The sequence below is a fragment of the Alteribacillus persepolensis genome (assembly GCF_900099605.1).
Taxonomy (GTDB): Bacteria; Bacillota; Bacilli; order Bacillales; family Marinococcaceae; genus Alteribacillus; species Alteribacillus persepolensis.
This window is the reverse complement of the sequence record NZ_FNDK01000005.1, coordinates 1-57,671: the sequence shown is the minus strand read 5'-3', so window position 1 is coordinate 57,671 and position 57,671 is coordinate 1. Positions and strand designations below refer to the sequence as shown.

The following is a 57,671-nucleotide window of genomic DNA, read 5'->3' as shown; positions in this document are numbered from 1 at the left end:
TTATTAATAGAAGTCAAACATCCAAAGACCGTAAATCACTTGGCAGTTTAAAGCTGTCAAAAAGTGAATTAAAAGATATGAGCGGTCCTGTGGGGCGGCAATCTATATTAGGGTTTATCCTTGGTGTTCTTCCAGGAGCCGGTGCTACCATTGCTTCCTTTATCGGTTATATTACAGAAAAAAAATTAGCTAAAAAGCCTAAAGAATTCGGTAAAGGTGCTGTCCGAGGGGTCGCCGCGCCGGAAACAGCGAATAATGCAGCGACAAGCGGGGCATTTGTACCTCTTTTAAGCCTTGGAATCCCTGGCTCTGGAACGACAGCGGTGTTATTGGGAGCTTTGCTTGTATTGGATATTCAGCCTGGTCCTTTGTTAATGGGTGAACAACCTCAGTTATTTTGGGGAGTTATTGTAAGCATGTACGTTGGTAATTTATTTCTTTTGATTTTAAACTTGCCATTGATTCCATACATCGCCAAAATACTTGCAATTCCGCGCCCATTGTTAATTTCTCTTGTCATTATGTTTAGTATGATTGGTGTATACTCCATCAGCTTTAATACATTTGACCTTTACTTGCTTTTAATTTTTGGGATTATCGGGTATCTCATGCGACTCTTTAAATTTCCGCCTGCTCCTTTTATCCTTGCTTTTATATTGGGCGGAATGATGGAAGAATCCTTTAGACAAGCAATGACAATGTCTAACAATGACTTAAGTGTCTTCATTAATAAGCCAATCGCACTTGGTATGCTTATTGCTGCTTTCTTATCGTTTGTTGTTCCAATCTGGCAAGGGTACTACCGTAAAAAGAAACATGCTGCTTAATGCATTTAAGCTGTCCCATACATAAATGGGACAGCTTTTCGTTTATATAACCAGGTAAGAATATAGAAGCATTTAATATTCCCCCCTTCTTTTCCTTCAAGTACCAGGAGCATCTGCCAAAAAATATACTGTAAACATTTTTAATCCTTAGACTCCATATTTTAAAAAGAAGTGGAAGTGTTTTTTCTTAGTGTCTCTTGTTTCACTTTGGCAGCAATTTATTATGATGTTTCACTCCTTTTGTTTCAGGCTATTATGAAAATAACTTCATCTTTTACGATAAGAAAGGGTGCAGGGAAATGGACCCAAACAAGTTATTTATGATTGTATTCATTGGTTTTTTGGTTTTTTCTCTCGATAAGAATCAAAAGAAATTCCCTGCTCCTATTATTTTGGTTGCCTCTGGCGTCATTTTGGCGTTTTTTCCATTTTTATCCACATTAAATTTGACAAAAGAGTTTATTTTTGACTGGATTTTACCCGCCTTACTATTTATTTCTGCTTACCAGTTTCCTCTGCATCAACTAAAACAAAAAGCCGGTCTAATTATCACGCTTGGTACACTGGGTATATTTCTTTCTGCCATTCTGCTTGGGATGTTGTTGTATGCAGTCGGGCATCTTCTCATCGGCATCTCCCTTGCAGCGGCGATGGTTATTGCTGCCTTATTGATACCAACCGACCCCGTTACAGTTGTTTCTATATTAAAAAAAAGCAGCGACACCCACCATTTAGCGGAAGTTGTAGAGGGGGAATCATTAATTAACGATGGGACTAGTGTTGTGATTTTCAGTTTATTTTCAGGTTATTATTTGAACAGCGAACCTCTGCACTTTGCTTTGTTTACATGGGAATTTATATACACTTCTCTCGGCGGGGTGCTTACCGGACTTGTTGTAGGCTGGGTTGTACCAAAAGGAATTCATTTCATTGAATACCACGCTTATCAAGTTTGGCTTAGTCTGCTTCTTGCCTATGGAAGCTTTTATGCAGCTGAAGGCTTAGGAGTTTCAGGTGTTCTTGCTGTAGTCATTAGCGGTCTTTTCTTATCAAAAGAACTAGCTGGAAATCAAAAGGAAAAATCACTGCGAAGAGACTTAGAAAGTTTTTGGGGAACTATCGAACCTGTGTTATTATCCATCATTTTTATTTTAATTGGAATCGAAAGTTTAGACTTTTTCACAACAGACGGTCTCCTTTTTGCCTTGATTGGTTTTACCTTGTCAATAATTGTGCGCGCGGTTATGCTTGTTTTTATTTTAAAATCGCTTCCCTTATGGAGGAATACTTATACCAAAAGTGACACATTATTATTAACGTGGGGGGGAATAAAAGGAACAATGTCTCTGGCCCTTTTATTAGGAATCACCGGAGAAGCTGGTGCACAAGATGAAGGCTTGCTTTCTTTAGCATTTATGATGATTATGTTGTCTCTCATGATTCAAAGCGTAACGTTCTACCCTCTAAAAACTAAGCTGGATCGAACACCTGCTTCATAAATAATATCCAGGCTTAAATTTTTTTCGGTGATCAGCTGTTAAAAAGTTGCATTTGTTTGGCGAACATGATATGATGTAATTGCTATTTTGTAACCTAGGGTCAGAGGTTGCTTTGATCATAGTGTTTAGCAAGATAAGTAATTTAATTTCGTGCGTACAGCGCACACAGGAGGATCACATGGAACAAGGAACAGTTAAATGGTTTAATGCAGAAAAAGGCTTTGGTTTTATTGAGCGTGAAGGCGCAGATGACGTATTTGTACACTTCTCTGCTATTCAAGAAGAAGGGTTCAAAACTTTGGAAGAAGGACAAACTGTCAGCTTTGAAATTGTAGAAGGCGACCGTGGCCCACAAGCTGCTAACGTAACCAAACAGTAATGTAAAACCAATACCAAAGAACTCTCCTCGGAGAGTTCTTTTTATATTGCATACTAAAAGACAACCCCGGCTTTTCACTAACCGGAGTTTAAAAAAGTATTTTTGTTTAATAATTCTGATATTTCCACCTCTGTTGTATGAAATTCTTAGCGCTTCTCCGTTGACACTTTCTGTTTATCATGACAGTTTGATAAAAAATCCCGAACTTCCTCTACTTTTAGCCCGCTTGCTTTAGCTTGCTGCATTAGGTACACCCACTCTGCATCAAACATTTCTGTATTCTGCTGCTTCCTGTTCTTATCCAGCACGCTGCAGTCCTCCTTTTTACACACACGCACATCCTAAGAGTATTGTACAGCGCACCATTTTCTTTTTCTGTAATCTATTTCACAGTTTTACGCGTTTTCGTTATAGTCTGTTATTACCTGCTGATTCACTTGAATCGTTTTTCGACCAGAATTTCGAATCATTCCTTCTGACTTTAACCTGCGCATGTTGGTGGAGACAGATTCTCTCGTGACGCCTAGCATATTGGCGATTTCTTGATGAGATAACGGAATAGGAATATCGACAAACACTTTCTCTTTCTTCCCATATGTATCGGCCATAGACACTAACAAATGGGTAATTTGTTGCTTAACACTCCCAGTTGCAATCATTTGCAAAAGCCTCTCCCTCTCTTGAAGACGCTTCGACAGCATCTCCATCGCATGAACAGCAATGTCTGGGTGTGATTGCAATAATTCATGAAACTGCTCTTCTGTCATTGAACACAAATACACATCAGCTATTGTTTCAACATAGACGTTTTCCGTACCTAATGAAAAAGAACGGATGGCACCATACGTGCTGTATGGTCCGAGAAGACTAACCGTAAATGTTCTGCCTTCCTCGTCCATGTCATATATTCTAACGGCGCCTTCTTTTACAAAATACAATTTATTTTCTGCTGTGTCTGGCGTTTGTATAATCGTATGCTTTGCTACAGTTTCATGACGAATCATCGGCGCAAACACTTCTAATCCTTCTTTCGGAAGAAACTCAAAAAACCCTATCTTAGACAAATACCACATTTTGTCTAACGATTTTGTTAATTTCACTGCAGGCCTCCCTTTCTTTATACCATATACTTATATCTATTCTATCATGTACTCGCGCATTTTCATGAATATTTTCCCATATCTTTCTATTCATTCACCGCATCAGTTAAGACAAGCACACTAATTGATAACCTTTCCCTTTTCATTTGGTGTCTCTTTATATAGTGTCAGTCTATGATGAAGTACCATGATGTCAGCACCAGCTTCTGATGTCGTGTTACACTCCTTTTTTCACATATTGTTTCTGAAAACACAATGATGTTAACGATTACGTTTTGTGTGGGCAGGGAATAGAACAAGAAAGCTCTGTAGAATAAGGAGGCTGTTTGTGCAAAAAAAGATACTATTTTCATTTCTATTTGTCTTACTCTCAGGTTGTGCTTTTTCAGACAATGGCAAAACAGAGACAGAAGATACTTCTCCAGACACACAAACACCTGATAATAAACAAGATGACATGCACAATGCAGAAACCATAGCCACTGGATTAAATGTTCCTTGGTCCATTCAACGCCAAAATGATGTTTTTTTCATTTCGGAACGAGGTGGTACGATTGCTGCAATTGATTCCAATGGCACTGTTACCCGTTCCTCTGTTGAACTCGAAAAAGATGTCATTTCAACAGGAGAAGGCGGCCTTTTAGGATTTGTGCTTGACCCAGATTTTCACCAAAATCAAACTGCTTACATTTACCACACGTATCGAGAAAATAATCGCTTATTCAATCGCATCGCAGCTATAAAAAAAACCGATACTCAGTGGAGTGAGCAGTTTGTTTTATTGGAAGAAATACCAGGAGCCGAGATTCATAACGGAGGACGTTTACAAATAGGCCCTGATGGTATGTTATATGCAACAGCTGGTGATGCCAATCAAGCACACGAAGCACAAAATCAGCAAAATCTTGCTGGAAGCATTCTTCGACTTGATACAAATGGTGACATACCTGAAGATAACCCCATGCCATCTTCTTATATCTACTCATACGGCCATCGTAACCCGCAAGGCTTAAGCTGGGATAACAACACCTTATACAGTTCCGAACACGGACCAAGCGGCCGTGATGAAATCAATAGAATTGAGCCTGGTGAAAATTACGGCTGGCCCATCATTACAGGAGACGAATCACAGGAAAATGCAAAAACTCCGCTGTTTCACTCAGGAAATGATACGTGGGCACCGGCTGGAAGTACTTTTCATGAGGGACAACTTTATGTCACGGGTTTGCGCGGCAATCAATTGATGCAATTTTCTATACCAGAAGGCAGCATGGAAATGATATATAAAGATAACGACCGGCTGCGCGATGTGTACGCCGATGATACCTATCTATATGTCATTACAAATAATCGAGATGGACGGGGTAATCCCGGCCAGGAAGATGACCGGCTGATTCGCATACCTCTCTCCTTAAACACAACAAGCAGACACTGATTTCGTGTCTGCTTTTATTTTTCTTAATAAAATTTCTTTTTGCCTTGTTCTTCTTTTAGAATTTCCACAGCTTCTCGGAAACGTTGGGAGTGTACGACTTCTCGTTCTCTTAAAAACTTCAAGCCGTCGTTTAAGTCAGGATCATCCGACATATCGATAAGCCACTGATACGTTGCCCGTGCTTTTTCTTCCGCTGCAATATCTTCATACAAATCAGCAATAGGATCTCCTTTTGCTTGTATATAAGAGGCGGTCCATGGAACGCCTGCAGCGTTATTATAAAACAATGCGTTATCATGATTGGCATAATGAGCCCCTAAACCAGCTGCTTTCATTTGTTCCGGTGTGGCATCTTTGGTTAATTTATAAACCATCGTCGCAATCATTTCTAAATGGGCAAATTCTTCGGTGCCGATATCGGTAAGTAATCCAATTACTTTATCTGGAATCGAATACCTTTGATTGAGATAGCGAAGGGCTGCAGCCAACTCGCCATCAGCGCCGCCGTATTGCTCGATTAAAAATTTTGCCAGCATTGGGTTACAAGTACTTACCTTTACCGGATATTGCAGCTTCTTCTCATAAATCCACATAAACAGCCCTCCTTTATTAAATCTGCCACGGCCACGGCGATTGGTTCCAATTCCATGGATAACCGCTGTAACTATTGCCAAATTGCTGCAAAGGCCCATAATACTGTTCAATTTGTGGAACGAGCTGATGACGGTAGTAAGCCATATCATTAAATTGTTGAATCGCCGCAGTATCATCTGGATGCGTATCTAAGTACAGCGTTAATTCCACTAATACAAAATCAACCGCTTGCAGCTCTTCCATTAACTGATAAAACTCTTGTGGAAGCTGTTTCTGGCTCATGATTGTCCCCCCCGCTCATATGGATTGTCATACGGGGAAAATAAAGCAGGCCAAAGCGTCCCGCTATAAAGAGCCTGCTTCGGCTGATATTGCGGAAGACCCGGGGGCTGAAATCCTAAATAAAGCTGTGGAGGCGTATCATACGACTTTACTCGTATTGGCGGACACGGATCAAACGGACTGACATAAGGATGGTAATACTTTCGCTGTGTAAATTCTTTCACGATGACACCTGCCTTCATCCGTTTTATCTCATCTTATGAACGCTTATTTTCGTTTAGAATGTTTTTTCCATATTTGAAGATATTTCTGTACATATTTGGAGTGGTATATATTGTCTGCCACTATACTTAAAACAAGACCGTAAACAATCACGCCAAAAATGCTTAACACTACTAATAGAATGTGACCGACCAGCGTCACTGGTTCAAAATTGGACCTGCCGAAAAACAAGAAAGACAACAACCCGCTCCAAAAAGCTTCTAAAAAACTTTCAATAGCAGGTTCTTTATAATGTAACGGAATGATAAAAAGAAACAGCAAAACAAATGATAATGATAAAACGACAGCAACGTTTTGCTGTTTTAAAAAACGAATAAACGGCATCGTATAATATTTCGTTATAGTTTTCAAACGTACTAAATGTAAAATACGTGCCAGCCTGGCTGCCTGAAATACTGCATCTAGTGGAATTACCGCAATGACTATGAAGGGGTTGGCTTTGATAAATGCCCATTTGCTGCGACTTGTTACTAGACGGAACAGAAAATCTGCAAAAAAGACGCTCCACGTTCCCCAAATAATGTAGTTATCTGCTCCGGTGTCATACCACAATGTTCCAATGGAAGCAGCAGCTAACAGAACCATAGTTGTTTCATAAGTGAAATCTATTTTCGAACGACTCTCTTCCGCTGAAAACATTAGGTCCACTACTTTCCTCTTATTTTCTCCTTTTATTCTAGCATGAGTCATCCACATATAATTATCTCTTGCAATCATTTCTGAAACGTTTTATAATATAATGTGTTCTGCGGCTGTGGCGGAACTGGCAGACGCGCACGGTTCAGGTCCGTGTGGGCATTATCGCTCTTGGAGGTTCGAATCCTCTCAGCCGCACCACATCTATACTTTCTCCTTTTTATTCCTAATTATCTAATATGTTTTGTATATGACAGAGGGTCCGTATGTGGCGGGCGCTCTTTTTTTGGTTCCCATACAAGTATTGGGGTGAATACAATGTTTAACATGGTTCAAAGATGAAAGTACAAGCCAAACACGCACACGCCAAGAATTCTATGTTACATTCCGGGAAAGGCAAGCCGTTATTCACTGCCAATTATGCATTAATAACGTAAAAACAAAGGAATGTAACAAAACCATGTGGTACGTATTTGCTTCAAAGCATTGAACCGTATATATTCATAGTAGATAACGTCTATGATGGAAAAAGAGGTGAGATTAACATGGAAACACTCACAAAATGGCTGAAACGCGCTCACCACACCGTTGTGATGACAGGCGCCGGCATGTCAACCGAGAGCGGGCTGCCTGATTTTCGTTCGAATAAAGGTTTATGGAAACATAAGGACCCAATTGCGCTAGCCAGCACCGAAGCTCTTCAATACAACCGTGAAGACTTTTTTCATTTCTATCAATCAAGAATCCAAGCTTTAGAAGAAGTAGAACCAAACAGTGGACATAAAACACTCGCTGCGTGGGAAAAACAAGGGATCATTCAAAGCATTATTACACAAAATGTAGATGGGCTTCACCAGCGGGCAGGAAGTAAAAAAGTAGCTGAGCTGCATGGTTCCATCACATCCCTTCGCTGTAATGATTGCGGACATGTCGTCTCGAGTGAAGCTTACTTAACAGAACAAACGACTTGCCCGAAATGCCATGGGTTTTTTCGTCCGAATGTTGTCTTATTTGGCGAGATGCTTCCTGAACATGCGATTGTATTTGCTGACCGGCACACAAGAGCAGCAGATCTGTTTATCGTACTCGGTTCAAGTTTATCGGTTGCACCTGCCTCCACTTTTCCGGCACAAGCAAAAGAACATGGTGCGAAATTAGCTATTGTTAACCGGACAGAGACAGATTTAGATGCTTTAGCAGATCTTATCATCCGAGACAGAAACATCGGAGACGTTCTCAAAGAAATGGATCAGCACTTGTAACAAGCATACCTATACCCTGCAAGAAAGAAGTTTGACTAAAGTATAAGAACTTCTGCTTGGAACTTCTACTAAAAACGCGCACCTCCCATGTCGGGCGTAGAAGCCGCTATATCCTGCAGAAGTATATCCTGTGATGAACACCAATCATTCTATCCACGTTAAAAAGCCGCAAGGACATGTCCTTGCGGCTTTTTGCCGTGCCTAACAAAACGAGTCTTTTGATTTTGGGACAGATAAACCAAACAACGGCCGTAAAAACAGTGCTAAGAATGTACCAGCAAGAGCCAGTACTCCCCAGATATACCCGTGTAAACTAAAGGAAGCAATACCTCCAAAATAAGCACCAATGTTGCATCCAAACGCAAGACGAGCACCATATCCCATCAGCAGGCCGCCAATAACTGAAGCCGCTGCATTCTTTGGAGTAACCTTATTAAAACGGAATAACCCTCCTGCCGCTGACGCAATAAATGCGCCTAGAATAACACCAAAATTGAGTACCGTTGTCGTATCAGCAAAAATGGATGCTTGAAGCTGATCAGCATTTGCCTGCCAATATCCCCAGCTTGATACATCAATCCCGACAGCTTGTGCTGCTTTCGAACCCCATAAAGCAAAAGCAGATGTAATGCCCCAAGGTGACTCCCTTGTCATTAAGGTCAAAGCATTTAACACAGCCAAGGCAATGGCAGCTGCTATGAGCGGCCAAGAACCTCTGAAAATTCGTTTCCACCCTGATGCCGATGGCAATGCAGCCATTTTAGGCGGATTTTTTTTCTTTTCAATCCGGAGAGTAACAAGAATAACGATTCCAAAAATAAGGATAGAAACAAGCCACGCTCCAAAATATCCAAGCCCTGTTGATGTTGCTAGCGAAATAGGCTCAAACGCCGGCATTTCACTCGTCCAAAACTCAAAATGGTACGCTCCAATTGTTGCTCCAATAATGAAAAAGAGCAGCGTAATAAACATAACCGAGCGCCCGCCGCCAATTGCGTACAACGTACCAGAGGCACATCCTCCTCCAAGCTGCATCCCAATACCAAACATAAAGGCACCAACAATTAAACTAACACCTACTGGCGATACGTATCCTTGGGCAGTACCCCCAAAAAACGTGAAACCAGTGGCTAAAATTGGTGCAAACAACGTCACAGCCACTGCCAGCATCACCATATGTGCACGCAGTGCCTGTCCATTTCCCACCGACATCAACCGTCGAAAAGCGGACGTAAAACCAAATCGCGCATGAAACAATGTATATCCTAACAAAAGGCCAATCACTAAAAGCACGGGCTGAACAACACTTTGCGCTGCAGCAAGATAAATAAATAGAATTGCTGCAACGGTTAAACCACCGATGACAAGCGGTGTTTGCGCTTGATTTAACGAAGGTGTGCTTTGAACCGGGCCTTTTTGTTCTGAAACAGGTTGTACCTGTGCTTGCATGTGCATTCACCTCAATCTTTATCGCTTTAGTAGGATTTTTTATTTATTTTTTTAGAATACACCGGCTGCAAGCACTTGTCAACGGAAAAATTTACTTCGACACATAAGAGTTCCCCGTCTCCCAAAACCGCCAAGGATAGTCTTTCGCTTCTCCTGCATTACCGATGCCAATTCGCGGGCCGCTCGAGATGTTAGAAGGTGCTGTTCCTTGAGCAATATAGAGCGGTCTTTCAAAAAATGCCCGTCCATAATCAGCTTTTACAATACCAAGTGCTTTTGTAAGCTTCCCAGGCCCGCTCGTTAAATCTCTTTCTTTTTTATCTCCACGGCGTTTGTACATTAACTCGATTCCTTCAACCGGTTCCACTCCACGTATTAAAACCGCTTGTGGTATGCCTGGTTTTTCGCAGACGACATTGACTAAACAATGAGTGTGCATTTCATATGTATATACATAGCCAGGCGGCCCAAACATTACTTCGGTTCGTTTCGTTCGGCGGTTGCCAAAACTATGAGCCGCACGGTCATCAGGCCCTTGATACGCTTCGGTTTCTACAATTTTTCCAGCCGCTACACCTTCATTCGTCTCTTTGACGAGAATGTGTCCAAGCAGCCGCTGAGCCATTTCCAATGTAGGATAATGAAAAAACTCTTCACGAACTGGTGAAAGTTTCATTTTCTTCCCTCCTCGTATGCATAAAGACAAATTATTCAGTTGAATTTACGGTGATGAACCTTTTCTTTTTCCATATACATGTAATATCACGTGACGATTAGGAAAGCAAGGTGATAACGTGGCCATTCGTCCTCCTTTGTTAGAAGCCGGTGACACCGTAGGCATTGTCACACTTGGCAGCCCCATCGAAAGACCTGTGGTTGAGGCACGGACAGATGTGTTACAAGAACTTGGTTTTCACGTTGTTTTAGGAGATTATGTCTATGCACGCGATGGCTTTCTTGCCGGCTCCGACCGTGAACGGGCATATGATTTTATGCGTATGGTTGCAGAAGACGATATTAAGATGATTCTCCCCTCACGAGGAGGAGTGGGAGTAGCCGGGATTTTACCGTACCTTGATTTTTCCTTAATTCGCAGGCATCCTAAAATCATCAGCGGCTACAGTGATATAACTGCTCTGTTAAACCCTATTTATCAATTCGCTGATGTTATCACATTTCAAAGTCTTATGCTGATTGATTTTCGAATGAACACTCCTCCCTACAATTACGACCCGTTTTATGAAGCTGTCTCCACTCTTCAATACCCAAGACAACTGGAAAACCCGCCAAATATGCCGCTTGTCAGCAGAGTACCTGGCAACATTACCGCCCCGATTGTCGGAGGAACGCTCACTACATTCGCCGGGCTGCTTGGCACCCCATATGAAATAGATACTAACGGCAAAATTGTCGTTTTAGAGGATACCCATGAACCAACGAATACCGTGTACCGCTACTTAAAACAATTGGCTATGGCTGGTGCCTTTGACGATTGTGCCGGCATTGTGATGGGGGAGTGCACCGGATGTCCAGTCTCATACGGAGAATCATATGAAGAAGTGATTGAAAAATACCTCGTTCCTCTCAACAAACCGCTGATGACTGGCCTTGCTACCGCTCACGGCACATTTAAAGCAGCCGTGCCCATCGGCGCTATGGCTAACCTTAATACCGATGACAATACATTTACTATTATCGAACCGACTGTCTCTTCAGTATAAGATCCATTGGTTACTGGTGCTTTTGCCACATTGTTTTCGTTAATACGCCCAACTCCATTTTGTTCACTCCAAAACAATACTCGCTTGTCATATCAAAAGCCATTGGCACGGAAATTGTTTTAAGATATTTCAATACTTCCATGCGTTGAAACCAGTCAAACCGTTTTGGCGGCTGTACTGGCTGGTCACTCCAAGCTGCTTTTAAATCAGGGCTGTAAAGAGGAGGGGCTCCCTGCTTTCGCCTGCACGCAAGAAAGCGCTCTTTATCATAATGTGCATGTTTATATTTTTCTTTCTTTGAAAACATATGCGGCCAATAATCAGATCTGGATGCCGTATGGTGCTGCTTTAAGGCAAAGGCCAATGCCCCTGTGAAAACATCTTCAATCCCAAAAAGCATCGCATATAATTGTTTCCCAACATTAATACGCTCCTCTATATCAGTAAAATCTTCCATGACCAGCCCCGCCAGCCGTATTCCGTTCAATTGTCCGGCATACCGCGCTGATTGATAAGGAAAGACAACCTGCGTTAACTGTATTAGCTCTTGCCCTTTAAATTTTAATGATTGCAGCACATGCTGCTGATAATATGGCTGTTGAATCACTCTTTTTTCAATATAATTCTGTTCATTGATAATGAGCGCCACAGTTAACAGCGCTGACTGTTGCTGCGTAAAAAACATCTCCCAAAATGGCTGCATAAAAGCAGAAACGTAAAAGACTGGTAAAAGATGAAATAAACTCTTTTGCCTTTTTTTGCTTTCTTCATATAAACGCAGCTGTGGATAAGCATCTTGAAAAATCAGTGCGTTTGCCCGCTCAAAAAATTGAAAATACGCTTGTTGTTCATCACTGCTTAAAAAACGAGAAAACAACTGTCCCTTCACATCTGTCATACAATAGCCGCCATTTCTAGAAACCATGTGTGCCAAAAACGCCCAATGAACTTCTGGATGCTGAAAATAAAATGTACGATATGCTTCTGTCCGGGTTATATTATTTCGATTGTATCTTTTTGTCTCATCTATAATTTGTTCCACTAATGTTTGCTCTTCTTTCGTCAAACGAACGCGGGGCTTTTTTGATGCAGCTGTTTTTAAAACTTCTTTGACCTGCAGTACCTCTTTGGGTTCAATCACTACGTTTTCCCAGCGCTTTTTTGCATATACACGTTGCAGCAAGCTTTCGAATTTGCTTTTTGTGTCATATACAAGGTGCTTGTATGTACGAAGCATCATGTCCGTCCTTTCTAACGTTATCCATAAACATACAGTTATATTATTTTCCTTTGCCAGACTGTTTATGCCGTTTTACCACATAAAAGCACTGCCTATTATTAGACAGTGCTTCCATCGGTTTTATTTTTTTACCTCTATTTCTGTTTTAGCAAGGGTAGTAATTTCCCCCTCTTCGACTGCATCCAAGTACAAGTGAGCAGCTCCTTCCTGCTGAGCATATGCTTCTACTACTGCCTCTTGGACAGGGTCTTTTGAAATGGCCATTTTTTGTTTTGCCTCTGCCTTATCGAAACTTAAAACATTTGGGTCACTCACTCTGATGACAAGCTCTTCTGGATTATAATCGTGTAAATGATTATTTATTCCTTCGCTGTTAAACAACGTTTCAATGTCTTCTGCCAGCTTCGAGCCGTTACTGTTAAGAGAGACGCTGCCCTCTGCAGTGTTCATCATCATGTCGAAATGGTCTGCGTTCTCATGATAGCTATTTGCATGTTCAACCGTGCTTTTTATAGACGATAAAAACCAAGTATAACCAGCGGCTGAATGATGGTTGAAAGCGTGTGCACCTGATGTCACGCCAAACCCAATAATACATCCAATAAGAATACTTACCATAACTCTTTTCTTTTTCATTGTTGGTGAACCCCCTTTTAAAAAAGACCAGCCATTTGTAAGCTCTTATTTTCCTTATTCCTGTTCATGACCTTGTCCAAACATCATATGACAAACACCCTCTCTTCATGACTGCGCAGCCAGTCTATGTATAAATAAATGGATTTGCACGAAAATAAGTGAAGAATTTACCATCTACTTGTAAAGGGGTCTAACCAGGGTGAATAATGTCATCGATATCGTACTTGTGGCAGGCAGGATTATTACGATACTGCCGTTGCTTTTAGTAATGACTATTTTTATGGGAAAACGAGCAATTGGTGAATTGCCTGTGTTTGATTTTTTAATCGTTATTACATTAGGTTCGGTTGTGGGGGCCGACATCGCTGATCCAAGTGTACACCACTTACCAACAGCAGCCGCGATTATATTTATCGCATTCCTGCAGCATGTTGTTGCCAAAATGAAAATATCCAACCGGACGATTGGAAAATATATTACGTTTGAGCCGACCGTTGTTGTTCAAGATGGTAAACTGTTACACCGCAACATCAAACACATACGCTATTCGATAGATAACGTTCTCGAAGCTTTACGAGAAAAAGATATCTTTGACATACATGAAGTGCAAACTGCTGTCGTTGAAGCAAACGGAACGGTTAGTGTCCTTAAAAAGCCAAACAACCAAACCGTAACATTAGAAGATATGAACATCACACCATCATCTGCCTCGATTGCCTATCCCGTTATTATCGAGGGAAACATGTACCCAAGCGTCCTTCAACAGTTAGATGTTGATGAACTTTGGCTGAGAGAACAGCTGCATGCGCAAGGGGTTGATAATATTCAGCAAGTCTTTTTTGCTTCCATTAATGACCAGCTGCAAGTACATGTCTCACGAAACGATGAACCAGAGATGTCCATTCCACCTATCTATAATTAACCAGCCGGCATCAGCCCCTCCTGCTCAAATGAGTACTTGAAGCCATATTAAAAAGTGCATTCTTTTACATTTTTTGTTAAAGCAAAACCTCCATATCACATGTAAAAGTAATATGGAGGTTCAGGTTTATGTTGCTGCTTTCATTTATTTACCAATAAACATTTGTGTCCAGTGATTTCCATCTTCCACATATCCTACACCAATATGTGTCACTTCTTGATTCAAAATATTTTTTCGATGCCCTTCACTATTCATCCAGGCCTGTACGACCTCTTCAGGTGTTTGCTGTCCTGCAGCAATGTTTTCCGCAGCTGCTGTGTAGTTTACCCCAAAGTCACTTAACATGTTAAACGGCGAACCATACGTTGGAGAATTGTGGGCAAAATAGTTATTACTTGCCATATCGCGCGACTTTGCTCTTGCCGTTTTTGTTACTTGTGGGTCTGCTTTTAAGGGAGATAATCCATTCTTTTCTCTTTCTTGATTTGTCAGTTCAATTACTTTTTGTTCCACTCCTGTAGCAGAACTACCCGTGTCCTGATTGCCATCGGTTTGCGGTTCATCTTGACGTTGGATAGAGTCATCTTCTTGATTCCCTGGATTTTCCGGCTGTTGTTGACGTTGACCAGTTCCGTCTCCTGTACCATCCTGCGGCTGTCCAGGCAGTTCGGACTCATCCGGCACGTCTCCTTCTTCGATTTCTAAATCAGTATCTGGAACGGGCAAACCTGTTTCCCCGCCATTACCTCCTCTTTCATCGCCCCCAAACAAATTGAACGGAAAACGGTCATTATTGTTCGTTTGCTCTGCAGTTGGATTATTTCCGTTGTTCGGTGTGTGTTCTATTTGTTGATACCCATTGCTCTCTCTCTCTGCAGCCCCTTCATTGCCTGTATTACACCCCGTGATAAGCGTTAAAAGAAAAAGACACGCAAAAAGTCCATAGATGCTTTTTTTCATTGTAAATCCCCTTCCATATTTATACAGTAATTATTTCTCCAATACTAATATGTCCGCTCAACATTTTTTTATCCTACATCAGTGCCACTTTACTGCAAGCTGAATAGGCTAATGTATAAATTTTTTTAAAAAGGTTGATGCTTCATGGAACGTTATCGACTTCCAATACCGATTCAATCGTATTCATATACTGCTCCAAACATTTCCGTTTTTTATCCACAGGTAACACTAGTGGACCCTCTTCATGAGCAAAAAATAAACCACAGCATTTTAAGAAAAATTGACAGCCTCTTTTTACAAATTAAGGAAATGGGGTACTTTGAACCCGGCTCCACCGAATTAATCGGTGATTTTGAAATGAAAAACAATCAGCGTGGTATTATCAGTTTCACGTTCAGCTTATTTGCGAATATGCCTGGTTTGGCTCATCCTGTAGAATTATTAGACTCACTTACAGCTGATGCTCAATCGGGGGAAATATATGAGCTGTCTGACTTGTTTAAAACAAGCAGCGGTTATGAACAGATAATTAACAAGTTGATTGAACAGCAAATTCAAGAACGTGATATTCCGCTGTTAGACAACTACCCCGGCATTTCACCTGATCAAAAGTACTATATCGCAGACAAAACATTGGTTATCTATTTTGACAAATATGAAATCACACCGGGCTATGCGGGATTTCCTATGTTTCCGATACCAGCCTATCAGCTAGAGGACTTCGTAACCGATGACAGTCCGTTGTACATTTTATCTATGTAGAGATGCTGTCATTCTTTTTTGTTTCGTCTTAAATCGTGATATAATATTGTATTAAAATAAGAATCTTTTATGGAGGATATATGTTAACATTTGAAGAAAAGATGAAAGTAATTACAGAAGCCTTTCCAGAGCTCACGCAAAAAGACGTTTCTCTTGGCAGAGTGAACTTTCAATACGAAGACAGTGTCTATGATAAAAAAAATGTCGTATACCATTTACATCCTAATGGAAATGGCTACGTATATGCTGGTCTTATTTCGGGATATGAGGCCGATGAAAAAGGCTACGTCAACATACGTGACTTTTCTGAAGCAGAACTGCGAACGATTATTGAGGCATCTATTGATTCCTTATCTGCTGAAAGCATTGATCAAGAGATGTATTTAGAAGAGTGGATTAACGATAACGATCAAGTGCTTGTACTGCTTAAAGAAGGCGAGGAGTGGAACGTATACGCTGATACTGACCTTGATGGGACCTTTAATTCTTACCCCGAAGCAGCCGATTACTTGGAAAAAGAAGGGTTTACCAAAGAATAATGAAGAAAAATGAAAATGCCCTGAACAACAAACAACTGTTTTAATGTAAAAAGCACTCGCCAAAAACCGGCGAGTGCTTTTTTTATGATGGACTGTTATACAGCGATATAATTTCTTCTGGGACATCTTCTTTCGTAAACACTCCGTAAAACTCGATATCGTTTTCCGTAACAAATCGTACGAAATATTCTCCATCTCCCATCGTGCGAGATGTTTCTAATGCCTTTTCAATGATTTCTTTGTCTTCGACTTGTACAGAAGTTTCAGAGCCCAGATCCTCTCGAAAAACGCGATCTGGGTATGCCATGCCATTGGTTCCCCCTGCCAGCCTCTGCACTTCCATAAATGCGATATCTTCCGGCAAAATACGGGCTTGATCCAAGTATCCGTTATCTTCTAGCCATTGTTCTAATTGATTAAAGTTCTTTTTCCAAGGAATCGACAACTGTACAGCTTCATCTGGTAAAGCGTCCGCTTGCAGAGGAAGTTCCAATATAACACTTCCCCAATTCATGTTGTTTTCCACCACATCATCGACCTGCAGCCTGGAAATTTCATATTTCAATATGTGCTGCAGTTCTTGTATTTCTTCTGGATCGGTGATGGTCACGTTTTTCTGAACAGGTCCATCAGCAGTAATAACAATGTTTTGCAGCTTATTATCCAACACATCCACATGATAGTTTATACGTTTGTATGACTCTGATTCTACTATCGGTGCTAACTGGTCTTTTACTGATTCTAGCGGGAGCTGATATTGCCGAACAAGTGTTGATCCGTTATTTAGTTTGTATGCAATAGCGTATTGATTAAAACGATGCGGCTGATTTGTTTGTACCTCTTCCGGCTTGGTTTGTGCTACATATTCGTGAAAGGCCCGCACATTTTCAATATACGCCTGATTTGTAACAAATACATCCTCTTCCTCTTCTGCACGTGTTAATGAATGCACATCATCGCCAAAGTATACGCCCTTTACATCATCTTCATTAGGAACGTTGCTCGCATAGCCAATCACGTCAAAGTGCAGTACTAATCCAAAAATGATAACAACGGCGGCGTATCCTGCATATTGAATAAACGTTCTGCCTTTCCAAATTCTCCACGTTTTTTGCAGAATCATTTCAGCAATAAGAAATCCAAGCAGCGAGCTAAACACATAGCCAAATATCAGCCAGCCTGTTGAATGATATTGTTCAAAGTAAATGCCGCCGACAAGCATCGCACAAAATGCTACACCGTATTTAAAAATTGGACGAAGCGGTTCATATACAATTGCCTGCCCCGCCATTTCTAAAGCACGGAATTTATACAGCACATATCCCAATAACGCAAATATAACGGCTAATCCTAAATACACAAAAATGTGCCCTAAGGGGATTTCTTCTACATGATTAAATTCTCCCATCATAATAATCGGTGACCACTTGACGATTGTTTCACCCGAGTAATAGTGATTAGGAAACCCATATAAAAAGAAATTAATATTCGTATTTAATAACATGAACAACCCTGCGGGAAGCATCAAAATAATAAATGTTAAAATGCCTTGTGCAATAGACATGCCGCTCAACATCCCAATAAATACAGAAAAACAAAAGAAAAACACAGACATCACTGTCATCACTGCAGTCCAAATCCACACATCACTCATTGTTATAGCTTCAAGTTCTGGATAAGCAGATACAGCAGCTGCTGCGCCGCCCGTCACCCAAACGGGAATCACAAGCATAACCAGTCCGCTTAAAAGATGATTGATATATAAACTTCCTCTTGATATAGGCAGGCTGTGAATCATATCAACCGCTTGTTTCGTTTGTACATAGCGAAACAGGAACATACCTGTAATAATGGGAACAATAAAGGCGACAAATAATTGCATCGGAAAGCCGATAGAAAATAAATGTTCAACATGGCGGTATGGCATAGTATTTTCATTTGTTATGTGCAGCACCATTTGCAGCGGAACCGTAAACAAGAGGCCTACTAAATATACAAGTGCAATCCAACCATGCTGTTTCAGATTTTGTTTTTGCACTCCTGGGTTAAAGAAGGATATTTTCGATTTCATAGCCGATTCCCCCCATTTCATAAATAAAAATTTCTTCCAGCGTGAGAGGAAGTAAATCAAACACCAGCGGTTTGCTGGAATGAACAATGTGTTCTACCGCTTCTTTTTGACCTTTGGCAATAACAAGCAGTACACTGCCTCTTTTTTCTTGATGCAAAACTGTCAGCTGCTCTAATATACGTTGTTCTTGTTCTTCTGAGGAAAAGGCAGCTTGAATTTTATGTGTATCACTTTTTAAATCATCAAGATCTTTTTCGACGACGATATTTCCTCGATGCATAATACCAACATGATCGCATATATCTTCAATTTCTCGTAAGTTATGAGAAGAAATAACAACAGTAAGCTCACGATCTGCTACATCTTGAAACAGCAGATTTTTTATCTTTTGCCGCATCACCGGATCCAATCCATCAATCGGTTCATCAAGAATCAATACTTCCGGCATGGCTGAAAGTGATAACCAAAATGCCGCTTGGCGCTGCATGCCTTTAGAGAGCCGCTGAAGCTTTCTTTTAGGATTGATTTGAAACACTTTCTGCATCGTTTGATAGCGCTCTTCATTCCAACTGGGATAAAAGGAACGGTAGTATGCCGCCATTTGTTCAATGGTTGCCTGCGGGAAAAAATACAAGTTGTCAGATATAAATACTACTTTTTCCTTTAGTTTTACGTTTTCATAGATTGGTTGATTATCAACCTTCACATTCCCCTCATCCGGTCGATAAATGCCAGCCAATATTTTTAATAACGTTGTTTTTCCTGCCCCGTTTGTTCCTAACAACCCATAAATCGAACCTTTTCCTACCGATAAACTAATACCATGTAATGCCTTTTCATTTTCATATGTCTTCGTCACTTTTTCGATTTGGATCACTGCTAGCTCCCCCCTCTTGTATTTCATTAAACCAACGTTCTAATTCATCTTTGGTCAGCCCGAAATACACAGCCTCTTTTAATAACTCTTGAATGTGTTCTTTTAACTCAGATAGTTTTTGGTCGTTGGATACTAGTTCTATTGGAGCCACAAAATACCCCTTTCTGCTTGCAGAATACAAATAACCTTCCCGCTCTAATTCCCGATACGCCTTTTGAATCGTGTTTGGATTTATCGTTAACTGTTTAGAAAGCATTCGTACAGATGGCAATTTCTCATCTGGCTGTAAAACATTCGAAACAATTAACTGTTTTATGTTAGTAATCAGCTGTTCATATATTGGCTTTCGACTTCTCACATCCAGCTCAAACAAAGTAGTCCCCCCTTTCTTTGTTATAACTGTATCATCTGTGTTATATGTGTTAATACAGTTAATATTATAGGGAAGTGTTTCTTATCTGTAAATGTTTTTCTTATTTTTTAATGGTTCAGCGTCCATCCTTCGACTAAAGGGGAGAATCTCGCTGCACATATAAGAACTTTCTTTACGTGCTGACGACACCAGTGATTCACCTGCGCACATATGATCGTTTTCTATTCGTGTAAACATTGCGGTTTTTTGCGCTTCCTTCGTGCTCATACCGCGAAAAGGGCCCCCATACGTGAATGAGAGCCCCTTCTATTACACCATTATGCGTTTTTTTGTTTCTGCATTTCCTGATACAACTTTTGATATGCTTTCGATTCTTCCTGTTTCCCCGCTTCTAAATAGAGTTTCGACAGCCAGCGGACAGGAAGCGGGTCTTGTGTATCCATCTCCATCTCCCAGCTGAAACATTCAATCGCTTGATCAATTTGCTGAAATTGGTAATACAATTCCCCAAGTTTTCTCTGCTGGTCAGGATCTTCGCTCCACTGCAGCATGTTTTCAATTCGTTTAATAACTGGAGAGTTAGCATACGCCGATTGAATCGGTCGAAGCCAGTCGGAAACATCTGCTAGCTTTTTTACTGTCAATAATTGGGTGACACATTTGTGAAGGATTGTCTCGGCTTTTTTGGGATCGGTTTGAAAGAGAGCGGCAATATACGTATTGAGGTGTTCGATGGACATATTATCGTGTTGGATATTCATTTTTTCTAACATGTTCTCTAGATCCATCCATTGTGTATTAGTTAATTGAAGGGAGTGTTCGTTCAGCAATGGAATTGTTTTGTCGAGGTTCTGCTGTAAAAGATAATGGTGAAGCAGTGTATACTGCAGTGGTTCAAATGACGGGAGGCGCTGATACATATCTTCAACAATTATCAGCATATCTTCAGAAGAAAAGTGAGTTTTTATTCGCTCCATAATTCTTTCATAAGAGTATTGGGAAGGCTTAAGGAGAAACTGTTGAATCATTAAAATACATGCATCAAGAAAGCGGTTGTCGTGGTCGAATAAAGTTAATAATTGGTCAGCAGCTTTGGAAGACTTTTGCCGCTGTTGAAACAGCGCTTTTTCGACATAGTTGATATCTTTTTCCCACAAGTCGTTATGCTTTTCTTGATACAGCTCTTTATAACGGGCATACTGAAGTTCGTTTGCTGTTTGTCTGACCCAGCGATGCTTTGGAGTAAAATCAAGCAGCACACGCAATAAACGGTAACCAGCAAATAGTTGCCCGTTACGCCGGTATTGATAAAAATATGATTGTATTATAGTAAATATTTCTTTCTTTGGGATAAACGCATCAAAAAAAGTGAGTATAGAGGCTGTTTCATGCGGAGGATACTGCTTTTCAAGTTTAGCGCGGACTTGATTAAAACTTCTTTTTATAAAAGAGGAATGATTCGAGAGCAGTTTTTGGCAAAAGGGGTGGCTCGCAGAAAACACAATTCCTCGTTTATTTGCTTTTTCAACGTACGAACGGCGCCTTACTTTGTTTGTTTTTACGGCGGTGATATAATGGTCTTTGTAGAAAAACAAATAATACATATACCCCTCTTGGTCGGTACTCTCAATGATTTTACTTTGCAAGTAAACGACCATTCGCTCAGGTTGAATTGATATTTTCTTTTTGTTATCCATTACAGTGTGTTCGAGGTTCATCAAAAAATCCCTCCTCCTTGTTCTCTCCAACATATCACACTTTTTCGTTTTTTTCATCTTTATATAAGAAAGGCCCAACCGCCGCAAAAAAAAAAAAAAAGAGGGTCGGCTACGGTAAAGGAACTTCTGTAAGGCACTTCTACTAAGAACGCACACATTCTGTGGTAACGCTGCACCGATCCGCCTCGTGTACGCCTAAGTGGCTGGGCGCTTGGGCAAGAGTAAAGAAGCGCAGCATGTTATGCTTTCCTGCCTAGAGAAATAGGTTCTTATGAAACATCAGCTTCATAAGAACCTATATTCATCAGACTATTCATTATTGTCAATTTGTGCCCGCTGTAAGGTGCCGCTGTAATCAACATATACGCTCTTCCATTCTGTAAACACATCTAATGAGGCTGTACCTGAATCGCGATGGCCGTTTCCTGTTTTTTTCGTTCCCCCAAACGGCAAATGGATTTCAGCCCCAGTCGTTCCAGCATTTACATACACAATTCCTGTATCCATTTCATGCATCGCTCGAAATACTTCATTTGTGTTGTTTGTAAAAATAGAGCTAGATAATCCATATGCTGAATCATTGTTTACCTGTATTGCTTCTGATAACGAATTGACTGGAATGATAGCAAGAACCGGTCCAAATATTTCTTCTTGTGCAATTCTTGCACTTGGATGAACATTTGTAATAATTGTTGGTTCATAATAATAGCCTTTTTTATATTTCCCTTCGTTTAATATCTGTCCTCCGCAAAGCAGTTCCCCTTCCTGACGGCCGATTTTTACATAATCATGAATGCTTGTCAGTGCTGTTTCTCCAATAACTGGTCCAACATCTGTGTTTTCATCTGCTCCGTCTCCAACGGCTAGCTCTCTTGTCTTTGCCACTAAAGCCTCTTCTAGCTCTTGTTTAACAGCACGATGCACAATAATCCGGCTGGCTGCTGTACAGCGTTGTCCGCTCGTGCCAAATCCACTCCACAAAATACCATCCACTGCTAAATTAATATCGGCACTGTCCATAACAGTGATAGCATTTTTTCCTCCCATTTCAAGCGATACTTTTTTCAGCATTCCCCCAGCTTTACTGGCAATTGCACGCCCTGTAGCAGTAGATCCGGTAAAAGAAACAATATCTACTTCATCGTGTTCAACAATAGCATTTCCTGCCTCTTCTCCAGTCCCATTAACAAGGTTCACCACACCATGCGGCAGTCCGCATTCGTCTAAAATCTTTACAAACTGATCAGCCATTCCCGGTGTTTCAAGCGCTGGTTTCCACACAACAGTGTTTCCACTCACGATGGCAGGGAACATTTTCCAACTGGCGATTGCAATAGGAAAGTTCCACGGTGTAATTAAGCCAGCAACACCAACTGGAGAACGAACACTCATCGCATGTTTATTAGGCAGTTCTGCTGGTACGGTTTGTCCAAAAAGACGCCTGCCTTCCCCAGCCATGTAAAAGCCCATGTCAATCGCTTCTTGCACTTCTCCACGTGCCTCTTGTATGGGTTTGCCATTTTCGGCTGTTAATACTTGAGCCAGCTCTTCTTTTTTTTCTTTTAATTTTTGCGCAATCTCAAACAGCAATTCACCGCGCTCCGGCGCCGGGACTGCTTTCCATGCTGGCTGCGCGCGCTTTGCCGCATCTACTGCTTCATGGACAATCTGTGGCGAAGATATAACTGCTTCAGCGATTACTTTTGCATTTGCTGGATTGATTACCTTCTCGCGGCGATTTGCATCTTCCTGCCAACGGCCATCTACATAGTTTCGGTATAACGGAATTTTTCCCACAGCAAGCGCCTCCTTACATACTGGATTCTTTTATCTCTACGCCTCTTTTGGCCATTTCTTCGATATACTCTTTACCTGGAACAATTTCTTCTGGACAAAAAACTCCTCTCTGTTTAATCAAGCCGCTTCCCATCATCTGTGCAACAATCGAAATCGTATAAGCGGTAGCACGCGCCATAGCTGTCACATATAACGCTTGATCTCTCACTGTCTTCATTTCAAATGTCCGCACAGCCGGTGACCCCTGTTTTTTTCCTTCCGTCCTCACACGAAGCAGCACAACATCGTCTTTGTCTTTTAAATCGACAATTGGCGCAAGTACTTCTCTTAAAACATCCCTTGGCTTTACTTTTTGGCCGTTGATATCCACTTCGTAATCTCTGTCAGTCATCTTTAAATCCACTAATAACTTAAACTTTTCTGCATGCCCTGGGTAGCGGATTGTTTTATAATCTAAATTTTTCACGTGTGGAAATGTTTTTGGAAGTGTCGATGTCCCCCCCGATGTGTGAAAAGCTTCTAATGGACCAAATCCTTCAAAATAGATTGTTTCTAGTTCAGACAATGGCTTTACATACGTTAGTTTCCTATCGCGAATAATTAAGGAAGGATCAGTATAATGATCAAATACTCCCTCTAAGGAAAATACATGATTGTATCCAAATGGCGGCTCCGGACGCAATGGCAGACCGCCGACCCGAATGAAAATATTCTCTACTTCATCCAGCTGCTTCGCCCCGTATCCGGATAAAATGTTGATCATTCCCGGTGCTACTCCTAGATCTGGGATATACGTGATACCAGCATCTGCGGCTTTTTGCTTCCACTCTAAAATCCTGTCTGTTGCATGTCCAATATGGCCGCCTAGATCACAGGCATGTACCCCCATTTCAATCGCTGCTTTTGCAACAGTTTCATTAAACGTATAAAACAATGCATTTACCACGACATCATAATCTTTTATAAAATCTTTAAGCATGGCTTCATCCGCTGCATTCACATACGTTGAAACGAGGCGGCTGTCCTTGAACGGAGCAATGGCAGCATCCGCTTTTTTCTTGTCTACATCTGCCAAAGCTATCTTGGTTACAGCTGGATTGGTTAATAAATCGCGTGCTACTTCCTTTCCCATTAATCCAGCCCCTAATACAGCTGCTTTCATTCCTACACACCTCCGTCCATGATTGAAGAGCCATAACGAAATAAACGTCTTCATTTCAACATATTCACAAAGCGGGCGTAATATTAAAATAAACTAAAAAATAAAAAATCGCTGCTTTTTAGAAGCGCATCCGGTTATCCTAAAAAGAATAAGAAAAACGGCGGAAATCCGCTCAACCACCGTCCTTATCACCGTAGACGTTACTGCTTTAGAACGCATCTGCTGCAGACGGGACGCTTTCCGCGGGCATGGCCTCAGCCTCATGCTATTCCCGCTGAAGTCACCCGTCTTCCGCTCCTGCTTCCAGATAGCGTATGGATGAAAATAACAATCAACATATCTACTTTTCTGCCTTCTAAAAAAAGCAAAATGCCAGAGCATTTTGCCAAAACAGTTTTATTCTTTTTGAATCGCACCTGACTTTGTATAAGGGGCTTTGTTAGGTGCCGGCCGATACGTTTTCAGCCGCAATATCCAATATGTAATATATAGCACAATCATCGCTAAACCAATTTGAACAGCCAGAAAGGGGACAAGAAAAAGAATGGAGTACGCGGAACTTCCCCATAAGAGGGCTAACGCCACCACTTTTGTTTTCAACGGCAGACCATGTCCAGCCTTGTACTGTTTAATATATCCTCCTAACCTTGTTGCTAAGAGCTTATCGTACAGAATATGCGATGACTTAGCATAACAAAACGCAGCAAGCAGCAGGAATGGAGTCGTCGGAAGGAGCGGTAAAATAATTCCCAACACACCAAGGGCCACAGACAAACTGCCGATAAAGACCAACACCGCTTTTTTTATTGCGTGCATAATTTCCACACCTTCACTTTAAAGCTTGCATATTACATGCATATTTTAACACGCACGAGCTGATTTTACGACATGCTCCACGTATCACTTTTCTTTTATGAAAGAAAGTGTGTTGAAACCTTTTGCGCTGTCCGTATGATTATATATAGTATGTAACGCTGGAATGCTGCTGTTTATTTTTCTTTGTTTTTTCTCAGATGCTGTTTTCAATTGATATGTTCCCCCTTAAGGCAGACAGAATTGATGCTGCCTTAAGGGGGGGTTTTGCGTCCAAAAAACTCATTCTGCAGTTTCTATACCTCTTCCCCCAGATTTCCTGTATATATTTATTATCTTGAACTTTGCGGATGATCGGGGCGCACAATATCTAAATCTGCCGCTTTGGCATTGGAAGCTACTTGATCTGGATTTTTACATCCTGGTATCACAGACGTTACCGCGGAATGTTTTAAACACCAGGCCAGTGCCCACTCTGCCATCGGGACATCTTCAGGCACTTCATTTTGCTGCAGCTCGGAGACAAGCTCTAGTTTTCTGCGTGTTTCATCTTGGTCATGTTTGTGACGAACATCGTTTTCTGCAAATGTTGCACCAGGTTTATACTTTCCGCTTAAATAACCACTGGCAAGCGGAACACGGGCCAGCACTCCAAGGTTTTGTTCTTCACAAGCCGGGAAGACTCCTTCTTCCGGCGTACGGTCTAAACGGTTGTACACGACCTGAATGGTTTCTGCACCGATTTCGCTTGCTTTTTTTGTTTGGTACGTATCATTATTTTTCTTTATGGATAAACCTACATGCCGAATCTTACCGGCTTGTACTTGTTTATCTAACATCGTCCATAAATCATCATTATCAAATTCTTCTTTCACGCCTGAATGAAACTGATATAAATCAATATAGTCCGTACGCAGCGCACGCAGAGAATCTTCCAGCTGCTGCTGTACCTCTTTGGCACTGTAGTGACGAGTTCGGTCATACATGCCGTGAAATTTGTGTCCAAACTTCGTTGCCAGCACCCACTGGTCACGGTCTCTTTCAATCGCTTTGCCAATAAATTCTTCTGATAAATGATCACCATAACATTCTGCTGTATCAATAAAATTAATTCCTGTTTCTCTTGCTTTATCAAAAATAGCATCAACTTCCGATTGATTGTAGTCGTGTCCCCATTCACCGCCAAACTGCCACGTACCAAGTCCGATAACGGATACTTCCATGCCCGTTTTACCCAGTGTTCGATATTTCATGGTATAACACTCCTTCTTTTTAGCTATCCTTCCTATTATGCACCTTTTTTTTCTAAATTTTTCTTTTAATATCTTCATATTGATTGTAAAGGACATCTTATTATGATGCCAAATCACACAACTCATATTTTAAAACCACAGTGCATTAGATGAGTATAAAGACTTTTCCCAAAAGAAAGGCAGAACCATCATGGATCTTACTGTTCAAAACGGCCTCTTAACTACAACGATGACTATCTTTTTTCAAAACAAAAGCTTAACGGTAGATGAGATTATTATTGACACTGGTTCTACACATACAATGATAAGCGCCGATGTCGTGTCTGATATCGATATCACTTATCAAAATAACGACCCTATCTATGAGGCATATGGCATTGGCGGCTCCGCTTATTTTTTCACCAAAACGATGGATGAAATACACATTGGCTCTTATGTTTGGACACATCATCCTATTGATATTGGCACACTTCCTCCACGGCACAACGGCTTGATAGGATTGGATCTTTTAATGAAACAGCCGTTGATGATTGATTTTCAAAAGCAAATACTGCATTCTTCCATGAAAAATACTTCTATGTAAGCACAAAATAAGCGGCGCTAATGGCCGCTGTTATTATTGATATTATCGCTGCTTACATCGAGCGATGATTTCTTCATAGTGCTGTTTGTTATCCGCCTGAAAAGACGTATTTACAAAATCAATGATTCCATTTTTATCAACGAGAAAACACGAGCGGATTGCTGTTTCGTTTTCATCGTGAAACACACCGTATTTTTTCACTGTCGTTTTGTGCCAGTCAGCTAATAATGGATACGGCAGGGTTCCAAGGCTTGCTTCAAAAACGTTCTGTGAATAAATGTGATCAACACTAATTCCAAGTACTTCTGTGTCTTTTTCGTCTAACCGTTTATATTCCTCTTTCCAAGAGGTCAATTCTCGTATTCATCCTGGTGTAAAGTCCAGCGGAAAAAATACGAGCAGCACATACTTTTCTCCCTTATAATCGGATAAGGAAATATCCCGCTTATCTGTTGATGGCAGCGTAAAATCTGGTGCCACATCGCCTGCTTGAATCCCCACTCGTTCGCCTCCTCTCTATTCGCACGATAATTGTAGATTTCCTCACTTTCTGTGAAGTTAATCACGTTTTATTATATTAATGCCAAAAATAAATGGTGCGTCTCTCCTCTTTGTATATCTTCATGTTTTTCACGCATACTGAAAAATGTTTAGAAAAACTTGGCGTATCACCAAGTCTTCATAGCAGAAAAGGAGGAACAAACATTGGATGCTTTTCGAGCACAAGAAATTGCCCAATCACCTGTGATGGCGGATGTGCGATATGATGGAACGCCGGTATATATCCAGCGTGTAGATGAACAAAAGCATACGGTGCGTATTTTTGCGATCGACGACCCAGATAATGAATTAGATGTGTCACTTGACAGCTTAGAAGAATACTAAAAACTCCTATAAACATCGCAAAACAAACACTTCCACCGTAAAAAGCATCCTCGTCTGCGAAGGATGCCAAGCACTCTGACAACGTATAAAACAAGCTGACAGCCTCCCTGCCAGCTTGTTTCAACCTGCCATTATTTATTTAGTGCGTTTGCTTGTTTTTCAGCCATCTCCCCAACTACTGGCAGCTTAAACCACTGGCCTTGGTAAGCTTTTACCATTAAAATAATCCAGAGAACAAACCCTAATAGTGATAATAATATACCGATTAACCATCCTAAAACAGGAACAGCTGTCAAAACAATGTTCAAAATAACTAATGCAGCAGAGATAAAAATCGATTGCAGCGCATGAAAACGGACAAATCGGCTGTCTTTTTCTAATACAAGAAACAAAATACCTGTGATAAGTCCAAAAACATAACACAACAGTCCCGCTACATTCTCTTCTAACCCCATTGACGTTTTTGCTGCTGCGTTTTCCGCTTCTTCTGCTTTCACTTTGTCTTCCGGCGTTATTTTCTCCTCGACGGATTTATCCTTTTCATCCATTGCCAAAAACCTCCCTCTCATGTTGTTTGCACTCAAATTGAGGTTAGTTCATTATACGCCGGAAGCAACGAAAATAGCCTAAAAATTTATACAAACAGCGATATTTTTGTCCGCTTCCTATTGTTTGTTCTTTTTCAGTAATTTGAAGCTTCCCACACAATGGGCTGCCAGCTGATGATTTTGGTCAAACACTTCGGCCTCCAGCGTAAATAAACTCTTGCTGCGATTAATTAATCGGCCTTTTGAATAAATAGTGCCTTCTTTAATAGGGTGTAGGTAGTGAACATTCATATCAATAGTAACAAATGGGGCGTTTTCAATGGAGCGGGCCGTCATTCCCATCGTTGTATCAAGCATTGCCGCATACGCTCCGCCATGCAGCGTATCGTTCACATTGTATAATTCCTCTCTAACCTCAAGTGAAAGCCCTACATCTCCTTCTTGCAGTTTTTCTATTTCAAATCCCATAAACCCCCAAAACGGACTGTCTGTAAATACTTTTGCGACACTTTCCATATTTTTATCCACGCGCATGTTCCTCCTTTTCTCATCTCCAGTCATAAGCAAACTGCTTCCTTTATTTTAGGAAAATTCTTTATTTGTTGCCAGCAAAAAAAGCATCTTGTTTTGGCAAGATGCTTTTCTTATACATTATGCCGCGCATCCCACTCTTCATCAGTTGGCGGAGTTGTCTTTCGTATAAACACAGATAACCCTAGTGCAGCCAGCGTCAGCATAAAAATAAGAAAAAACGCGACTTTGACACCAAGTATATCTGGATAAGCCGTATGAAGCGATTGTGCTGCAAATTCTTCGGTTGTTGTCATCGTTGTAACAAGAATAGCAGTCCCAACAGAAGCAGCTGTTTGACGCATCGTATTCGTCATCGCAGTACCATGCGGAATCAGCTTAGGCGGCATTTCGTTCAACCCAGCTGTCGTGACAGGCATCATCACCATAGAAAAGCCGAACATTCTTACTGTATAAGCGGCCATAAGGAAAAAAATGGTCGTTGTATTGTCTACAAAAATAAATGCAAAGGTTGACACAGACATAACAGCCACCCCTGTAATCGTCAGAAACCGTGCACCTATTTTATCAAAAATACGGCCAGTAATTGGTGACATCAGCCCTGCTAATAACGCACCAGGCAGCAGCACCAGCCCTGACTCCAGAGCAGTGAATCCACGCATGTTCTGCATGAATAGCGGAATCAGTGTTTCCAGCCCAATCAGCCCCATAAAACCAATCATGCCAATAATTGTTGATATCGTAAAAATGCGCGTCTTAAATACGCGAAACTCCAGCATTGGATGCTCCATCTTCAGCTGCCTTCGAATGAATAAAAATAGAGTAAGCGTACCAACAGAAAGAACGCTTAATGTAATGGGACTCGTCCAGCCATTATTACCGGCACTAGTAAATCCATACAATAATCCCCCAAATCCGGCTGATGACAACAGAATAGAGATGGGGTCCACTTTCGGGTTTTTCACTTCGGTGACGTTTCTCATTACAAAAAAAGCAATAATAATCATAATGAGCGATAATGGCAAAATGAACCAAAACAAATAACGCCAATCATATGCCGATGTAACCCATCCGGATAAAGTCGGCCCAAGCGCTGGTGCAAAGGATATAACAAGACCGATATAGCCCATAGCAGTTCCCCGTTTTTCTACAGGAAAAATAAGCAAGAACACTGTTTGCATTAGCGGAAGCATCACACCAGCACCAGCAGACTGAATCGTTCGTCCGACAATCAGGGACGGAAAATTTGTAGCGACTCCACCCAGCAGTGTCCCAAAAGCAAAAACACTCATCGCCGTTATAAACAACTGTCTTGTCGTAAACCGCTCAATTAAAAAAGCCGTGATAGGAATCATAATACCATTCACGAGCATAAACACTGTTGTCAGCCATTGTCCAGTATTGGCTGACACATTCATCTCATCCATGATTGGTGGAATTGCTGTAATCATCAGCGTCTGATTCAAAATTGCCACAAAAGAACCAGCAATCAGCAATGCAGCAATTAATATTTTGCTGTATGGTTTGTTTTCAGTCATACGAACTGCCTCTTTCTATGTACTCTCTGAAGAAAGTGTATTGGTATGGTGCTAATGAAATTATACGTTGATAAAGAACCTGTTACAATCACTAAGATTGATAAAAAACGGCTGGATGACACCCATCCATTAGGAGCAGGCGATAACTTTCTCACACGTACACAAATATCGTCCACATTCGGATGATCCCGCTGATTTATCTATGTAAGATATTATATCTTCCTATCAGTGTAAAAACTATTCCTGTAATAACAAAGGCACCGATGACCATGGTGCCTGTGCTGTGTTTATAAACATACATATGATTGTATTATTTTTTCATGATTGCGTGTGCATAATCGATGGGCGTTGTAAACGCACGGTTCCAATCCGTATACAGCAGTCTTCCATTTTTAATCGCAAATGTAGGATAATCAGAGATATGATTAGCTTCAATTAAATAAGGTATACCCTGTTTTGTTATGGCGATATCAAACCCAAAATCCGCCATTTTCGTTTTATACGCCGCCAGGTGCTTTGCTAATTTCAAAGCAAAAGATTGTACGTCTTTTTTTACTTTTTCATAAGACAAAGATGGATGTTCTTTTAGTATTTGTCTTAATGTGCAAGCCGTTGCTCCTTGCCCCATGTTTGTTAAAAAATGTCCTTCTTTTGCCACCTTCACGAATATAGCAGAAACCTGCCATTTTCTATTTTCGTTTTTTTGGACAGATACTCTTAAATCAAATCGTTTGTTCTCATATGTCCCAAGATCAATCATCTCCTGCACAATATATGGCTGTTGGATAGCCGCCAACAACTTCTCCGGCAGTTTCTCTTGAAAAAATATTTTTTTCCATTGTTGCTCCTCTTTATAGAACAAACACCATTTGTTTTGACCCGTTTGTTCTACTTTCATAATACCTTTTCCTACTTCTCCGCGGTTTGGTTTGATGATAATGCGTTTATGGAAAGAGAGCATACCTAGAATGTTTTTTTCTGTTGCCATTTTCGTATGAGGTTGATGACGGGCAAGCTCTTTATCTCGGTTTACCAGCTTAAAAATGTTATATTTTTCGTTTTCTTCATAGAAGTTAAAAATAGTGATGCCTTTATCCATAAGCGCCTGCAGCATAGGCAGATGATCACGTGAGTGCCCAATACGTTTATAAATAACTTGTGGAACAGGAAGCTTACGCAAACGATATTTATTTTGTTCTTTCACATAGCACGTTACATATTTTTTCTCAGCTGATAAATCGCTTAAGCGGAAAAAACATAAGGAACAGCCTTTTTTGGCTGCGGCTTGCTCATATAAAGAAAGCATTGTTTTATTAGAGGGATACGCATTTATTTTTTTGATTTTCTTATATCTCGCACTAGGAAGTATGATTCCTATCCTTGGTCTTTCGCTCACCTTACCACTTTCCTTTCTAACCGATAGATTGATTGAAACGATCTAACATCTCGTTAAACCATATTGCAATATCTCGGTATATGATTGTTTCACCCGTTCCCTTCCGTAAGCATGATACAGGGTTCTTTTACCGCTGCATAAATTGCATTCAATGATTCTGAACTTCCCTTTTCGATCTAACAACATGTCTATCCCCATTTCTGCAATAGGACCATATTTTTCTTCTATTGCCTCATAAGCTGTTTTGGCCAGTTTATCCACATGATCGATAATATTTTGCACGTCTTTTGACGAGTAGTTCAATTTGTTTCTAAAATATTTTGCTAATGGATACTTGCCAGATTGTTTGGTTGTAAAATGACCTTTTTTACTCTGCCTGATACAATAACCAGCTGCTTTTAATGTTCCATCTCTAGTTCTGTTTAGTTCGACACGTATATCAAAATGGCGGCGGTGCTTATTCATGAGAGGCACTGCTTTTTGGATGATGAGTGATTGACTTTTAAAATATTTTTTCATCTTTTTTAGCAGCTTTGTTTTACCAGCTTTACCCGTTCTCATCTTGGATTGATAATATTTATACTGATACACGCCTTTTTTTCTCTTGGAAATTTTCATAATGTGTTTGCTTTGAAAGCCAAATACAGCTTTCACATATACATGCCTGTGTTTATGAATAAAAGAGAATAATTGCTTTTTATTCGCAAGCGAAAGAGTTTTTGTCTCCGGCAGACACGCTCTAAGCTTCGGATGCTTTCGCAAGAAGCGAAATTGTTCCAGCTTATCAAAACTTTGAAATAAGTTTAAAACGACAGTTGGACGACTTCGAAAATACGCCGGAATATTTGTGCGCTTGAATTGACCGCCCATTCTAAAAATCACACCAGGCAAGCGAAAATACTTCTGCAGCCACTTCTTTTCTAACGGATGAAAATACGTTCCTAACACACGTTCTTCGTTTTCTTGAATATCTTTGGAGCCAAAAAAATACACATCACTGTTTATATCTTCTCCTGCCCGTTGAATGGATCTCGTGCGAAGAGAATCTTTTTGAAAAAGCAGATTTTTAATAACACTATTTCTGCACAATACTCCTATGACCGGCAGAGATGTTTGGTTATCTATCATAATGCCCTCCTTTCTTTTACGCTTGCTTCATACATTAATATATGTGCTTGCTCTGTATACAACACGGCATTCATAAGACTGCAGATATCAAAAAATATTTTGTTTTCGTATAGTCTATGTAAAAAATAATAGAAACAAGTCCTATGAATATCTATCTATTCTTTTTGCTGTTTTTCTTTCTATTTTACAAAATCAGTCAAAAAGCGACAAATATATACATATTTATCTCGCCATTATTCCTATCATTCAACTATTTCTTTCCTCGTGATGCTACTTTCTGTTTTTACATTGCTTAACAACGGATTAATAAACAATTTTTATACTAAAACCGACTCTTATCTAAGAAATATGGAGAAAGGAGCAGATGATATGTCAAATCATTCATCTATTGACGAAATGATTCAACATTTGAGCAAGAAAACATTACAGGAAAATGTAGACCGTCGTGCTTTTTTACAAGGTGCTGGCAAGATTGCTAGTGTTTCACTGGCTATGGCGGTTGCTCAATCCGTTGGAGGCGTCCATGTCAAAGCGGCAGCCAATGAAAATATGCGATTCGACAAGTATCCGTTCACGCTAGGTGTTGCTTCAGGTGATCCATTGTCCGACAGTGTTGTGTTATGGACAAGAATTGCCCCAGATCCCTTAAATGGCGGAGGTGTTCCTGAACGTAACGTACCTGTTCAGTGGGAAGTAGCCACAGACGAACATTTCCGAAACGTTGTACAGCGTGGAACAGAAATAGCAAGTCCGCATTTAGCACATAGTATTCACGTTGAAGCAGAAGGCCTTTCGCCGAACAGTACTTATTTCTATCGCTTTAAATCGGGAAATGAATACAGCCCGATCGGCAAAACGAAGACGCTTCCGCAAAACAGCGCTCACGCAGCCAGCCTTACCTTTGCTTTTGCTTCTTGCCAGCAGTATGAGCATGGTTACTATACCGCTTATAAACACATGGCTAATGAAGATCTCGATCTCGTGTTTCATTTAGGCGATTATATTTATGAATACGGACCAGACGAATATGTAGCCGGAACCGGCAACGTGCGAAAACATAAAGGGTCTGAAATAATGACGCTTGAAGACTATCGCAACCGCCATGCCCAGTATCGCTCTGATCAAGATTTACAAGCAGCTCATGCGGCATTCCCTTGGGTCGTAACATGGGATGATCATGAAGTAGAAAATAACTACGCAGATAACATTCCAGAAAACAATCAATCTGTCGAAGAATTTGTAAAACGCCGCATTGCTGCTTATCAAGCATATTACGAACATATGCCTTTGCGCCTCTCCTCGATGCCTGAAAATGGAGATATGCAGCTCTATCGCAGCTTTTCTTATGGTGATTTAGCAGATTTCTTCGTATTGGACACACGCCAATATCGTGATGACCAAGCAAATAATGACACAAGCTCGCCACAAACACCCGAATCACTTGATCCATCACGCACTCTTCTTGGTGAGAAGCAAGAAACATGGCTCCTCGATGGGCTTGACAACGCCTCTGGCAAGTGGCACGTATTGGCACAGCAAATTTTCTTTTCCAAACGTAATTACGGACCAAGTACAGATGACCCGTTATTCAGCATGGACAGTTGGGATGGCTATACGCCTGCCCGCGAGCGTATCATCGACTTCGTTGAAGAGAAAGATTTCGATAATATTATCGTTTTAACTGGTGATGTTCATGCTAACTGGGCTTCGAATTTACTCACCGATTTTGATCATGCAGATTCTCGTGTATTTGGTGCGGAATTTGTAGGCACATCCATTAGCTCGGGCGGTGACGGAGCAGATAAGCGTGCTGACACCGACCGCATTTTAGATCAAAATGAACACATTAAGTTTTTTAATGATTTCCGCGGATACGTTCGCTGCCGTGTAACACCCGAACAATGGCGCACCGATTACCGAGTTGTCCCATATGTATCAAATAAGGGGGCTGATATTACGACACGAGCTTCCTTTGTGTATGAAAAGAACCAAGAAGGCATTCAAGAAATTGATACCGCTACTGTTCCACAAGGACAAGTTTCATCGAATGAAGTCGAAGAAGACCGGCATCGCGCTCACCGCCGTGCCCATGAAAAACAAAAGCAAAAACAGCCGCAATAATGTGTACCAGGAAGGCTTCCTTTGTGAAAGGAAGCCTTCTTATTCTATTTCATTTGTTTTTCTTGGCGTTTTTTTGGTTAAGATAGTATGCGGGAGGTGTAATTAATGCCGAATCCTTTGGAAGCTGTATGGCATACATTAAAGACATTAGTTGATAAAGATCCAAAAGCTCCTCTCCACGTAGGGGAAGTAATGGGTCTTTGGACTTACCTGACAATTCTCAATGAAGCAATTCAATATGAAAAAATGGGCTTGAATACAACCACAGATGAAGATCTAAAGAGATTATTAACAGATGCAAAAAAGCTTTGTGAAAATCAATCCCGGAAAATTTCTGCGTTTTTACAAAAAGAAGGAATTCCCATGCCGCCAACTACACAGCAAAAACCAAACTCTGAGCCCAACGATATTCCTCTGGGTGTAAAATTAACCGATGATGAAATTGCAAACGGGATATCCATTAAAATTGCTGCCGCTGGCACAGAGTGTGCCATGGCGAACAGCCAAACAATACGAACTGACGTCGGCTTGATGTGGACAGAATTTTATGCAGAAGTGATTACATTTGGAGCGACAACAAAAGCATTGCTCCGAAAGCGAGGCTGGCTGAAAGTACCGCCATATTATTATCCGCCGGGCATGCCGCAATAAAGCCGCTGGATCTATACTATCCGCTTCGCGGCATCTCCCTGCTTTCCGGAACAAGTGTCTAATGCAGTGGTTTCAATGAAGAGCACATAAAACAAAAAAGATTGTTCCTGTAAAGCAACAATCTTCTCATTAAACTTCCTGCCGGCTATTTTATTTATGAGGCCGTCATATTGGAATAGATGCGTTTAAATCCAGTGCAAGCCAAGTGTTGAAACGGGCCGTATCCGCTTATCACAATTTTTAAATGTTTTTTCGGCTGCACATCACGGTGAACATATACGGCAATATCATCGAGCTTATACAGGGTCACCTCCTCCTCTGGATATGGAGCAGCAAGCATTGGCATCACATCCATGATGCGCATATGTTTCACTGCAGGAAACAGCGCCAGAGGATAGAGAGTAACGACTCCCCCATTTTTTCGAACCCAAGCTTTCGTTTTTTCATTCATATCAATCGGAATCACTCATACAACCTCCTTTGTTCTCACTATATTCACATATATATGAAGCGTTATCGGTAGATATCATGACTTATATAGATTTCTTCTGTAATATTAAAAGAAAATGAATGATATTTAACGGTTACGTCCTTTTTGTCAAGTGCTGACCCTGTCTTCTGGCAATTGTCATCAACAATGAAATCCCCCCGATCTCACCCATTTTTATTCGACATTAACTGTTCCTTTACAGAATATTCCGAACTCAAATGTGTCTATCCGACAAAAGAAATGAATCACTTGTTCTGCCGGCATCTTTCAAGCAGTTAATGTGACACAACGTGATTTTCTTATATCCACCTCCTCCTTATTGAAGTTACCTGCTTCTTCCACTTATTTTCTGTTTTTCACAATACTATCTTCTGTACCAAATAAGCTAATCCTTTTATTGAATTTTTAAATTTTTCTCGTCTCCAAACAATATCGACTATCGAAGAATTTGTTCAAAACACCATATCGACTTATTATGATGATAATATGTCGAATTCCTTCTCATTTTCGTACTCGAGAGAGCACTTCCTGGCATGATATACCTTATATAAGACAGAGAAATACTGTAAAAGCCCAAGCTAAATCGAGCATTTACAGCATTTCACTGACATAACGATAAAATAATAACGAACGATTAAAAAGCTTAGGAAGTATTAGGAAGCCGAGCAGCTTATAATGAAGCAAAAATCTTGCCTTTCCTGGATTTCCTGTATTTCCTCACATCATTTACAGATTCCAAAAACCTTTTTCACAATGGCTGTTCTGTCAATCTTCTTCCTTCTAGCAACCGTTCAATCCAGTATTGATCTGTATTCATATCAGTGACAGCAACTGTTTCACCCAGGACAGCTGCGAACCTGCCTTCTCCGAGGTAAATGGCAGCAAGCTCTGCAGTGTCTCCTCCATCTTCTCCAGCAAAGAACATAATGTCTCCTCGTTCGAGCTCTTCGATATGGACTTTCTCGCCGTGTTGACGAAGCATATCCATTGTTGCTGGCAGGATAATACCAGAGCCTTCTTCAAAGACCTGCTTAATAAATTCACCAGAGGTTCCAGCATACGACTCTCCACTGTATGCTTCAGCAAGCTGCGCTTCCCTGCTTTCTTCCTCCGATCTTTCATAAGTTCTGCTTCCCACATATCGCGGCGGCCAATATGCGCTTGTGGTAAGATCTATAACAGCCACGCCAGAGAATTGTGTGGCGACAATAATTTGATTGTTTCCAATATATACAGCAGGAATTAAACTCGACCCTTGAAAGAACATCAAATCTCCACTTTCTATTTGACCTCTGGATACTTCCGTGCCTTCTTGCCATTGCTCGTCTCCGTAGCGCGGCAAATCGATGTTTAAGCCCTCGTTATATACATACTGAACGAGGCCGCCTGTATCAAACCCTTGTTCTGGTGACGCCCCTCCAAGGTGATACTCTGTACCAAGTAGCTGATAGGCTTCAAACACCGCTCCATCATCATATTGAATCGTTAAATCATCAAAGCGTTTCACCCCGGTGAAGTGCTCTTTCCAATACTCATTCATATACGAAATGGTCGTTTCTCCTTCTTCTCCAGTGGCATGAATGATGTGGTCATCACCAAGATAAACGGCAGTGTGAGAGATGTCCTCCTGCCAGGTGCCCGAAAAATAAAGAACATCGCCGGGCTTGATATGATTATCGAGTTCAATAGAATATATATCTGTTCCAGCTTCCAGAATCGTTTTTCCAACTTCCCATTGTTTGTAACTGATCCGCGGCAGATATACATCCGCAGCATCTCTAAACACAGTTTGAATTAAAAAAGAGCAATCAAATGCATCATGTGTGCTGCCTGTCATTAAATACGGGGTTCCCATATACTTGATTGCTTCTCGTATGACAGGATTTTCATGATCAGCATAGGTGGATGGATCAGACTTTTTTAACAACTCATCGGGATAGCGAACAGCGCCTGCATACCGCTCTGCATAATACGTGTGATAATCTAAATGACGCTCTCTCACCCCAGAGGAGGATGCGATAATAAATTGACGATCTCCCGTGTAAATACCAGAAATTAAGCCTTCACTACCTTTAAAAAATACTATATCTCCCGGCTGAAGCTCATCTTGATTAATTTTTTTCCCGGCATCATATAATCCGGCAGGCCTTTTAGAAAGCCAGCTTCCGGTTACTTCTTGGTAAACATAATGTACGAGAGTACCCGTACTAAACCCGTTCTCAGGATCTTCACCGTTCTGGTTATAAGGGCTTCCAATAAGAGACCTTGCCTGTTCGACAATGTCATTGCCTGCTCGAGCGGGAACTGGTGTTTCTGTTATGTATCTTTTTGCTCCAACATACGTGCTAGACCAATAATCACTCGTCTTCATGTCTCTTTCAGAAATACCACTACTTGTAACGATAACAAACCGGCCGTTGTCGATATAAATCCCAGACATTAAGTACGTTCCCTGAAAAAATACCACATCCCCGGGCTGCAGATGTTCTTGTTCTATATTCTCACCGAGGAGCCATTGGTCACTTGCAGACCTTGGCAGAGATATATTCTTAGTCTTATCATAAATAAATTGTACAAGTTCTGAAGTGATAAAGTCCTTATTGTTTTCACCTGTACTATTGATTGCTAACTGGGCGGCAGGATCATCAACGGTAAACTCTTCTTCTGGATACCGGTTGGCCCCAACGTAAGCATCTGACCAATAACTGCTTTTATCAAGATTTCGTTCTGTAATGCCGTCGCTTGTTACAATAACGAAACGTCCATTATCGATATAAATGCCAGACATTAACGACGATCCCTGAAAAAAAACAACGTCTCCAGCCTGTACTTCACTCCGTTCTACTTCCCTTCCTAAACCTTTCTGTTCTCGAGCATAGCGTGGCAAGTAAATTCCTTTGGATTCTTCAAATACATACTGGACAAGCTCTGATGTTAGAAAATCCTGGTCATTGGAACCTACCATGTCAACAGCTAATTCTGCTGCAGAGTCCTCTTCTTGAGCAGCTGCGTTGTCGAGAAAGATTCCGGACAACATCAACAGAAAAATGGGAAAGGTGAGGAACTTTGGCATCAAATCACTCCTTGTTCTTGTCTTAAATATTTGCTTCAACCATCTTTGAAAAAATACACCAATGTGAAAAACGATGACTATACATGAAACGAATATACTTTTATACAATCATAGTAAAATAGTATGATGAAAGAAAAAACTGGATATCCGATATTTTCTATTTATCTGGAGAAAAATTAGAACATAGTATGACAAAGGAATTATTAAAAATAGTGTATATAGTCCTATAAACATGCTAAATTGTGATGAATGAATAAATTATCCCCTCCCCCATAATTCCTTGCAAAAAGGTGTATACGTTTCAAAACGCCTTTCGTCAAAAGTTTTGAGTGCTGTACGATGTATCTCATCACTTTTGCTTGCATCAAAGAATAATGTTTTTTAGGTAATACAACCTCGAAATTTTTCTGATTATTCTGCATATTGTAGGGGAAGGAGGTTAAATTATGAATAATATATTTAAATGGCTGGCCCCCCTTTTTTTCTCTGCTGCTGTATTTTTTATACCAGTCCATTCTTTATCTCAAGCAAGCACCGACTATTACGATTCTTATGAACAATTAGCAAAACACGAAGTATTGAATGAAGACTATGAAATAAACTATGAAAAACGAAACAGCGACATCTCCATTCTGGCTATTCATGGTGGCGGAATTGAACCTGGTACTTCCGAAGCAGTAAAAAATTTAGCTAATCAAATAAACTATTCCTATTATTTATTTGAAGGCATAAAACCATCAAACAACTTGATTTTGCATATCAATTCTAAAGATTTTGATGAACCGATAGGACGAGAAATGGCTCAAAATTCTGTAAGCGCTTTAACCATTCATGGTTACGCTGAAGAGGAGTCCATTGTTTATTTAGGCGGGCGAAATCGAGATTATAAAGAAAAAATACGCCACTCTCTTCAAAAGCGCGGCTTTCATGTCGAAGATGCCCCCGATGACATAGCAGGAATGAGTATCAAAAATATCGTGAACGATAATCAATTAAAAAAGGGTGTCCAGATAGAACTAACCGCGGGATTACGTAAATCTTTTTTTGAAAATCATGACTGGTCGCGAAAAAATCGTGAAAACACCACCGAAATATTTGATCAATTTATTGACGGCCTAAGGGAAGCAACAGCAGAGTATGAAGTTTCGCTTAAATAATTCAAACGGTAAAACGTCATTTCAGGTATGTTTTAAAAGCCGCATTCTTTCTTTTAAAAATGCGGCTGTATTACATATTTGAATCGTACATAATGTTGCTGCAACCAGTGCATGCAGAAGGACCATTCTTCCAATTTTTATTCTTCTATACAACACGTTCAATAATGGCAGTCATACTTTGCTCTTCACCATACGAGCAGTAATTGGCGCATATTTTCCATTTGGACATGTGATTCATAAAAGCTATTTGGTTCTTTCTTCTGACGCCATGCTTTCAGTTCCCAAGGTATACGGTTGAACTCGTACAGCAGACATTTTATATCCGGGCATACGGCAATGCGGATCTAAATTTTTTGCAATTAACATGTTTACGTTTTGTGTATCTGCCCAATGAAATGGCACAAACACTGTATCTTTTCGAATTGCCTCTGACAATCGGCTTCGAACAATAATTTTTCCCTTTTTGGATATCACCTCTACTAATTCATCTTCGGGTATGTGGTGTTTCGCTGCTGTTTCTGGATGGATTTCCATAAAAGATTCAAAAAAACGCGCCGCTAGATTTGTACTCTTTCTCGTTTGGACACCTGTTAAATAGTGTGACATGACGCGTCCTGTTGTTAAAAAGAGTGGAAAATCTTCTGACGGCTGTTCTTTTGGTACCTCGGGCTTATTAGGCACCACTGTTATTACTGCTTTTCCATCAGGGCGGGCAAATGATTTTTCAAACAACCTTGTCGTGCCTTTATGGCCAACACTCGGGCACGGCCATAAAACGCCTTGTTCTTTACGAAGACGTTCATATGTGAGACCGTAATAATCAGCGGCACCTCCCTTGCTCGCTTCTCTTAACTCGTGAAAGATATCCTCTGCAGACTCGTACTGAAAATATTTCCCTTTTCCTAGTACTTGTGCAATATCGCAAATAATCTGCCAATCGTGACGCGTTTGCCCAGGCGGTTTTTTGTTTGCTTCCCGTAATGTAACCCGGCCTTCCATATTCGTCATTGTGCCTTCATCTTCTAAATAAGATGTCGCGGGCAAAATAAGATCTGCCAGTTTTGCAGATTCAGAGATAAATAGGTCAACCGCAACGAAAAAGTCCAGCGAGGCTAGAGCTTCTTTGACATATTCTGCATTTGGGTTTGACACTACCGGATTCGAACACATTAACAGCATTCCCTTGATATCACGATTGTGTATTTTTTCCATCATTTCATAGGCAGATACGCCTTTCTCAGGGAGATCTGCTTCCTCTATTCCCCAAACGTCTGCAATGTAACGGCGGTGATCGATGTTATCAATGGAACGGTAACCAGGCAGTTGATCAGACTTTTGTCCATGTTCACGCCCTCCTTGCCCGTTTCCCTGGCCAGTAATGGCTCCATACCCAGAGCCCTCCTTGCCTATTTTTCCCGTAACAAGCAAGAGGTTTAGGAAATTACGTACAGCCATATGTCCGTCTGTTTGCTGTTCGATTCCTCTCGCTGTAAAAATCATGCCAGTGTCTGACTTTCCAAATACCTTCGCTGTTTTCTCCATATCTTTTCGCGCTACGCCTGTTTGCCTTACTGTCTCATTAACATCGATGTTTTCTATATATCTCTTAAGCTCACGAAAGCCTGTTGTTCTTTCCTCTATAAATGATTTATTTACTACATTTTCTTCGAACATCATCTTTAATATTCCGTTAGCTAAGGCCGCATCTTGTCCTGGCTTCACTTGCAAATGTAAATCAGCGATCTTTGCTGTTTCTGTCTTTCTTGGATCAATAACAATAATATAGGAACCATTCTCCTTTGCTTCTTCAAAATAAGGCATAATTGTCGGCTGGCATTCAGCAATGTTGGTCCCGGAAAGAATAATGCACCTCGCTTTAGGAATCTCTGTTAATGCATTCGTCAGTCCTCGGTCCAATCCGAACACTGTCTTCGCAGCTGTTGCTGCAGAGGACATGCAAAACCTGCCGTTATAATCAATGTATTTTGTTTGCAAACCAACACGAGCAAATTTCCCCAGCAAGTATGCCTCTTCATTTGTAATCGACGCACTTCCATACACCGAAAGAGCATCATTGCCATGCTCTTTCTGAATGGACTGAAATTTTTCTTTAATGACAGCAAGAGCTTTGTCCCAGCTGACGGGCACAAACTCTCCGTTCACTTTTAACATCGGAGAAAGAATGCGATCTTTATGAACTGCGTGTTGATAAGCATTCTTTCCTTTTACACATAGCCGCCCGTGCGTTGTTGGATTATCGATTCCTTTTGTAACATATGTTTTTCTTTTAACGCTTGTTTGTTCAATGACTTGCTTTTTGCATTGCATGCTGCAAAACGGGCATTGGGTATTATATATTTTTTCCGATTGGACTTCCTGCTGCTTTTCTCTGAAGTAATTCAACATTAACTGTGTCATTTGAGAGCCCTCCTTTCCAGTAATTTTGGCTATGTAGCTACTGATGCTGCACCTACATTGCTCACGTGATCTTCCAACCGCTGAAGCAGCAGCTGCATCGTTTCTGTATCAAAAAGCACTTCACGCAAATGAATAAACGTGACCCTTTTCGCCCAGTCTCCTATCGATTCTTTAAACTCAGCTCCCTCACGGTAATATTGAAAGATCGCTTTGACCATATCTATTGCTTCTTCTTTTGTACGGGTGACATACAACAGCTCATTTCGCTCCTGAGTTCTGCCCGCTGCTACATATATCTCCCACCCATTTTTTATTCCTAAAAGTCCAATATCTGCTTTTCTTACTTCCACACAGTCACGAGCACATGTCGTAATTCGCATATCTACAAACCAAGGAGTCTGGAGGTGGATGCATTGTTTCTCGAAGTTAATCGCTAAATGCTGTGCTGTCGACTTGCTGCAGGCACAATTTCCTCGTGAAGGGTACACTTGAACGGATTCAAGTCTGTATACTAGAGTGGATACATTTTCTACGTGAAAGGCTTCTCTTATATCAGGGAGCATTTCTTTTTTAATCCCTGCTAGCTGCATGCGCTGGTTCGGCATCAAGCGTATAGAAGGAACGTTCAACTTCTTCGCAGCTTCTGCTATGTTTAATAATTCGTCTGGGGCTGTTATCCCTCCATAGTGCTGCAGACTAAATGTGTACGTCCCGTCATCCTCTAGAGTGAACGTTTCCTGATTTCTTTTGTAATGTGGATAAATCATGGTTAAATAATATTGAAGAGCGGGAATGCAGTTATTGCATCCTTGTTTGTTTTGCCATTGCAAAACCGTTATTACATCTTCCACTGTCCGAAGGTTCTTTTCTTGAATGGCATAAACGACTTCTTGTTCGGTTTTATCCGTACACGTACATATTGTTGTCTTTTTTGGAATGTCATCAAATTCATTGCTTTGAATATAGGAAAGCAACTCTTTTACAAGCGGCTTGCATCCTCCGCACGAGCTGGAAGCGCCTGTGAATTCTTTCACTTGATCAGATGTCATTAAGTTGTTATCAACAACGGATTGAATGACTTCTCCTTTAGAAACATTATTGCAGTTACACACATGAGACGTGTGAGGCAGTGTCTTTACGATGCTTTCCTCTTGTCCGGCAGCAAATAAAATAGCGTGCTTTTCCTCATCGGACATCGGTTTTTGTTTCGAGACTAATGAGAGCAAAGTAGATTCCTGCTCGACATCCCCGTAAAGAATAGCACCAACAATAATCTCATCTTGTAAGATCACTTTTTTATACAATTTCTCGGTCTCATCATGTATTTCAAGTACCTCTGTTGTTTCTGATGCTTCAAGACGTCCTATAGAAAAAACATCAATCCCCGAAATTTTCAATCGAGCATGTGTAAGAGAGCCTTCATACGTTCTGCTGCTTGTACCAGTGATATAGCCTGCCAGTATATCCGCTTGTTCGTATAGGGGTTTGACGAGCCCGTAGGTAATGCCTTGATGTTCTGCACACTCTCCGACTGAAAAAACGTTTGGTGCACTTGTCTCCATCACGTCATTGACGACAATGCCTCTGTTTGTTTCAATCCCACTTTCTTTAGCAAGCTCTGTATTAGGAACAATACCAGCTGACATGACAACAAGATCAGTATCTATGCTGCTTCCATCTTGAAAATAGACGCACTCTGCTTGATCTCCACCGGAAATCTCGACCGTCTCTTTATTTAGCAAAAAGTTCATGCCTTTCTCCGATAATTCTTGTTGGAGTAAAGCTGCTGCTTTATGGTCCAGCTGTTTGTTCATAAGATAATGACTTCTGTGTACCACATACACATCCATACCAAGAGTCAGCAGCCCTCTTGCTGCCTCAAGTCCTAACAAGCCTCCCCCTATGACAACGGCTGTCTTTTTCGTTTCAGCCGCTTTTATCATGTACTCACAATCATCTAGCGTTCGAAACGCAACCACTCCATCTTTATCTGCTCCTGGTATGGGAAGAATAAATGGGTTTGAACCAGTTGCTATAATAAGCTTGTCATAAGCGGCCACCGTCCCTTTGTCTGTTGTGACTTGTTGTTTCTCTTTATTTATCTCAATAACTGTTTCTCCTGTATATAAGGTAATGCGATTTCTCTTATACCAACTGCGAGGATGTATGGAAATATCATTCATGTCTGCTTCTCCTTGCAGAACGGAAGAAAGCATGATGCGATTGTAATTAGGATGCCTTTCCTTTCCAAATACCGTTATTTCAAACGCTTCTGGAGCAGATTTGATGATTTTTTCCAACGCATTCATTCCTGCCATGCCATTCCCAATTAAAATGAGCTTTTTCACTTCCAACCCTCCATATCAAGGAATAAATTTGTATACATTGTCGTTTTTTCCCTAATCAAAACGTTTATTATTAATACATTATGTGGGCTTCTTTTATATTTCTTGTTCGAGATATATATGGAATGACGAGAAGACAGCCTGCGGTAAAGACAGCCAGCAGAAGAAATCCGAATCCATACCCTCCCGTCATTCCTTTAATTACTCCTAATGCAACTGGTGGAAAAAAGCCGCCAATCCCGCCAACAGCGCTGACAATTCCTGTCACCGCACCAGTGTTTATTGGGGATACTTCTGGCACCAGCTTAAACACCGCGCCATTCCCAGCTCCAAGCAAAGCAGCCATTACAGCGCAACTAAGACTAAAGAGAGGAAAAGAACTACCTGTAAAAGCCATAAAAGAAGCAAAGACAATGATACCGACAAACAACCATTTTAATACTCTTAACGGTTTAAAAACGTCTGCTAAATACCCGCCCAGGGGTCGGATACATGTGGCCACGACGACAAATCCTGCAACAATGAAACCAGCATGAACAGCAGAAAATCCATAGGTTTCTTGTACAATCGCCGGTAAATATAAACTAAAAGCGATAAACCCTCCAAAGGTGAGAAAGTAGAAAAGCGATAACACCCACGTTTGCCTCAACGTAATGACCGACATCGATTGCTTTAGCGTGTTTACCTGTTTTGGTTTCGGCAATTCTTTCGTGCCTAACCAAAACATGCAGGCCATCATCCCGATTGCGATAGCAAACGTCCAATACACCCATTCCAGACCAAAATTAGAGTAAATAGACGGAACTGTAAAACTTGCTACCGCTGTCCCTAAGTTCCCCATTCCGGTTATACCTAAAGCAAGCCCTTGTTTTTCTGGTGAAAACCAGCGCGTAACGTACGTTACTGCAATCGCAAACGTTGTTCCAGCCATGCCAATCAGAAACGTAAAGAACAGTAAGATAGAATAAGACGTAGTAAAACCAGCTGCAAACATCGGAAGTACAAGTGCCAACATCGTAAGTGTATATACTTTTTTTCCACCATGTTGATCCGTCAGCACTCCCATTGGTATTCTCATAATCGAACCTAATATCACAGGCGTTACAACGAGCAAACTTTTTTGCAGTTCGCTTAAGTCATACAACTCTTGAATATCCGTTGCTATGGGTGCAATCACAGACCAAACTGCAAACGAAATAATCATCGCAAATGTCGAAAACACAAGCGCAGAAGTTTGACCCTTGATCCTCTTTTTCATGGTACCTCTCCTCCCCAAACCATTTTTCTGTTACATATTTTGGCACACACTCGATGTAAAAGAAGCATTTATGGCAGGAAAGTTAACACGTTTTTTCCAAACGAAGACAGGGACGATAGAGCAAAAAAGGCATAAATAGGCATAAAAAAGCATCTGCACAGACTATGAGGCAGATGCTTTTTCCATATATGCTTACAAATATATTCCTTTTAAATGAAAGTCAAAGAAGTGCAAGGTGTGCGTCCATGCTTCTTTTGCAGCAACAGCACGGTAGTTTGGACGTGTGTGGTCATGAAACGCATGGCCTGCTCCTTGGTACAGCCTTATTTCGTAATGTTTGTGGTTATTTTGCAGTTCTTTGTCATACTCTAATACATGTTCTTTCGGAATAAGGTGATCCGTTGTACCGTAGTGCCCAAGCAAAGGAACATTGAGATTTCCCGCTTTTTTAATGGGAGAAACTGGATGGTTGTCCGTTTCTAAAACGTGAATCATGCCATAAAAATTGACAGCAGCTTTCACACCATCCACCTCACAGCCTGCTAAGTAAGCAAATTTCCCGCCTACACAAAATCCCATCACACCTATCTCTTTCTCTTTTACATTTGGCTGTTCTTTTAAGTAATTTACAACAGCTTGAGCGTCTTCCATCACTTGGTTGTCACTAATGCCGGCCAATGTTTTTTGTACATCTTCCGGACTGTTCAGCTGCGGCTGGCCGAGCGTTGTATAATAATCTAAAGCAAAAACCGTATAGCCATGTCTTGCTAATCGGTGAATAGTCTCTTCTATGTAGCTAGTCAACCCGTGTACAGCTGGCATTAATACAATAGCTGGAGAAGGTTGTGATTGATTCGGTTGGACAAACCAGCCGCCAATCTGTTGATTCGCATCAATGTACGTTTTTTCCATGCCTATCCTTCCTCTCCTAAATATTCATACTATTAGCGTAACGCAGACAATTCGAAAAGTCATCTATCTTACTTTTTTGCTTTGTCCTCTGTCACTATCTGTAACGTCTGATGCCGCTGTTGCACATAGAAATGTATATTTTTTGTCCTCACTATCCTATACCATCTCTTTTTCATGATTTATTATGCTAAAACGTTGATGCTTTTCATTGAAAAAGTGTTTGTTTATGAGATAATTAGTTAAGATTAGTTCCTATATTGATAGATAAAAAGAACATAGTCTTATGAAAAGATGACTATAACGGATGTTCTAAAGAATAAAGCGTACATGGAGGAGATACGGTTGAATACATCTGCTATTATTGCTGGCGGCGGCATTGGTGGTTTAGTTACTGCTTTAAAACTTCATCGTGAAGGTGTTTATGTACGTGTGTTTGAAAGCGTCGAGAATATTAAAGCCTTAGGTGTTGGCATTAACCTTCTGCCACATGCCGTGCGCGTACTTACAGAATTAGGATTGGATAAGAAACTTGCTGACACAGGCATCCCCACAGCTGAACTGATTTACTTCAACAAATATGGACAACAAATTTGGCAAGAACCAAGAGGATTAGATGCAGGCTACAATTGGCCTCAGTACTCTATTCACCGAGGACGCCTTTTAATGCTCTTGCTTGAAGCCGCCAAAGAAGAATTAGGGGAAGAAGCAATCCTCACTGGACATCATCTTTCTTCTTTTGAACAGCATGATCAATTCGTAGAAGTTCATTTTGAAAATAAGAAAACAGGAGATAAGATTGGTAGCTATCAAGCAGATTTTCTCATCGCTGCAGATGGTATCCACTCAGCGGTGCGTCAGAACTTTTATCCAAATGAAGGGCTGCCTAAATTCAGCGGACGCATTTTATGGCGCGGCCTTACAGAGTCGGATCCATTTTTAACGGGACGATCAATGTTTATGGCAGGGTATCAAAACCAAAAGTTTGTTGCTTATCCTGTTTGTCCGAAGACCGCTTCTAGAGGTCGTTCCCTTATTAACTGGATTGCAGAACTTTCTGTTGAAGGCGGCACGCCTCCTCGCAGTGACTGGAATCGAAAAGTTGAAAAAGAGGTATTTGCTCCGTCATTTTCAAAATGGAATTTCGGCTGGCTTGATATTCCAAAACTCATTGAAGAAACTGATTCTGTTTTTGAATTTCCAATGGTAGACCGTGACCCTCTTTCCCAATGGACATTTGGAAGAGTCACATTACTTGGCGATGCAGCACATCCGATGTATCCAATTGGCTCTAATGGAGCGTCACAAGCAATTTTAGATGCGGACGCATTAGGACAAGCCTTTGCCGAACAACCCAGCGTGGAACTTGCATTGCGCGCTTATGAACAAGAAAGAATGGAACCTACGGCATCTATCGTACGAAGCAATCGTCAAAATGGACCAGAAAGCGTCATGCAAATCGTAGAAGATCGTGCTCCGCAAGGTTTTACTGATTTACATGGTATCATTTCTCAGCAAGAGCTCGAAGATATAGCGAAGAAGTATAAGAAAATTGCTGGTTTCGACCGACAAACATTAAACAGCAGATAGGAGTCGGTATTCTTGGTTGAACACATTGTGCTCGTTAAGTTTACAGAAGCCCCCCCGGCAAAAGAAATCGATGAAGTTATTGATAGGACACTTGATTTAAAGAATCATATACCAGGTATTGTCGATATCCAACAAGGACGCAACTTTTCTAATCGCAGTAAAGGCTATGAACTGGGGCTAACAGTTCGGTTTGATAGCAGGGAAGCCTTAGAGCGCTATGAACCGCACCCGAAACACCAAGAAATTATCGCTTATTTAAAAGAAACCGGCCTAGAAGATATTATTGTTGTTGACTTTGACCTTCCCAGCTAACATGTTATCCACATCTATTTGGCACTCTCTTATCATTGTTTCACCTGATTACAACAGGATGAAAATAGTTAAGAGGCTGAGACAAAAGTATAGAACCATAGAATAATCCGAACGATTATTTAAAAATCAGTTCGGATTATTTGTTTATTACAGTAATTTCTATCGTTGTTCCGTCAAAATACGTCGCGTTCCGCGGGCACGGTCTCAGCTAACTTGGTAAGAACAGCACAAGCGCCCTGAAAAAGGGAAGTTCGGCTAAGGGGAAGGGATCTGCTGCAAGGAACTTCTACTAAGAACGCACACGTCCTGTGTTGGGCGTTGAAGCCATCACACCTTGTGGAAGAAAGGCTGTTGGAGACGCAACAGCCTAGATAACCATTTCTATTCATTCACCTTTGGCGTTCCCACTGCTTCATCGGATTGTCTTGGCTTTGTTTAAGCGGTATCTGCTTCATGACAAGAAACCTTGCCGCCTTTGGCTTTTGCAGCTCTTCATAAATAAACGCTGATTTCCCAAGTCCTGCATCCACCGCGTCTTCGACAGACTGACAATAATATGTTGTGTCAATGCCGGCAAAATACATCGCTGTTAAACACATCGAACATGGTTCGCCACTGGCATACATCACACAATCCGATAAATCATTCGTCTTCAGCTTCTCTTGTGCGCGCCGAATTGCAAGCATTTCTGCGTGACCGCTCACATCATGTACTTTGTGTAATTCATTCACACCTTCTGCGATGACTTCATCGCTTTTTACGAGGACAGCACCAAATGGCTGTCCGCCGTCTTTAACATTGGCAAGAGCTAAATCAACCGCCCGCTCCATAAAATGGTCCATGTAATCCCCCTTTATGGTACTTGTAAAACAATTTTACCGATATTCTTATTGTCTTCCATATACCGATGTGCTTCACTTGCCTGCGTAACTGAAAAGACTTTGTCTACAATTGGAGCAACTTTCTTCTCTTGAAAATAAGGAAAGATGGCTTCGGAAAAATCTTTTGTTAGTTCTGCTTTGTATGCATCACTTCTTGGAGTCAGCAGCGTTCCCGTTAATTGAACTCGTTTTGCCATCAATTGAAATAAATTCATGTTTTCTATGTTTCTTCCACTGAGAACACCAATAAGTACCCAGCGTCCATCTGTTTTAATGCTTTCCATATTTTTTTCCCAATACGAAGCACCAATGAAATCTAGTATAAGATCTGCACCTTGTCCGTTTGTAGCTTTTTTCACTTCTTCATTAAAAGACTGTTCCTTATAATTAATGGCCACGTCTGCTCCTAAATTTTTGCAATAGTTCAATTTCTCCTCAGAACCAGCCGTAACGATGACCGTTGCGCCAGTGTATTGTTTTGCGAGCTGAATCGCAGCTGTTCCTACTCCGCTTGCTCCAGCATGAATTAAAACGGTTTCTTTTTGCTGCAGCTTTCCAATCCAATACAGTGTTTGATACGCCGTTAAAAACACTTCCGGAATCGCAGCTGCTTGTTCAAACGAAAATGGTTCAGGTATCATCATCGCTCTATCTGCTGGCATCACCGCATATTCTGCGTACCCGCCGCCATTTACCAATCCCATGACACGATCCCCTTTTTGAAACGTCTCATGCCCATTCGCATTTTCCACAATACCTGCTACCTCTACCCCTAAAACAGGGTTTTTAGCATAATCCATTCTTCCTTCACGGGTTACAATATCCGTTCGATTTACCGCTGCTGCATGAACCCGTATGAGAAGCTCTCCTGCCTGCGGCTCTGGAAGAGGGAATTCTCTGTAATCCAGCTGTTCTGCTCCCCCTGGTTGTTTCACAGTAACGCCTTTCATTCTTATCCGCTCCTTTAGCCAATATAACGTTGTCTACACTCTATATATAACACAGTGGGAAGCTTTTTGTCTTTGCAGCAGCAGTTTAGCCTGTACAAAGGAACATATCATCCTTTACCATATAAACGTATGAACTGACAAAGGAGATACTTTTTAATGAAAAAATGGATACATATTGTAAAAAACAGCTTTGCCTTGCCGAAAAAAGATGCAGTATTCTTTTTAAATCGAATCCCCATTATCGATGCCATTGTATTATTGACGGTTCTTACGGTGTTCGCCTCTGTTGCTTATAGTTTTCATTTCTTTACTCAAGATCATCATGAATTTCAAAGCTTACCGACGGCGATAGCCATTGTGTATTATTTCGGCATTTATTTTACGTTGTTCTTGTTTGGTGTGATTTTATGCATTAGTGTACTGGCTTCATTTGGCCTGTTATTCTGTGGTGTAACGAGACGGAAACTAGCATACCGTCTATTGTGGAAAACATCTGCGTTTCTTTGTACACTTCCGCTTTTCATCTATTTGGCTGTTGCTCTGCTTTTACCAGCGTTTATACCTGAATGGGTCATTATCAGCTGTTTTTATGCCATTATTACACTGTTTCTGATTATCTTAAAATATCCGCACATGAGAACCAAGTAAACATTGGCAATAAAGATTCTCTTTTCGCCGTCATGATTCGCTAAGAGACTGGTAAGCTATGTAGCGGAGGTGACATCCATGCAATCATCAACAGGGTTAGGTATCCACGAAAAAGCAGAATTGCACGAAATGCTTATGTTTAAAACAAACTGCTTAAATAAAGCAAGAATGATGCAAAACCAAGTACAAGATACAGAACTGCAACAGTTATTAACTCAAGATATCCAATCTTCGACAGAAGACATTGCCCAGTTAGAACAACTATTACAAAGATAGGAGCGTTGGCCATGCAAAACATGAATGACCAGGCTGCGGCAACGGATTTGCTTCTCGCGGCCAAAACAGGCGTTCGCAATTACGCATATGCTATTACAGAAGCGGCATCTCCAGATGTAAGACAAGTACTGTCTGAACAGCTGCAACAAGCCGTAACGTTTCATGAACAAGTGACAAATTATATGATAAAAAATGGTTATTATCATCCGTATAATTTAAATGAACAAATCCAATACGATCAGCAAGCTGCTCAACAGTCTATCCAGCAGCAACCGCCGCAGTAACTGTCTGTTAAAAAACTTGGCTTTCACTGAGTCCTTATGAAAGCAAAGCGCAAGCGCCTGGCTCACGAGTGACAAGTCTTGGAGGGCCGACACATGGAAAGCCGGTCTTTTGCTTTCCATAGTCGGACCGAAAGAACCTCGAGCGAGTAGGCGCTTGTGCTAGACAAAGAAAAGCGCAACCGCCGTGAAAAAGGGGACGTTCGGCTACGGTGAAGGAACTTCTACTAAAAACGCACACATCCTTTGTGCAACGTAGAAGTCACCACGTCCTGTGGAAGTACATCCTGTGACAACGCCGAACCGACTCCTATCCTGGGAGCCCGCGGGCAAGTCTTGGATCTTTCGCGCAGGGCCTGGAGTCAAAAGGAAAGACAGAGGATGTTCAGCTAAAACCACCACGTCCTGTGGCAACGCTGAACCGACCCACGTCGTGTGCGCCTGAGTGAGCAGGCGCTTGCGCTGACCATGAACACGCCAAACTTTTATATTTTCCTATCTCTCAAAAAAGGACAGAAGCATGTGTATGCTTCTGTCCTTTTGCTTTTTATTCTGGCCTTCCGTTTTCGTATGGCTTTAAGACACCATATAACGTTTCAATAACAGGAGCAGCCACTTGATGTTTTGCTGCAATACGAAGTGCTCCACCATGCAAGTGCTCCACTTCAAGCGGCAGCCCCTTTCGCATATCTTGATGCATCGATGCCGTCGCTTGAGGCGGGAATGACCTAAGTTTCATTGCCATTGGTTCAATATCTTCTTCTCCCATAGCTATGCCTTCTTGTTCTGCAAGCATTTTCATCTCATACAATACATTTCGAGCTGTACGGTACGACGCTTCATGCTTAGCAATGTAGCCGGCAGGCAGCTGCATAGCACTAGTGATGCCGGAAAATGCAGTGATTAAAATGTACTTTTTCCACATGCTTTTTAAAATCTCTTCATCCCGTAAGACATTTGTTTTTACATGGCTATGTATTTCTTCTAATTTTGTACATATTTCATGTTGGTCCGGATGAAGCGCACCAAATTTAATGGCACTGCCCGCACCAGTATGCTCCACATGGCCTTTTTCATTCAGTGTTGCAATAATGGACGCAAAGCCGCCTAATACCTTTTCTTTACCTACAGCTTTCTGCAGTCTTTCTAATTGTTCGATTCCATTTAACAATGGCAGTACGTAAGCTCCCGTTTTATTCACAATATCGGTTACTTGTTGAACCGCCTCTTCTAAATGGTAACCTTTCACTGCAAGAATAACGACATCTGCCTTTGAAACATCCTCTGGTGAGGTGTAAACTTCCACGTCTTTTGTTTCCATATCGCCTGCGCCGCTTGTAATTTTTAATCCTTCCTGCTGTAATTGAGCGGCTCGTCTTTCTCTTACAAAAAATGAAACGTTGTAACCACCTTCAAGCAGCCTTCCTCCAAAATATGCGCCTAATGCTCCAGCGCCATGCATAACAATATTCACGCTAACATATCCTCCTTTTTCACTTTTACTCTATCGTATCATGAAATCGGCAGAACAACAGAAAAAAATGCGGACAAAGGTTTATTCCCTTCTGTCCGCTTACACTGCTTAACCCTATATTACTTATTCCTCGACACGCGGAATGTCAAACTCTTCTGGTGAGTGTTCAGTAACTCCTGCGTCATGAAGCATCCACGTTGAAGTCGATCGATTTTTATTTACAAATTCGATTGCTTCTTCTCCACTTAAGTTTAACGGTTGCATCCCCAAATCTTTGAGCTGGCGTTGAAACTCTTCATCTTGCTGTGCTTGTGTGAAACTTTCGGTTAACGCATCAACAATGTCGTCAGGCGTTTCTTTTTTTACAAATACTCCTTGAAATGGCCCCCACGGCAAATATTTTTCAAACTGCGGATAAATATCGGTAATAGGCGGAGTATCTCCAGTCGCTTCCAGCTGCTCATCGTGTACGACTGCCAACATCCGAAAATCCCCTGATTCGACATATTCTTGTGCAGCCGATACCGTTACAATGGAAGCATCGACTTCACCGCCTAATAACGCATTGGCAATTGGGCCTTCCCCATCATACGGGACACGATTAAACTGTGTATCGAGTTCTGCTGTTAACATCGCTGTGGCCACTTGCGGCAAACCGCCTTCACCAGAAGTTCCCATCGTTAAATCATTTGGATTTTCTTTGGCGTAATCAACCAGTTGTTCTAATGTGTTAAATTCTGAATCTGCCCGCACAATCACACCCGCATAGCTTTGACTCATAATGGTTACAGGAGTGAAATCATTCATGTAATCTCTTTCTGAAATATCAAGTACTTGATAAAGGTTTGGGTTTTCCGCTCCAAACAATAACGTGTATCCATCGGCAGGCTGGTCATACACATATTGTGCTCCAATCGCCCCGCTTGCACCTTCACGATTTTCCATGACTAAACTTGTACCCATTTCTTCTTCGGCAATAGGGGCGATGGTGCGTGAGATAATATCCATCGAACCACCTTCACCCCATTGAATAATACCGCTAATATCTCGCTTGGGATAAGCAGAAGCATCGGCTTCTTCCGAAGAATCCGTACTTGCACATGCTCCTAAAACAAGCATACTAAGCACTAACACATATAAAGAAAACCATTTTTTCATAACATCCTCCCCTTGCCTATTGTCTATGATTGTTCCCCCTGCCATATAAGAAAAGCATAAACAAGAAATCGGGATATTCTCTTTTTCTTATCCCTTATTCCTTTCGCGGCGCTGCACTTCCTACATCAGGAGAAACACAAGCGATTTCATAATAGTATCAAATATTTAAAAATTCGACAATATATTATCCTTCTCTTCTTTTTTGACGTCTGTTATTTTCTTTGTCACAGAATAATTCATATTCCTTACCATGAGAGGAAAAGTAACCTTGACAAACTGTTCAAGGGGTTTTTTCAAATGAAGAGGTTTCTAAAATGGACCATCATCACAGCGGTTGCCGTCGTTGTAACAGCTGGAGGCTTCTTTGCTTTAGGGGAGTTTACGATCGGATACACGCCATCTGAAAATAAAATTCTTCAGGCAGACCAGCGTTATACAGACGGCCGCGCAGAAGAAGCATATGACGTTTGGGGGGAGGCAGTGTCGGAAAAAGAAGCCGAGCGCCTTCTTCAAACAGAAAAAGGGCGTGAATACTTAGCAAAAGAAAATGGCGCCATTTCGGTTGATAAGGACTTACTGCAGCTTGGACGAACGACATTTTATGAAGAAACATTCGGCAATGAAGTGTTCTTAACAGACATCATGGGGATACTCGATGGTCCTCTATCCATATTTGACTTTATGAAGGCTATTGTAAAACTTGGCGGCCAGCCGACAGACAATTTACAAGTTGAGCTCCCCGAAACTGTTACGATTGGCGAGAAGACATTAGAAAAAGGAACGGTGATTGATACTGGCTTAGATATTCCAAAGGGAGCGATGATGCCATTAGGGATGCCAATAACAGTAGAACGCGGACGTGTCAAAGCTGGAATTAGCTGCGCTCTTTGTCATGCGCGGGTAGATATGAATAGTGGCGGGAAAGTAGTAGAAGGGGCAACCAATACCGATGTCAACACAGGCATGTTAATGGCACTTGCTTCTAATAGTGCTTCTTACTTCACGCATACGGATATAGAAAACTTGGAGAATTTTATTAGAGAAAATAATCCTGAAGTAAAAACAACAGCCGGTGAAAAAGAGAAACTTCCAGATATAGAATCGCTGGAAAACGCAGTGGATAAAACACTCATGAAATGGCCGCCTGGTTTTTTTGACGCTACGATTGATATGAAAGCCAATCCCACACAAGTGAGCGATTCCTTTACATTTGGCGATCACCCCTACAGCTGGTCGGGAATGGGAATGGCCGGAACGTTTCGCGGTTTGACGACATTAAACAACAATGTCCAAGCACAAGGGGCTGATACCATTGCTCAATCACAAATTAGTAAAGAACTGTTTAACATTGATCCAGAAGTCTATACAGGGACGCTGCTGCAAAATGCGGCAAATGAAGACTTTCGTTATAATCCATCATCGAACGAGCTGCCATCCGAGTTTTTTAAGAAAGCAGACCCACACCCAGGACAGCCAGGTGTTAATGAAACAGTAAAACTTCCGACATTTCCAAAAGTGTCTGTGCTCTCACCGCAAGGATACCTGGCATCATCCGCTGGACACGGCGTGAATGAACAGAACAATGCCATGTCTGCTTTTCAAAACACACTCGTTGCCCCAAAGCCTCAACGAAATGTGAGCGATGCTGTCCTTGCAAAAGGACGAGGAGTGTTTGAAGAAGCTGGCTGTATCTCTTGTCATGCGGGCCGCTTTAAAACAAATAACCGTATTATTCCAGTTGAAGACATCGGCACCCAGCCATCTCGGGCCAAAGCATTGCAGGCAACACAAAAGCTGTGGGAAAACCCACTCATTTATTCGCCCGACACACCTGTGCCGGTTCCTGAAAACGCAAAAGTACTCAAAGCTCCTACTAATCATATCAATCGCAATCAAAAAGATCTTGGTTTTGCTCATAATGGTTCCAATGGCGGCTACAAAGTGAAGGGACTGGCCGGCGTTTACTGGCAAGCACCGTATTTTCATGATGGCGGTATTGCTGTCGGTCCAAATAAAGAAAAAGAACTTGGCATTCCAGGCACACTTTTAAATCATACCAGCCCTGATCCTTTTAACAGTATGCTAGCAGTCATCGACCGCAACTTGCGCCAAAAGGTAATTGAAGCTAATCGGTCTTCATCTGACCTGCAAGACATTAATATAGAAGGCACAGGCCACGAGTTTTGGGTAGATGAGGAAGCTGGATTTTCCAAACAAGAGCAAGAAGCTCTCGCAGAATACGTGTTATCGATAAACGGAGAGGAAAAGTAAATGGCAAAGCAGCCATCTGTTAGTCCAATGACATAACGTTTTTGATGCATAACTTCGGGGCTGTATCAAAAGGTCATGAAAAATGACCTTTTGACAGCCCTTTTTTCGGTTCTATAAGGTTTGTTGTTTGGAATAACTTATCCCTCTAGTATTGATGGCTCTTCAGGTTCGCTTGCCGCGGGCAAGGCTTCAGCTAACCGACGGAAGACC

56 protein-coding genes and 1 tRNA gene (1 of these 57 running past the window's edge) are annotated in these 57,671 nt (G+C 41.2%); 22 read left to right on the top strand and 35 right to left on the bottom strand.

What is annotated here, in order from left to right; all coding sequences use genetic code 11:
• From BLT18_RS05995 to BLT18_RS05985, 3 genes are all read left to right on the top strand, one after another.
• A protein-coding gene (locus BLT18_RS05995) for a tripartite tricarboxylate transporter permease (RefSeq protein WP_091272138.1) crosses the window boundary here: on the top strand, positions 1-827 show its 3' portion. It extends 667 nt beyond the left edge of the window; only the last 827 of its 1,494 coding nucleotides appear in the window; the start codon falls outside the window, past its left edge; it ends in the stop codon at positions 825-827.
• Positions 828-1,126: 299 nt separating this feature from the next.
• The gene (locus tag BLT18_RS05990; protein ID WP_091272136.1) at positions 1,127-2,326 is read left to right on the top strand and encodes a cation:proton antiporter; all 1,200 of its coding nucleotides are present in this window, start codon (positions 1,127-1,129) and stop codon (positions 2,324-2,326) included.
• Between the two features lie 178 nt (positions 2,327-2,504).
• Complete coding sequence (locus tag BLT18_RS05985; RefSeq protein WP_091272133.1) at positions 2,505-2,705, top strand: cold-shock protein; 201 nt, start codon at positions 2,505-2,507, stop codon at positions 2,703-2,705.
• A gap of 146 nt (positions 2,706-2,851) precedes the next feature.
• Here the strand turns inward: BLT18_RS05985 and BLT18_RS05980 are convergent, their stop codons facing one another.
• Together BLT18_RS05980 and BLT18_RS05975 are read right to left on the bottom strand one after the other, a co-directional pair.
• Positions 2,852-3,013, bottom strand: coding sequence for an anti-repressor SinI family protein (locus BLT18_RS05980; RefSeq protein ID WP_091272132.1), 162 nt, complete (start codon positions 3,011-3,013; stop codon positions 2,852-2,854).
• An 87-nt stretch (positions 3,014-3,100) separates the two neighbouring features.
• Complete coding sequence (locus BLT18_RS05975) at positions 3,101-3,805, bottom strand: Crp/Fnr family transcriptional regulator (RefSeq protein WP_091272130.1); 705 nt, start codon at positions 3,803-3,805, stop codon at positions 3,101-3,103.
• Between the two features lie 328 nt (positions 3,806-4,133).
• Here BLT18_RS05975 and BLT18_RS05970 point away from each other — a divergent pair, with 328 nt between their 5' ends.
• Positions 4,134-5,240 carry a PQQ-dependent sugar dehydrogenase gene (locus BLT18_RS05970; RefSeq protein WP_091272129.1) on the top strand — a complete coding sequence of 369 codons (1,107 nt, stop codon included), beginning with the start codon at positions 4,134-4,136 and terminating at the stop codon, positions 5,238-5,240.
• Between the two features lie 23 nt (positions 5,241-5,263).
• On the opposite strand, the gene BLT18_RS05965 is transcribed toward BLT18_RS05970, so the two are convergent.
• Genes BLT18_RS05965 through BLT18_RS05950 form a run of 4 tightly spaced genes read right to left on the bottom strand, consistent with a single transcriptional unit; the run spans position 5,264 to position 7,094 of the window.
• Positions 5,264-5,833 carry a manganese catalase family protein gene (locus BLT18_RS05965; RefSeq protein WP_091272128.1) on the bottom strand — a complete coding sequence of 190 codons (570 nt, stop codon included), beginning with the start codon at positions 5,831-5,833 and terminating at the stop codon, positions 5,264-5,266.
• 16 nt (positions 5,834-5,849) lie between these two features.
• Complete coding sequence (locus tag BLT18_RS05960) at positions 5,850-6,116, bottom strand: spore coat protein CotJB (protein ID WP_091272127.1); 267 nt, start codon at positions 6,114-6,116, stop codon at positions 5,850-5,852.
• A complete protein-coding gene (locus tag BLT18_RS05955) occupies positions 6,113-6,340 on the bottom strand; it encodes a spore coat associated protein CotJA (protein WP_281242339.1) in 228 nt (75 codons plus the stop codon). The genes BLT18_RS05960 and BLT18_RS05955 overlap by 4 nt, the downstream gene beginning before the upstream one ends.
• Before the next feature lie 43 nt (positions 6,341-6,383).
• Positions 6,384-7,094, bottom strand: a complete 711-nt coding sequence (locus tag BLT18_RS05950; RefSeq protein WP_245705191.1) for a hypothetical protein — start codon at positions 7,092-7,094, stop codon at positions 6,384-6,386.
• Between the two features lie 52 nt (positions 7,095-7,146).
• Here BLT18_RS05950 and BLT18_RS05945 point away from each other — a divergent pair.
• A tRNA-Leu gene (locus tag BLT18_RS05945) sits at positions 7,147-7,235 on the top strand.
• 344 nt (positions 7,236-7,579) lie between these two features.
• Positions 7,580-8,296, top strand: a complete 717-nt coding sequence (locus tag BLT18_RS05940; protein ID WP_091272122.1) for an NAD-dependent protein deacylase — start codon at positions 7,580-7,582, stop codon at positions 8,294-8,296.
• Positions 8,297-8,497: 201 nt separating this feature from the next.
• Here the strand turns inward: BLT18_RS05940 and BLT18_RS05935 are convergent, their stop codons facing one another.
• Positions 8,498-9,745, bottom strand: a complete 1,248-nt coding sequence (locus BLT18_RS05935) for a YeeE/YedE family protein (RefSeq protein ID WP_091272120.1) — start codon at positions 9,743-9,745, stop codon at positions 8,498-8,500.
• Positions 9,746-9,836: 91 nt separating this feature from the next.
• Positions 9,837-10,421, bottom strand: coding sequence for a DNA-3-methyladenine glycosylase (locus tag BLT18_RS05930; protein WP_091272118.1), 585 nt, complete (start codon positions 10,419-10,421; stop codon positions 9,837-9,839).
• A gap of 118 nt (positions 10,422-10,539) precedes the next feature.
• Between BLT18_RS05930 and BLT18_RS05925 the strand changes: the two genes are divergently transcribed.
• Positions 10,540-11,466, top strand: coding sequence for a S66 peptidase family protein (locus tag BLT18_RS05925; RefSeq protein ID WP_091272116.1), 927 nt, complete (start codon positions 10,540-10,542; stop codon positions 11,464-11,466).
• A gap of 10 nt (positions 11,467-11,476) precedes the next feature.
• Here the strand turns inward: BLT18_RS05925 and BLT18_RS05920 are convergent, their stop codons facing one another.
• On the bottom strand, positions 11,477-12,706 hold the full coding sequence (locus tag BLT18_RS05920; protein ID WP_091272115.1) for a DUF2515 family protein: 1,230 nt from the start codon (positions 12,704-12,706) through the stop codon (positions 11,477-11,479).
• A gap of 120 nt (positions 12,707-12,826) precedes the next feature.
• Positions 12,827-13,342: a hypothetical protein gene (locus BLT18_RS05915; RefSeq protein ID WP_091272113.1), complete on the bottom strand. Its 516-nt coding sequence runs from the start codon at positions 13,340-13,342 to the stop codon at positions 12,827-12,829.
• A 199-nt stretch (positions 13,343-13,541) separates the two neighbouring features.
• On the opposite strand from BLT18_RS05915, the gene BLT18_RS05910 reads away from it, so the two are divergent.
• On the top strand, positions 13,542-14,264 hold the full coding sequence (locus tag BLT18_RS05910) for a DUF421 domain-containing protein (RefSeq protein ID WP_139184712.1): 723 nt from the start codon (positions 13,542-13,544) through the stop codon (positions 14,262-14,264).
• A gap of 144 nt (positions 14,265-14,408) precedes the next feature.
• On the opposite strand, the gene BLT18_RS05905 is transcribed toward BLT18_RS05910, so the two are convergent.
• Positions 14,409-15,224: a CAP domain-containing protein gene (locus BLT18_RS05905; RefSeq protein WP_091272111.1), complete on the bottom strand. Its 816-nt coding sequence runs from the start codon at positions 15,222-15,224 to the stop codon at positions 14,409-14,411.
• Between the two features lie 144 nt (positions 15,225-15,368).
• On the opposite strand from BLT18_RS05905, the gene BLT18_RS05900 reads away from it, so the two are divergent.
• A complete protein-coding gene (locus BLT18_RS05900; protein WP_091272110.1) occupies positions 15,369-15,986 on the top strand; it encodes a DUF3298 and DUF4163 domain-containing protein in 618 nt (205 codons plus the stop codon).
• Between the two features lie 80 nt (positions 15,987-16,066).
• Positions 16,067-16,525, top strand: coding sequence for a hypothetical protein (locus tag BLT18_RS05895; RefSeq protein WP_091272108.1), 459 nt, complete (start codon positions 16,067-16,069; stop codon positions 16,523-16,525).
• Between the two features lie 82 nt (positions 16,526-16,607).
• Here BLT18_RS05895 and BLT18_RS05890 read toward each other — a convergent pair whose 3' ends face one another.
• The 8 genes from BLT18_RS05890 to BLT18_RS05855 all read right to left on the bottom strand — a co-directional run bounded on the left by BLT18_RS05890 (position 16,608) and on the right by BLT18_RS05855 (position 26,589).
• Complete coding sequence (locus BLT18_RS05890; RefSeq protein ID WP_091272107.1) at positions 16,608-18,596, bottom strand: DUF6449 domain-containing protein; 1,989 nt, start codon at positions 18,594-18,596, stop codon at positions 16,608-16,610.
• The gene (locus tag BLT18_RS05885; protein ID WP_091272104.1) at positions 18,571-19,473 is read right to left on the bottom strand and encodes an ABC transporter ATP-binding protein; all 903 of its coding nucleotides are present in this window, start codon (positions 19,471-19,473) and stop codon (positions 18,571-18,573) included. The genes BLT18_RS05890 and BLT18_RS05885 overlap by 26 nt, the downstream gene beginning before the upstream one ends.
• Positions 19,439-19,846, bottom strand: a complete 408-nt coding sequence (locus tag BLT18_RS05880; protein WP_091272103.1) for a GntR family transcriptional regulator — start codon at positions 19,844-19,846, stop codon at positions 19,439-19,441. Before BLT18_RS05880 ends, BLT18_RS05885 begins: the two co-directional genes overlap by 35 nt.
• 317 nt (positions 19,847-20,163) lie before the next feature.
• Positions 20,164-21,564 carry a hypothetical protein gene (locus tag BLT18_RS05875; RefSeq protein WP_091272101.1) on the bottom strand — a complete coding sequence of 467 codons (1,401 nt, stop codon included), beginning with the start codon at positions 21,562-21,564 and terminating at the stop codon, positions 20,164-20,166.
• 309 nt (positions 21,565-21,873) lie between these two features.
• Complete coding sequence (locus BLT18_RS05870) at positions 21,874-23,361, bottom strand: aldehyde dehydrogenase family protein (protein WP_245705190.1); 1,488 nt, start codon at positions 23,359-23,361, stop codon at positions 21,874-21,876.
• A 13-nt stretch (positions 23,362-23,374) separates the two neighbouring features.
• Entirely contained in the window at positions 23,375-24,523 is a 1,149-nt protein-coding gene (locus tag BLT18_RS05865) for a saccharopine dehydrogenase family protein (protein WP_091272099.1), read from the bottom strand.
• Between the two features lie 396 nt (positions 24,524-24,919).
• Entirely contained in the window at positions 24,920-25,339 is a 420-nt protein-coding gene (locus tag BLT18_RS05860; RefSeq protein WP_091272097.1) for a YbaN family protein, read from the bottom strand.
• 329 nt (positions 25,340-25,668) lie between these two features.
• Positions 25,669-26,589, bottom strand: coding sequence for an aldo/keto reductase (locus tag BLT18_RS05855; protein ID WP_091272096.1), 921 nt, complete (start codon positions 26,587-26,589; stop codon positions 25,669-25,671).
• Between the two features lie 190 nt (positions 26,590-26,779).
• Here BLT18_RS05855 and BLT18_RS05850 point away from each other — a divergent pair, with 190 nt between their 5' ends.
• On the top strand, positions 26,780-27,172 hold the full coding sequence (locus BLT18_RS05850; RefSeq protein WP_091272094.1) for a retropepsin-like aspartic protease: 393 nt from the start codon (positions 26,780-26,782) through the stop codon (positions 27,170-27,172).
• Between the two features lie 42 nt (positions 27,173-27,214).
• Here the strand turns inward: BLT18_RS05850 and BLT18_RS05845 are convergent, their stop codons facing one another.
• Positions 27,215-27,652 carry a redoxin domain-containing protein gene (locus BLT18_RS05845; protein ID WP_245705197.1) on the bottom strand — a complete coding sequence of 146 codons (438 nt, stop codon included), beginning with the start codon at positions 27,650-27,652 and terminating at the stop codon, positions 27,215-27,217.
• A 225-nt stretch (positions 27,653-27,877) separates the two neighbouring features.
• Between BLT18_RS05845 and BLT18_RS05835 the strand changes: the two genes are divergently transcribed.
• On the top strand, positions 27,878-28,057 hold the full coding sequence (locus tag BLT18_RS05835) for an H-type small acid-soluble spore protein (RefSeq protein ID WP_091272090.1): 180 nt from the start codon (positions 27,878-27,880) through the stop codon (positions 28,055-28,057).
• Between the two features lie 131 nt (positions 28,058-28,188).
• Here BLT18_RS05835 and BLT18_RS05830 read toward each other — a convergent pair whose 3' ends face one another.
• The 3 genes from BLT18_RS05830 to BLT18_RS05820 form a co-directional block, all read right to left on the bottom strand.
• Positions 28,189-28,605: a DUF4870 domain-containing protein gene (locus tag BLT18_RS05830; RefSeq protein WP_091272088.1), complete on the bottom strand. Its 417-nt coding sequence runs from the start codon at positions 28,603-28,605 to the stop codon at positions 28,189-28,191.
• 117 nt (positions 28,606-28,722) lie between these two features.
• The gene (locus tag BLT18_RS05825) at positions 28,723-29,133 is read right to left on the bottom strand and encodes a PaaI family thioesterase (RefSeq protein ID WP_175487388.1); all 411 of its coding nucleotides are present in this window, start codon (positions 29,131-29,133) and stop codon (positions 28,723-28,725) included.
• A 116-nt stretch (positions 29,134-29,249) separates the two neighbouring features.
• Positions 29,250-30,674, bottom strand: a complete 1,425-nt coding sequence (locus BLT18_RS05820) for an MDR family MFS transporter (protein ID WP_091272085.1) — start codon at positions 30,672-30,674, stop codon at positions 29,250-29,252.
• 45 nt (positions 30,675-30,719) lie between these two features.
• Here BLT18_RS05820 and BLT18_RS18115 point away from each other — a divergent pair, with 45 nt between their 5' ends.
• Positions 30,720-30,860 carry a hypothetical protein gene (locus BLT18_RS18115; protein ID WP_175487387.1) on the top strand — a complete coding sequence of 47 codons (141 nt, stop codon included), beginning with the start codon at positions 30,720-30,722 and terminating at the stop codon, positions 30,858-30,860.
• 124 nt (positions 30,861-30,984) lie between these two features.
• Here the strand turns inward: BLT18_RS18115 and BLT18_RS05815 are convergent, their stop codons facing one another.
• Together BLT18_RS05815 and BLT18_RS05810 are read right to left on the bottom strand one after the other, a co-directional pair.
• On the bottom strand, positions 30,985-32,070 hold the full coding sequence (locus BLT18_RS05815) for a YheC/YheD family protein (protein WP_091272084.1): 1,086 nt from the start codon (positions 32,068-32,070) through the stop codon (positions 30,985-30,987).
• A gap of 42 nt (positions 32,071-32,112) precedes the next feature.
• Positions 32,113-33,198 (bottom strand): YheC/YheD family protein, encoded by a 1,086-nt coding sequence (locus tag BLT18_RS05810; RefSeq protein ID WP_091272082.1) that lies wholly within the window; start codon positions 33,196-33,198, stop codon positions 32,113-32,115.
• 369 nt (positions 33,199-33,567) lie between these two features.
• Between BLT18_RS05810 and BLT18_RS05805 the strand changes: the two genes are divergently transcribed.
• Together BLT18_RS05805 and BLT18_RS05800 are read left to right on the top strand one after the other, a co-directional pair.
• On the top strand, positions 33,568-35,319 hold the full coding sequence (locus BLT18_RS05805; RefSeq protein ID WP_091272081.1) for an alkaline phosphatase D family protein: 1,752 nt from the start codon (positions 33,568-33,570) through the stop codon (positions 35,317-35,319).
• 105 nt (positions 35,320-35,424) lie between these two features.
• On the top strand, positions 35,425-35,970 hold the full coding sequence (locus BLT18_RS05800) for a DUF3231 family protein (protein WP_091272079.1): 546 nt from the start codon (positions 35,425-35,427) through the stop codon (positions 35,968-35,970).
• Positions 35,971-36,124: 154 nt separating this feature from the next.
• Here the strand turns inward: BLT18_RS05800 and BLT18_RS05795 are convergent, their stop codons facing one another.
• Together BLT18_RS05795 and BLT18_RS05790 are read right to left on the bottom strand one after the other, a co-directional pair.
• Positions 36,125-36,436 carry a hypothetical protein gene (locus BLT18_RS05795; protein WP_091272078.1) on the bottom strand — a complete coding sequence of 104 codons (312 nt, stop codon included), beginning with the start codon at positions 36,434-36,436 and terminating at the stop codon, positions 36,125-36,127.
• A gap of 772 nt (positions 36,437-37,208) precedes the next feature.
• Positions 37,209-39,533 (bottom strand): NlpC/P60 family protein, encoded by a 2,325-nt coding sequence (locus tag BLT18_RS05790; RefSeq protein WP_091272076.1) that lies wholly within the window; start codon positions 39,531-39,533, stop codon positions 37,209-37,211.
• A gap of 446 nt (positions 39,534-39,979) precedes the next feature.
• On the opposite strand from BLT18_RS05790, the gene BLT18_RS05785 reads away from it, so the two are divergent.
• A complete protein-coding gene (locus BLT18_RS05785) occupies positions 39,980-40,690 on the top strand; it encodes a poly-gamma-glutamate hydrolase family protein (RefSeq protein WP_091272074.1) in 711 nt (236 codons plus the stop codon).
• A 243-nt stretch (positions 40,691-40,933) separates the two neighbouring features.
• On the opposite strand, the gene nasC is transcribed toward BLT18_RS05785, so the two are convergent.
• The 4 genes from nasC to BLT18_RS05765 all read right to left on the bottom strand — a co-directional run bounded on the left by nasC (position 40,934) and on the right by BLT18_RS05765 (position 47,623).
• Positions 40,934-43,108: an assimilatory nitrate reductase catalytic subunit NasC gene (gene nasC, locus BLT18_RS05780; RefSeq protein ID WP_091272073.1), complete on the bottom strand. Its 2,175-nt coding sequence runs from the start codon at positions 43,106-43,108 to the stop codon at positions 40,934-40,936.
• Between the two features lie 29 nt (positions 43,109-43,137).
• Positions 43,138-45,456, bottom strand: coding sequence for a nitrite reductase large subunit NirB (gene nirB / locus BLT18_RS05775; protein ID WP_091272071.1), 2,319 nt, complete (start codon positions 45,454-45,456; stop codon positions 43,138-43,140).
• Positions 45,457-45,526: 70 nt separating this feature from the next.
• The gene (locus BLT18_RS05770) at positions 45,527-46,711 is read right to left on the bottom strand and encodes a nitrate/nitrite transporter (RefSeq protein WP_091272070.1); all 1,185 of its coding nucleotides are present in this window, start codon (positions 46,709-46,711) and stop codon (positions 45,527-45,529) included.
• Between the two features lie 192 nt (positions 46,712-46,903).
• Complete coding sequence (locus tag BLT18_RS05765) at positions 46,904-47,623, bottom strand: dienelactone hydrolase family protein (RefSeq protein WP_091272068.1); 720 nt, start codon at positions 47,621-47,623, stop codon at positions 46,904-46,906.
• 342 nt (positions 47,624-47,965) lie between these two features.
• Here BLT18_RS05765 and BLT18_RS05760 point away from each other — a divergent pair, with 342 nt between their 5' ends.
• Both BLT18_RS05760 and BLT18_RS05755 read left to right on the top strand, forming a co-directional pair.
• Complete coding sequence (locus BLT18_RS05760) at positions 47,966-49,210, top strand: flavin-dependent oxidoreductase (protein WP_245705189.1); 1,245 nt, start codon at positions 47,966-47,968, stop codon at positions 49,208-49,210.
• Between the two features lie 12 nt (positions 49,211-49,222).
• Positions 49,223-49,522 (top strand): Dabb family protein, encoded by a 300-nt coding sequence (locus tag BLT18_RS05755; protein ID WP_091272065.1) that lies wholly within the window; start codon positions 49,223-49,225, stop codon positions 49,520-49,522.
• Positions 49,523-49,911: 389 nt separating this feature from the next.
• Here the strand turns inward: BLT18_RS05755 and BLT18_RS05750 are convergent, their stop codons facing one another.
• Together BLT18_RS05750 and BLT18_RS05745 are read right to left on the bottom strand one after the other, a co-directional pair.
• Complete coding sequence (locus tag BLT18_RS05750) at positions 49,912-50,364, bottom strand: nucleoside deaminase (RefSeq protein WP_091272063.1); 453 nt, start codon at positions 50,362-50,364, stop codon at positions 49,912-49,914.
• Positions 50,365-50,375: 11 nt separating this feature from the next.
• Complete coding sequence (locus tag BLT18_RS05745) at positions 50,376-51,353, bottom strand: NAD(P)H-quinone oxidoreductase (protein WP_091272062.1); 978 nt, start codon at positions 51,351-51,353, stop codon at positions 50,376-50,378.
• Positions 51,354-51,509: 156 nt separating this feature from the next.
• Here BLT18_RS05745 and BLT18_RS05740 point away from each other — a divergent pair, with 156 nt between their 5' ends.
• From BLT18_RS05740 to BLT18_RS05730, 3 genes are all read left to right on the top strand, one after another.
• Entirely contained in the window at positions 51,510-52,001 is a 492-nt protein-coding gene (locus tag BLT18_RS05740; RefSeq protein WP_091272060.1) for a DUF1189 family protein, read from the top strand.
• 78 nt (positions 52,002-52,079) lie between these two features.
• Positions 52,080-52,277 carry a spore coat protein gene (locus tag BLT18_RS05735; protein ID WP_091272059.1) on the top strand — a complete coding sequence of 66 codons (198 nt, stop codon included), beginning with the start codon at positions 52,080-52,082 and terminating at the stop codon, positions 52,275-52,277.
• Positions 52,278-52,288: 11 nt separating this feature from the next.
• Positions 52,289-52,561 carry a spore coat protein gene (locus BLT18_RS05730; protein ID WP_091272057.1) on the top strand — a complete coding sequence of 91 codons (273 nt, stop codon included), beginning with the start codon at positions 52,289-52,291 and terminating at the stop codon, positions 52,559-52,561.
• A gap of 544 nt (positions 52,562-53,105) precedes the next feature.
• Here the strand turns inward: BLT18_RS05730 and BLT18_RS05725 are convergent.
• Both BLT18_RS05725 and BLT18_RS05720 read right to left on the bottom strand, forming a co-directional pair.
• The gene (locus BLT18_RS05725; RefSeq protein ID WP_091272056.1) at positions 53,106-54,032 is read right to left on the bottom strand and encodes a ketopantoate reductase family protein; all 927 of its coding nucleotides are present in this window, start codon (positions 54,030-54,032) and stop codon (positions 53,106-53,108) included.
• Positions 54,033-54,155: 123 nt separating this feature from the next.
• Complete coding sequence (locus BLT18_RS05720) at positions 54,156-55,190, bottom strand: Bug family tripartite tricarboxylate transporter substrate binding protein (protein WP_175487386.1); 1,035 nt, start codon at positions 55,188-55,190, stop codon at positions 54,156-54,158.
• A 297-nt stretch (positions 55,191-55,487) separates the two neighbouring features.
• Between BLT18_RS05720 and BLT18_RS05715 the strand changes: the two genes are divergently transcribed.
• Positions 55,488-57,461 carry a di-heme oxidoredictase family protein gene (locus BLT18_RS05715; RefSeq protein ID WP_091272052.1) on the top strand — a complete coding sequence of 658 codons (1,974 nt, stop codon included), beginning with the start codon at positions 55,488-55,490 and terminating at the stop codon, positions 57,459-57,461.
• Positions 57,462-57,671: the final 210 nt, after the last annotated feature.

Excerpts from the sequence above, each read along its gene's own strand:
- BLT18_RS05990 (WP_091272136.1), top strand. The coding sequence starts at position 1,127 with ATGGACCCAAACAAGTTATTTATGATTGTATTCATTGGTTTTTTGGTT.
- BLT18_RS05985 (WP_091272133.1), top strand. The coding sequence starts at position 2,505 with ATGGAACAAGGAACAGTTAAATGGTTTAATGCAGAAAAAGGCTTTGGT.
- BLT18_RS05965 (WP_091272128.1), bottom strand. The coding sequence starts at position 5,833 with ATGTGGATTTATGAGAAGAAGCTGCAATATCCGGTAAAGGTAAGTACT.
- BLT18_RS05960 (WP_091272127.1), bottom strand. The coding sequence starts at position 6,116 with ATGAGCCAGAAACAGCTTCCACAAGAGTTTTATCAGTTAATGGAAGAG.
- BLT18_RS05950 (WP_245705191.1), bottom strand. The coding sequence starts at position 7,094 with ATGTGGATGACTCATGCTAGAATAAAAGGAGAAAATAAGAGGAAAGTA.
- BLT18_RS05940 (WP_091272122.1), top strand. The coding sequence starts at position 7,580 with ATGGAAACACTCACAAAATGGCTGAAACGCGCTCACCACACCGTTGTG.
- BLT18_RS05935 (WP_091272120.1), bottom strand. The coding sequence starts at position 9,745 with ATGCAAGCACAGGTACAACCTGTTTCAGAACAAAAAGGCCCGGTTCAA.
- BLT18_RS05930 (WP_091272118.1), bottom strand. The coding sequence starts at position 10,421 with ATGAAACTTTCACCAGTTCGTGAAGAGTTTTTTCATTATCCTACATTG.
- BLT18_RS05920 (WP_091272115.1), bottom strand. The coding sequence starts at position 12,706 with ATGATGCTTCGTACATACAAGCACCTTGTATATGACACAAAAAGCAAA.
- BLT18_RS05915 (WP_091272113.1), bottom strand. The coding sequence starts at position 13,342 with ATGAAAAAGAAAAGAGTTATGGTAAGTATTCTTATTGGATGTATTATT.
- BLT18_RS05905 (WP_091272111.1), bottom strand. The coding sequence starts at position 15,224 with ATGAAAAAAAGCATCTATGGACTTTTTGCGTGTCTTTTTCTTTTAACG.
- BLT18_RS05900 (WP_091272110.1), top strand. The coding sequence starts at position 15,369 with ATGGAACGTTATCGACTTCCAATACCGATTCAATCGTATTCATATACT.
- BLT18_RS05895 (WP_091272108.1), top strand. The coding sequence starts at position 16,067 with ATGTTAACATTTGAAGAAAAGATGAAAGTAATTACAGAAGCCTTTCCA.
- BLT18_RS05890 (WP_091272107.1), bottom strand. The coding sequence starts at position 18,596 with ATGAAATCGAAAATATCCTTCTTTAACCCAGGAGTGCAAAAACAAAAT.
- BLT18_RS05875 (WP_091272101.1), bottom strand. The coding sequence starts at position 21,564 with ATGAACCTCGAACACACTGTAATGGATAACAAAAAGAAAATATCAATT.
- BLT18_RS05865 (WP_091272099.1), bottom strand. The coding sequence starts at position 24,523 with ATGAAAGCAGCTGTATTAGGGGCTGGATTAATGGGAAAGGAAGTAGCA.
- BLT18_RS05860 (WP_091272097.1), bottom strand. The coding sequence starts at position 25,339 with ATGCACGCAATAAAAAAAGCGGTGTTGGTCTTTATCGGCAGTTTGTCT.
- BLT18_RS05855 (WP_091272096.1), bottom strand. The coding sequence starts at position 26,589 with ATGAAATATCGAACACTGGGTAAAACGGGCATGGAAGTATCCGTTATC.
- BLT18_RS05850 (WP_091272094.1), top strand. The coding sequence starts at position 26,780 with ATGGATCTTACTGTTCAAAACGGCCTCTTAACTACAACGATGACTATC.
- BLT18_RS05830 (WP_091272088.1), bottom strand. The coding sequence starts at position 28,605 with ATGGATGAAAAGGATAAATCCGTCGAGGAGAAAATAACGCCGGAAGAC.
- BLT18_RS05820 (WP_091272085.1), bottom strand. The coding sequence starts at position 30,674 with ATGACTGAAAACAAACCATACAGCAAAATATTAATTGCTGCATTGCTG.
- BLT18_RS18115 (WP_175487387.1), top strand. The coding sequence starts at position 30,720 with ATGGTGCTAATGAAATTATACGTTGATAAAGAACCTGTTACAATCACT.
- BLT18_RS05810 (WP_091272082.1), bottom strand. The coding sequence starts at position 33,198 with ATGATAGATAACCAAACATCTCTGCCGGTCATAGGAGTATTGTGCAGA.
- BLT18_RS05805 (WP_091272081.1), top strand. The coding sequence starts at position 33,568 with ATGTCAAATCATTCATCTATTGACGAAATGATTCAACATTTGAGCAAG.
- BLT18_RS05800 (WP_091272079.1), top strand. The coding sequence starts at position 35,425 with ATGCCGAATCCTTTGGAAGCTGTATGGCATACATTAAAGACATTAGTT.
- BLT18_RS05790 (WP_091272076.1), bottom strand. The coding sequence starts at position 39,533 with ATGCCAAAGTTCCTCACCTTTCCCATTTTTCTGTTGATGTTGTCCGGA.
- BLT18_RS05785 (WP_091272074.1), top strand. The coding sequence starts at position 39,980 with ATGAATAATATATTTAAATGGCTGGCCCCCCTTTTTTTCTCTGCTGCT.
- nasC (WP_091272073.1), bottom strand. The coding sequence starts at position 43,108 with ATGACACAGTTAATGTTGAATTACTTCAGAGAAAAGCAGCAGGAAGTC.
- BLT18_RS05770 (WP_091272070.1), bottom strand. The coding sequence starts at position 46,711 with ATGAAAAAGAGGATCAAGGGTCAAACTTCTGCGCTTGTGTTTTCGACA.
- BLT18_RS05765 (WP_091272068.1), bottom strand. The coding sequence starts at position 47,623 with ATGGAAAAAACGTACATTGATGCGAATCAACAGATTGGCGGCTGGTTT.
- BLT18_RS05750 (WP_091272063.1), bottom strand. The coding sequence starts at position 50,364 with ATGGACCATTTTATGGAGCGGGCGGTTGATTTAGCTCTTGCCAATGTT.
- BLT18_RS05745 (WP_091272062.1), bottom strand. The coding sequence starts at position 51,353 with ATGAAAGGCGTTACTGTGAAACAACCAGGGGGAGCAGAACAGCTGGAT.
- BLT18_RS05740 (WP_091272060.1), top strand. The coding sequence starts at position 51,510 with ATGAAAAAATGGATACATATTGTAAAAAACAGCTTTGCCTTGCCGAAA.
- BLT18_RS05735 (WP_091272059.1), top strand. The coding sequence starts at position 52,080 with ATGCAATCATCAACAGGGTTAGGTATCCACGAAAAAGCAGAATTGCAC.
- BLT18_RS05730 (WP_091272057.1), top strand. The coding sequence starts at position 52,289 with ATGCAAAACATGAATGACCAGGCTGCGGCAACGGATTTGCTTCTCGCG.
- BLT18_RS05720 (WP_175487386.1), bottom strand. The coding sequence starts at position 55,190 with ATGAAAAAATGGTTTTCTTTATATGTGTTAGTGCTTAGTATGCTTGTT.
- BLT18_RS05715 (WP_091272052.1), top strand. The coding sequence starts at position 55,488 with ATGAAGAGGTTTCTAAAATGGACCATCATCACAGCGGTTGCCGTCGTT.